Source organism: Kitasatospora sp. CM 4170 (genome assembly GCF_032110285.1).
Lineage (GTDB): Bacteria > Actinomycetota > Actinomycetes > Streptomycetales > Streptomycetaceae > Kitasatospora > Kitasatospora aburaviensis.
Genome location: NZ_CP134877.1, coordinates 6,685,343 through 6,743,013, shown reverse-complemented (window position 1 = coordinate 6,743,013; position 57,671 = coordinate 6,685,343). Strand labels below are relative to the sequence as shown.

The 57,671-nt window shown below is 72.6% G+C and carries 22 protein-coding genes (2 of these 22 running past the window's edge); 9 read left to right on the top strand and 13 right to left on the bottom strand.

What is annotated here, in order from left to right; genetic code table 11:
- Together RMN57_RS28540 and RMN57_RS28535 are read left to right on the top strand one after the other, a co-directional pair.
- A protein-coding gene (locus RMN57_RS28540; protein WP_313766149.1) for a LysR substrate-binding domain-containing protein crosses the window boundary here: on the top strand, positions 1 to 21 show its end. 900 nt of this gene lie to the left of the window's left edge; only the last 21 of its 921 coding nucleotides appear in the window; the start codon falls outside the window, past its left edge; it ends in the stop codon at positions 19 to 21.
- Between the two features lie 230 nt (positions 22 to 251).
- Positions 252 to 578, top strand: a complete 327-nt coding sequence (locus tag RMN57_RS28535) for a hypothetical protein (protein WP_313766148.1) — start codon at positions 252 to 254, stop codon at positions 576 to 578.
- 126 nt (positions 579 to 704) lie between these two features.
- On the opposite strand, the gene RMN57_RS28530 is transcribed toward RMN57_RS28535, so the two are convergent.
- The 6 genes from RMN57_RS28530 to RMN57_RS28505 all read right to left on the bottom strand — a co-directional run bounded on the left by RMN57_RS28530 (position 705) and on the right by RMN57_RS28505 (position 6,657).
- Positions 705 to 1,586 carry a geranyl diphosphate 2-C-methyltransferase gene (locus RMN57_RS28530; RefSeq protein WP_313766147.1) on the bottom strand — a complete coding sequence of 294 codons (882 nt, stop codon included), beginning with the start codon at positions 1,584 to 1,586 and terminating at the stop codon, positions 705 to 707.
- A gap of 15 nt (positions 1,587 to 1,601) precedes the next feature.
- Complete coding sequence (locus RMN57_RS28525; RefSeq protein ID WP_380237124.1) at positions 1,602 to 2,804, bottom strand: family 2 encapsulin nanocompartment cargo protein terpene cyclase; 1,203 nt, start codon at positions 2,802 to 2,804, stop codon at positions 1,602 to 1,604.
- A 310-nt stretch (positions 2,805 to 3,114) separates the two neighbouring features.
- Positions 3,115 to 4,506 carry an MFS transporter gene (locus tag RMN57_RS28520; RefSeq protein ID WP_345328642.1) on the bottom strand — a complete coding sequence of 464 codons (1,392 nt, stop codon included), beginning with the start codon at positions 4,504 to 4,506 and terminating at the stop codon, positions 3,115 to 3,117.
- Positions 4,503 to 5,306 (bottom strand): glycerophosphodiester phosphodiesterase, encoded by an 804-nt coding sequence (locus tag RMN57_RS28515; RefSeq protein ID WP_313766146.1) that lies wholly within the window; start codon positions 5,304 to 5,306, stop codon positions 4,503 to 4,505. Before RMN57_RS28515 ends, RMN57_RS28520 begins: the two co-directional genes overlap by 4 nt.
- Positions 5,307 to 5,556: 250 nt before the next feature.
- Complete coding sequence (locus RMN57_RS28510) at positions 5,557 to 6,390, bottom strand: PIG-L family deacetylase (protein WP_313766145.1); 834 nt, start codon at positions 6,388 to 6,390, stop codon at positions 5,557 to 5,559.
- A 108-nt stretch (positions 6,391 to 6,498) separates the two neighbouring features.
- Complete coding sequence (locus RMN57_RS28505; RefSeq protein ID WP_313766144.1) at positions 6,499 to 6,657, bottom strand: hypothetical protein; 159 nt, start codon at positions 6,655 to 6,657, stop codon at positions 6,499 to 6,501.
- A gap of 281 nt (positions 6,658 to 6,938) precedes the next feature.
- On the opposite strand from RMN57_RS28505, the gene RMN57_RS28500 reads away from it, so the two are divergent.
- Positions 6,939 to 8,360: a lipase/acyltransferase domain-containing protein gene (locus RMN57_RS28500; RefSeq protein ID WP_313766143.1), complete on the top strand. Its 1,422-nt coding sequence runs from the start codon at positions 6,939 to 6,941 to the stop codon at positions 8,358 to 8,360.
- On the top strand, positions 8,357 to 13,702 hold the full coding sequence (locus RMN57_RS28495; protein WP_313766142.1) for a hypothetical protein: 5,346 nt from the start codon (positions 8,357 to 8,359) through the stop codon (positions 13,700 to 13,702). Before RMN57_RS28500 ends, RMN57_RS28495 begins: the two co-directional genes overlap by 4 nt.
- Positions 13,703 to 13,730: 28 nt before the next feature.
- Here the strand turns inward: RMN57_RS28495 and RMN57_RS28490 are convergent, their stop codons facing one another.
- Complete coding sequence (locus RMN57_RS28490; RefSeq protein WP_313766141.1) at positions 13,731 to 14,447, bottom strand: flavodoxin family protein; 717 nt, start codon at positions 14,445 to 14,447, stop codon at positions 13,731 to 13,733.
- A 268-nt stretch (positions 14,448 to 14,715) separates the two neighbouring features.
- A complete protein-coding gene (locus RMN57_RS28485) occupies positions 14,716 to 16,158 on the bottom strand; it encodes a glyceraldehyde-3-phosphate dehydrogenase (protein WP_313766140.1) in 1,443 nt (480 codons plus the stop codon).
- Between the two features lie 401 nt (positions 16,159 to 16,559).
- Between RMN57_RS28485 and RMN57_RS28480 the strand changes: the two genes are divergently transcribed.
- The 5 genes from RMN57_RS28480 to RMN57_RS28460 all read left to right on the top strand — a co-directional run bounded on the left by RMN57_RS28480 (position 16,560) and on the right by RMN57_RS28460 (position 22,130).
- On the top strand, positions 16,560 to 16,934 hold the full coding sequence (locus RMN57_RS28480; protein ID WP_313766139.1) for a cupin domain-containing protein: 375 nt from the start codon (positions 16,560 to 16,562) through the stop codon (positions 16,932 to 16,934).
- A 64-nt stretch (positions 16,935 to 16,998) separates the two neighbouring features.
- On the top strand, positions 16,999 to 17,481 hold the full coding sequence (locus RMN57_RS28475; protein WP_345328643.1) for a MarR family transcriptional regulator: 483 nt from the start codon (positions 16,999 to 17,001) through the stop codon (positions 17,479 to 17,481).
- An 836-nt stretch (positions 17,482 to 18,317) separates the two neighbouring features.
- Positions 18,318 to 19,706 (top strand): AarF/ABC1/UbiB kinase family protein, encoded by a 1,389-nt coding sequence (locus tag RMN57_RS28470; protein ID WP_313766137.1) that lies wholly within the window; start codon positions 18,318 to 18,320, stop codon positions 19,704 to 19,706.
- Between the two features lie 613 nt (positions 19,707 to 20,319).
- The gene (locus RMN57_RS28465; protein ID WP_313766136.1) at positions 20,320 to 20,994 is read left to right on the top strand and encodes a sigma-70 family RNA polymerase sigma factor; all 675 of its coding nucleotides are present in this window, start codon (positions 20,320 to 20,322) and stop codon (positions 20,992 to 20,994) included.
- Between the two features lie 380 nt (positions 20,995 to 21,374).
- Complete coding sequence (locus tag RMN57_RS28460) at positions 21,375 to 22,130, top strand: alpha/beta fold hydrolase (RefSeq protein ID WP_313766135.1); 756 nt, start codon at positions 21,375 to 21,377, stop codon at positions 22,128 to 22,130.
- Between the two features lie 121 nt (positions 22,131 to 22,251).
- On the opposite strand, the gene RMN57_RS28455 is transcribed toward RMN57_RS28460, so the two are convergent.
- The 5 genes from RMN57_RS28455 to RMN57_RS28435 all read right to left on the bottom strand — a co-directional run.
- Positions 22,252 to 23,412 carry an acyl-CoA dehydrogenase family protein gene (locus RMN57_RS28455; protein ID WP_313766134.1) on the bottom strand — a complete coding sequence of 387 codons (1,161 nt, stop codon included), beginning with the start codon at positions 23,410 to 23,412 and terminating at the stop codon, positions 22,252 to 22,254.
- 8 nt (positions 23,413 to 23,420) lie between these two features.
- Positions 23,421 to 31,562, bottom strand: a complete 8,142-nt coding sequence (locus tag RMN57_RS28450; RefSeq protein ID WP_313766133.1) for a type I polyketide synthase — start codon at positions 31,560 to 31,562, stop codon at positions 23,421 to 23,423.
- A 244-nt stretch (positions 31,563 to 31,806) separates the two neighbouring features.
- On the bottom strand, positions 31,807 to 43,437 hold the full coding sequence (locus RMN57_RS28445) for an SDR family NAD(P)-dependent oxidoreductase (RefSeq protein ID WP_396327960.1): 11,631 nt from the start codon (positions 43,435 to 43,437) through the stop codon (positions 31,807 to 31,809).
- A gap of 8 nt (positions 43,438 to 43,445) precedes the next feature.
- Positions 43,446 to 54,083 carry an SDR family NAD(P)-dependent oxidoreductase gene (locus RMN57_RS28440; protein WP_396327991.1) on the bottom strand — a complete coding sequence of 3,546 codons (10,638 nt, stop codon included), beginning with the start codon at positions 54,081 to 54,083 and terminating at the stop codon, positions 43,446 to 43,448.
- A 38-nt stretch (positions 54,084 to 54,121) separates the two neighbouring features.
- Positions 54,122 to 57,671 carry the 3' portion of an SDR family NAD(P)-dependent oxidoreductase gene (locus tag RMN57_RS28435; RefSeq protein WP_313766130.1) on the bottom strand. 2,957 nt of this gene lie beyond the right edge of the window, so the window shows 3,550 of its 6,507 coding nt (coding positions 2,958–6,507); its start codon lies beyond the right edge, outside the window; the stop codon is at positions 54,122 to 54,124.

Genomic DNA, 57,671 nt, shown 5'->3' with positions numbered 1-57,671 from the left:
GGCGCGGCGGCCGGAGCCTGAGGAGCCGCCCAGGGCCCGTCCAGTGCCGTCCGGGCCGGTGGCGGCGGGCCGTCCGGGCCGGTGGGCGGCGGGCCGTCCGGGGCCGGCGGACGGCGCCCGCTGACACGCCGCTGCCAGGGGCGGCTGCCCGGTGCGCGCCGGCGCCCCGTCCGGTGGCACCTTGCTGCCAGACCGCCATGTGCCACCGCGACACGGGGCCGTTCCGCCCGCCGATCGGTCAGTCTGGTGCTGTGTACATGATTTGCGTCCGCGCCGAGACACGGGACGGCCCGCCGTCCGGCACCGCGGTGGAGGCGACCGCCGTCCGGGAGGGGTTGGAGCAGGCGCTCCGCGGCCCCGCCCGGCTCGGCCACGCCCGGATCCGGGTCACCGACGGGGCGTTGGACGCCGTGGTCTTCATGACGGCCGGCTGCCTGCTGGAGGCCGAGGCGGCGCTCCGCACCGCCTGCGGCGAACTCACCGCCGACGGGAGCCTGTTGGCGGGCTGGCAGGTGCTGCGCTGCGAGGCCGAGTCCTGGCTGGCCCTGGGGCTGCGCGAACTGCCCACTCGCCGCTGACCGCCTCCCCACGCCGGAACCCCACCCCACCCCGGGCACGCCCCGGCCCCGTTCCCGCCGTCGGCGGGAACGGGGCCGGGGCCCAGCACCGGGCCAGGTCGGGCAGGACCGGACCCGGTCCGATCGTCAGACCCGGTCGGCCGCGATCAGCAGGTACTGGAACGAGCCGTCCTTGTACGAGGAGATGAACGCCTCCTCGATCCCGGTGACCAGGGAGGACGTGGCGCGCAGCTCCCAGTACGGCAGGGTCGCGGGGGTCAGGTCGATGACGGCCTGGGGCACCAGGCGGTTGTCGGCCATCGCCCGCAGGTACTCCCGGCGCGAGTGGATGTTGCACTCGAAGTGCGCGTTGATCTGGGAGACCCACTTCGACGGCTGGCCGTAGATCGGGTTCCAGCAGCCCGTGATGGTCACGTACCGGCCGCCGACCGAGAGGATGCGGGAGTGCTCGGCGAAGAGGTCGTGCAGGTCGACGTACATGCTGGACTCGTTGTTCCACGAGCCCGCCACCGAGCCGGTGGCGAAGGGCATGTCGAGCATGTTGCAGACGCGGGAGCGCACCGAGTCCTCGATGCCGAGCTCCCTGGCACGCCGGTTGCCGAACTCGGCCTGCTTGGCCGAGAGGGTGACGCCCTCGACCTTGCAGCCGAAGCGCTGGTGGGCCATCACCATGGAGCCGCCGCGGCCGCAGCCGGCGTCGACGAGCGTGGCGTCGGGCGTGATGGCGCCCAGGTTGTCGAGGAGCACGTCGGCCTGGGCGGATTCCAGCCGGTGCAGCTCGGTGATGACCTTCTTCTCGCGCTCGCTGTCGGTCGGGTCGCCCAGCGAGGCGTGGTCGACGTCGCCGATGCCGTAGTGGTGGTGGTAGAGGCCGTCGACGTCGCCCAGGCGCAGGTTCACGGGCCGGGCCTCATGGTCCCAGTAGCGGGCGATGTCGCCCTGGTAGGGCGTTGCCGGACCAGGGATGGGCGCGGTGCCGTTCGCGGTGGTGATGTCGGTCATGGACATGGATGAGCTCCTTGGTTACCAGAAATCAGGCAGGCTGTAGCGATAGGTGTTGGTCTGGTGCCAGTGGTGGTTTCCGTCCACCCACACGGCCACGCCGCGCAGGAACCGCACCACGGTCGGGGCCGGGCAGGCGGCGGCCAGGGCGGCCGCCTCGGCCTCGAACGTGCGCATGAGGTCGTTGTGGACGTCGACCGCCTTGAGGTAGGCGTCGCGTTCACCGACGCCCTCGCGCTCGGCGATCACCACGGGCAGGTTGAGGTGCCGGCCGGGGCTGGCGAGCTCCTTGGTGTACGAGTACAGGTCGTTGACGATGGTGGTGGCGTTGGAGGCCAGGGCGATGACGCGCTGCATCGCGGGCTGGGCGTGCAGGTCGGCGGGCAGCTCGTAGCCGCCCACGGTGTCCGTGATGGTCGGGCAGGGGCGGAAGTTGTTGAACTGGCGCATCGCCAGGTACTCCCACACCGTCGGTACGTGCTCCGTCTCGGCCCAGGCGGCCTCGCAGAGGTAGCCCAGGTGCAGCCGGGCCATGTCGTGCCGGAACCGGTCCGACTGGGAGGGGGTGGCCGCGCGGTTGAAGTGGTCCATCGCCGAGCGGTAGGCCCGCCGCGGCGCGTCCGACGCGAGCGACTGCTCCCAGTCCGGCCCGTACTCCGCCGTGGTGTGCAGCGGGTCGAGCGCGGTGTGGGCCAGCAGCAGCCGACCGCCGAGGCCCACGGGCGAGCCGCCGTGGTCCTCGCAGTAGTAGTCGTCGACCGCGTTCTCGGCGGCCATCAGCCGGGTGGCGACCATCAGGTGGTCGACGCCGGGGGCGTCGGGGTGGCAGGCCACCATGTAGCGGCCCAGCGAGAAGCCGTCGAACTGGTCCTCCCACTCCGGCGGGTAGAGCCGGACCTCGTCGATCGCCCATTCCTTGATCCGGCGGCTGACCTCCGCGACCCGCACGGGGTCGGGCTCGGGCACCGGGTGGAAGTACAGGCCGGGAACGGGGTCGCCGGGCTGCGGCCCCGCCGGGATCGGCGCCGCCTCCGCCGCGCGCGGGGCCAGGTTCAGACTCGCCGTACCGAGGCCGCTGGGACCACCGAGGATCCGGTCCAGGGCCGTCCCGGTCATGACCGCACCACCGCGGCCCCCGCAGGGTCCGGGTGCGGAGGTTGCGACGCCTGCGGTGTCTCCGGTCTGGTGACCACGGGCATGGAAGGGCCTTCCTCTGAGAAGGATTGCGGGTCATGACGGGTCGTCTGGCCTCGTCCCGGGAGAGGGAGTTCCGCAGGCGGCCCCGTCTCGCTCGCCCAACGGTAGGCGTGGCGGCGCGGACTGGGCCGCTCCGCAGCACGCTCTGCACCCGATAGGGTGAACGTTCACGCTTGGCGCGTTTGAACGTCCGCATTCCGTGATCGGTTTCGCGCCGCGTGTCGGCTTGCGGGTCGTCCGCACACGGCGAAGCCCTGCCCGTCCGGGAGGACGAGCAGGGCTTCGGTGCGAGCGGGGCGGGGCCGGTGCGAGGGCGGCCGATCGGCGGGTCGGCCCGTCACAGCCTCTCGGGGACGGGGTTGCCCACGGCCTCGATGGCGCGCCGGACGGGGACCTTCACCAGCACGGCGAAGCCGATCACGAAGAACACCAGCAGCGAGATGATCGCCGCGCGGTAACTGCCGGTCATCTGGTAGGCGAGGCCGAAGACCAGCGGGCCCATCCAGCTGGTGCCGCGGTCGCTGACCTTGTAGACGCTGAAGTACTCGGCCTCCCGGCCGGCCGGGATGAGGTGCGAGAACAGCGAGCGGGAGAGCGCCTGGCTGCCGCCGAGTACCAGACCGATCATGCAGGCCAGGGCGAAGAACCAGGCGGGCCGGTGGGCGGGCATGAAGTAGCCGAGGGCGAGGATGACCACCCAGGCGACCAGGGAGCCGAGGACGGTCCGCTTGGCGCCGTGGCGGCGGGCGATCCGGCCGAGGAGCAGCGCGCCGCCGACGGCCACGATCTGGATCAGGAGCACGGCGGCGACCAGCGAGGTCTCGTCCATGCCGAGCTCCTCGCTGCCGTAGAGCGAGGCCTGGGAGATGACGGTCTGGATGCCGTCGTTGTAGCAGAGGAAGGCGCCCAGGTAGAGCAGGGTGAGCGGGTACTGGCGCATGCTGCGCAGGGTGCGGGCGAGTTCGCGCAGGCTGCCGGCGGTGGGCCGGTCGGGCCCGGCCGCGGCGGGGCCGGGGGCCGCCCCGGCCCGGGAGGGCAGCCGCAGCATCGGGACGACGGTGAACAGCGCCCACCAGAGGCCCGCCGAGGCCAGGCAGATCCGCACGGCGGTGCCGGAGGACAGGCCGAGGGCGTCGTGCCCCTCGAACAGCGCCAGGTTGGCGATCAGCAGCAGTCCGCCGCCCGCGTAGCCGTAGGCCCAGCCCTTGGAGGAGACGGCGTCGCGCTCGTCGGGGGAGGCCAGGGCCGGGAGGTAGGCGTAGGAGAGCGCGACCGACACCGCGTACGCGATGTTGGCGACCACCAGCAGCGCGCCGCCCAGCAGGTAGCGGTCGCCGTCGAGGAAGAACATCCCCATCGTGGCTATCGCGCCGATGTACGCGAAGCCGCACATCAGCTCCTTGTGCCGCCCGGTCCGGTCCGCGACCGTCCCGGTCAGCAGCATCACCGGGACCGACACCAGCACGGAGAGGGAGACGGTGTACGGGAAGAACGATCCCGCGCGGATCGAGAGGCCGAGCGGGTGCACCTCGCCCGCCGCGTCGGCGGCCGTCTTGGCCACCGAGGTCAGGTACGGCCCGAGGAACACCGCCAGGACGGTGGCCGAGAAGGCCGCGTTGGCCCAGTCGTTGATGTACCAGCCGAACTGCATCCGGCGCAGGGTCCGACCGTCGGTGGCGGTCTCCACGTCGTCCGGCAAGGGGTCCTTCAGGTGGGCCGCGGTGCTCATGTGGTTCCTATCGCGGTGCTGGAGCCGGTGCTGCCGTCGGTCCAGCAGCCGTTCTCGCCGAGGACGTCCCGCAGGACGTCGATGCGATCGGCCATGATGCCATCCACGCCCAGGTCGAGGAGAGCCCGGATCCGTGTGGGGTCGTCCACGGTCCAGACGTGGACCTGCAGGCCGAGGCGGTGGGCGGCGCGGACGAAGGCCCGGTCGACCACCCGCACCCCCAGGTGCCGCTCCGGCACCTGGGCGCACACCCCGGCGAACGGCGCCCGGCCGGCGCGCAGCAGCGGCCCGGCCAGCGAGAGCAGCCGCAGCCGGGCCACCTCGCGCGGGCCGAGCGAGGTGGCCAGCCGGGGGCCGGCGGCGGCCCGGACGGCGGCCAGGCGGCTGTCGGAGAAGCCGCCGACGCAGACCCGGTCCCAGGCGCCGGTCCGGCGGATCGTCTCGACCAGCGGCCCGACGGCCGGCGCCGCCTTGACGTCGATGTTGAAGCGGGCCCCGGGGAACGCGCCGAGCAGGTCCTCCAGCAGCGGGACGGGCTCGGTGCCGCCGATCCGGGCCTGCCTGACGGTCTCCCAGGGCAGCTCGGCCACCGCCCCGGTGCGGTCGGTGACCCGGTCGAGGCGGGAGTCGTGGAAGGCCACCAGCACGCCGTCGGCGGTGGCGTGCACGTCGGTTTCGAGGTAGCGGTACCCGAGGGCGACGGCGGCCTCGAAGGCGGCGAGCGAGTTCTCGGGGTGGCCGAGGTCCCCGCCCCGGTGTGCGAAGGCCAGCGGCCCCGGGTGGTCGAGGAAGGGGTGCATGTCGTGCTCCGAGGTGCTGGGGGAGGGCCCGGCGGGCCCGTGCGGCCGGGCGGCGCTGCCCGCTCCGACGGCGGCCCGGGCCGTGCGCGTTACAGTATGACGCACCCTGTCAATCAGTAACGCCCGCGGTCGGCCTGCGGCCGGCGCGCGACCGGACCGGCCGGCCGGACCCGGCGATCCGGGTCCGGCCGCAGCCGTGCGCCGCAGCCGTGCACCGGAGCCGTGCCGGCCGCCCGGAGCGCGCCGGGGATCAGCGCAGCCCGGCGAAGAGGTCGTTCTCGGGCACGGCCGCGCCGGTGGCGTCCTGGACCCGTACGAAGGTCTCCACACCCATCAGCTCGGTGAACCTCTCCTTGCCCATCTTCAGGAAGAAGATGTTCTCGCCCTGGCTGGCGTGCGCGGCGAGGGCGTCGAACTTCCGGCCCCCGAACGCGGTGGTGTCCACCCAGGTGGTGATCTCCTCGTCGGGGAGTCCGATCTCGGGCAGCGCGGCCGCCTCCGACGGGTCCGGCTCCCCCCGGTCCGAGCCGAACTCGCGCATGACCTCCCCCATCCGCCGCATCGCCGAGTGCGGCGCCGTCGTCCAGTAGACCTTCGGCGTCATCCCGGTCAGCTCCAGCGCCGCCATCGTGATGCGGTTCGCCTGGATGTGGTCCGGGTGCCCGTAGAAACCGTTCTCGTCGTAGGTCACCACCACGTCGGGCCGGTAGCGCCGCAGGAGTTCGGCGAGGCGGGCGGCGCCCTCCTCCACCGGGGTGCGCCAGAACGACCCGGGCGCGTCGTTCGCCGCCCAGCCCATCATCCCGGAGTCGGCGTACTCCAGCAGCTCCAGGTGACTCACCTTCAGCACCTCGCAGCTGGCCTCCAGTTCACGGCGCCGCATCGCGGCCACCGCCGCCGGGTCGTGCCCGGGATCGCCCGGCTTGGCACCGCCCGGTCCGTCACCGCAACCCCCGTCGGTGCAGGTGACGAGGACCGTGCGGATGCCCTCCGCCGCGTACCGCGCGAGGACACCCCCCGTCCCGGTGGCCTCGTCGTCGGGGTGGGCGTGCACTGCCATCAGCGTCAAGGGCCGGTCGGCCATGAAGATCATCCTCCGGTCGGAAAGAGCTCGCTCCGAGTCTCCGCCATGAGAACGGGTGGCCGCGCGCAGTATTCCGCGGGTGGGGGCGCACCCGGGCCCGCCGACGCCCTACCGTGCGATGGCCTCGGCCCCCGTCACGCCGGCCGGCGTGACGGGCAGGCCGGCCTCGATGCGGCGCAGCAGCCGGCCGCCGTGGACGCCCGAGGGGGCGAAGCAGCGCAGTTCGTCGGGGTCGTCGTCGGTGGCGCCGCGCAGGACCTCGGGCACGAGCACCGCCTCCGCAGCGGGAGCCCGGTCGCGTGAGGCCTGGATTCGCGCTCCCGGACCACGGTGACAGCCACGTCCGACATCGCGTCGATCTCGGAGGCGGCGACCGGCGGCCGCGGAGCCTAGCACCAAGAGCGCCGCGGACGGCGCACATGTCTCAACTCAGCTACTGCCCATACGAATCAACACGCCGCCGCTCCCGAAATGCCGCACCATGGGTGCCGGAGATGCCGCGCCAGCCAGGAGGTTGGCCAGGGGCACCGAGCAGAGCGGAGAGCGCCTTGGCACGCAGACATCTCGTGTACGTACTGCCCGGGATCGGCGGCAGCGTGCTCGAACGTCCAGGAACGGGCAAGCGCTCCGGGGAAGCCGTCTGGGACGCGGGGCTGGTCGATGTCGCCGGCCTGCTCACACGGCCGGATCGGCTCTCTGTGGACCAGCCACTCCGTCCGACCGGCGTGATCCGTTCGCGGCGACTGCTGCCCGGCTGGACGGTCGTCCCGGGCTACGAACGGCTGATTGACGCCCTCGGTGCTCTGCCCGATGTCCGGCTCGACAAGGGAAACCCCGACCGGCGCGACCAGGCAGCCAACGTGGTCGTCTTCCCGTACGACTTCCGCCTCGGTGTCGCCCACACCGCCGCGCTCCTGGCCGCAGACGTGCACGAACGCCTGAAGGATCTCTCCGAATCCGAACGGGCAGGACGCGTCGTCGTCCTTGCCCACTCCATGGGCGGCTTGGTCGCCCGCTACTGGCTCGGCCCGCTGATGGGCTGGCCGTTGTGCCGAGCCCTGATCACCCTCGGTACGCCGCACCGAGGCGCGCCGAAGGCCCTGCAGTTGCTCGCCAACGGCGTCCAGTTGGCCGGGGTACGCCTCGACGGCGTCAGCGACCTGCTGCGGACATGGCCCTCGGTCGCCGAACTCCTCCCACGGTTCCCGGCGATCTGGGACACCGTCGCCGAGGCCCCTCGATACCCGCACGAGCTCTCGGTACCGGGGCTGGGTACCGCCGCAAAGGCCGGCTTCGACCTGCATCAGGACATCGAGGCCGGCTGGCGGACCATACCGCGCGGCCCCGACGCACCGCAGGTGGTGCCTCGGCTCGGCTGGAGCCATGACACTCCCGCCTCCGCCAAGTGGGACGGCAACCGGCTCACGATCCACAAGGCACCGCCTCACTGGCTCGACCTCGACGGCTGGCAGCACGACCACGGCGACGGCACCGTTCCCGCGTTCTCCGCCGTCCCCTTGGAGCTGGGCGGTCACAACACCTTCGGCTGGCGGGCCCGCGACCGGCACGGTCCGATGGCCGCCTCGTCCTGGGTCCCCGATCTCGTAGAGGCGTACGAGCGGCGGGCTCCGCTCACCGCCGTCCAGGGCGAGGTACGCCACGCGTCCCTCGGCCTGGACCTCGACGAACTCCATCTCGCGGGCTTGCCCGTGCCCGTCCGGGTACGGGTCCGCGGCGACGTACCGGGCAGCGGTGAGCCAGCGGCCGTCTGGGCCCTGTTGCGACAGCCCGACGAACCCCGCGCGCGCACCGCGGAGGTGAAACTGGAGTGGGACCCGGCCGACCGCTGCTACGGGGCCGATCTGCCGGGACAACGCCCCGGGTTGTACGACCTCAAGGTGACCGCCCGGGCCGTACCCGGCGCCGGCGACCTCACGGTCACGGACACGGTGGCGGTGGTGACCCAGTGAGCGCCTGGCCCCGATGGTCGCAGGAGGGCGAAGCGGTCGCACTCGCCAAGTACGTGCGCCCCGACGACGTCGCCGCCCTCGTCCGGATCCCGGGACCGGCGGGCGGCAGCCGCATCGCCCAGGCCCGGGCCGTGTACGAGGCCCTGGCTGCCGCGGACATCACCTACTCGTACGAGGCCCCCAGCGACGACCCCGGCCGACAGGTGATCCGGGAGCCCGCCGAGATCCTCTGGAGCCCTCGACACGCCACCTGCCTGGACCTCGCGGTCACCCTTGCCGCAGCCTGTCTGCACGCCGGCCTGCACCCGTACCTGATCCTCGTCGATCCCCCCGAGCCCGGCCGCCCCGCACACGCGTTGCTCGCCGTCCGGGTCGACGACCCGGACGGGGACGAGCCCGCGCCGCCCGAGGCCGACGTGTGGCACGAAGCACCCCCCGACTGGGACGAACTCGTGCAGTCCGACACGGAAGGGCCGGCCCGCTCGCTCATCGTGCTCGACCCCGTGGGCGTGGCACGAGCGCTGCCCACCTCGCCGATCGCGGGCGCCGACGCCTCCTTCGACGCGGCCGTCCGGGCCGGAAGCCGGTACGCCGGGAGCTGGATCTGGCGGCTCGCCGTCGACATCGGCCGGCTGTGGCGCTCCCGGGACACCCACACCCCGGCCGTCCCGCCCACCGACGACCCGCTGCAGCAGCCGTACCTACCGCTCGTCCCGGAGGTACACCGGCCGCTGCAGATGCTGTGGCCGGAGTACCAGGTGGTGCCGTTCCAGGCCCGCGACGAACTGACCGTGCTCCTCGACTGGTGCCTCTCGGTCGCCGACGGCCCGTACACCGGGATCGCAGTCCTCCACGGGGTCGGCGGCGCGGGCAAGACCCGGCTGGCCCGCGAAGCCGCCCACCGGCTCGCCCGCGACCACGGCTGGTACGCGGGCTACCTCCGCACCGCGGCGCCCGGCCTCGACTGGCTGGGCGTGGTCACCTCGCCCACCTTCGTCGTCCTCGACTACGCCGACGCCCGCGGGCCGGAGGCCAAGCGCCTGTTCGGCGTCCTGCGTCGGCGGGCCGAACGCGGCGCGGCACCGGCCGTGGTGCTGATGACCGCCCGCTCCACCGACGGGCAGTGGCTGTCGGACCTCCGCAGGGCGTGGAACAAGGACGGTCTGCTGTGCCGCGAACGGGACGTGCACCTGCCGGCCGAGCACCCGGACGGCGAGACCCTGGCCCGCCGGGCCTTCGACGCCTTCCGGACCGGCGACAACGGGATCGGCCTGGACCGCGCCGCGGACCCCGCCCCGCGGGACTGGACGACCCTGGACCGGCTGCTGCTCGCCTTCCTCGCCGCCCGCACCCCCGACCGGGAGCGGCTGCCGACCACCCGCGCCGAGCTCTACGACGAGATCCTGGAGCACGAACACTCCTACTGGAAGCAGGTGCACGCGGCGGGCGCCCCCGTCGACGGCATCGACACCCGGGTCCTGGACCGCGCGACCACCTGCCTCACCCTGCGCACCCCGGTCGACCCGGAGGAGGCGTTCGAGGCCCTGTGCACGGTCAGGGAACTCGCCCGCGACGCGCAGTGGACCGAACGGGTGCGCGTCACCCTGACCACTTGCCTGAGCCCGGCGCCCGGTGAACCGCTCGCCCTGCGCCCCGACCCGATCGCCGACCACCTGGTGCTGCGCACCCTGCGGCAGGACGCGGGCCTGCTCCCGGCGGTGCTCACCGGTCTCGACGACGACCGCACCACCGACGCGCTCAGGCAGCTCAACCGCGCGGCCTGGACCGACCGGGACGCCGCGGCGGAGATGATGACCCGGTGGGCCGCCGCCGGCACCGGTCAGCCGCACTGGCAGCCGGTGCTGGCCGTGGCCTCGGAACAGGGCGGCGCCGCGCTGGACGCCCTCGACCGGCTCGTCGACGCGGCGCCCGCGGCCGACTGGCTCGACGCGCTCGCCGAGGAGATCCCCTTCACCGCCACCGGCCTGCCCCACCTCGCGCTGAAGGCCGAGCAGCGGCGGTTCACCCGGATCCACGCCGACTCCGCCGCCGACCCGGCGCGGTCGGCCCGCCTCCTGGGCCGGCTCGGCCACCGCCACTCCGACCTCGGGAACCTCGACGAAGCCCTGCGCGCGACGACCGGCGCCGTCGAGCTCCACCGCCGGCTCGCGGGCGCCGACCCCGTCGCCCACCTCTCCGGTCTCGCCAACGCCCTCGGCAACCTCGCCCACCTCCAGGGCCGGGCCGGGGACCGGACCGGCGCGCTCGGCTCCGCCCGCGAGGCGGTCGCCCACTACCGCCGCCTCGCCCAGGCCGCCCCCGCGGTCTTCCGGCCCGAGCTGGCGATCGCGCTGAGCGGCCTCTCCACCCGGCAGCAGCACACCGGCGACCGGGCCGGCGCGCTGACCTCGGCCTCCGAGTCCGTCGGCCTCCTCCGCGAGCTCGCCGGGACCGACCGCGCCGCGTTCCTCCGCGAACTCGCCATCGCCGTCAACAACCTCGGTGTGCACCAGCTCGCCATGGGCGACCGGGCCGGCTTGCTGGAGTCCGCCGCCGAGGCCGTCGGGTACTTCCGGGAGCTCACCGCGGCCGAGCCCACCGCGCACCGCCACGAGCTGGCGAGCGCGTTGAGCAACCTCTCGATCCAGCAGGCGGGTGCCGGGGACCGGACCGGCGCCCTGCGGTCCATCACCGAGGCCGTGGCCCTCCGCCGCGACCTGGCCGACCTCAACCCGGGCGTCTTCCTGCCAGACCTCGCCGACTCCCTGGTCAACCTCTCCAGCCACAAGGACGACGAAGGGGACGTGCCCGGGGCACTGGCAGCGGTGACCGAGGCCGTCGCCCACTACCGCGCCCTCGCCGTCGACACCCCCGCCGCGATCCTCCCCAGGCTCGCGCAGGGCCTGACCAACCTCGCCATCATGCAGGCCGCCTCGGGCCGGCGCGGCGAGGCGCTCGACTCCGTCACCGAAGCCGTCGGCCACTACCGCGCCCTCACCGCCCTCGACCGCGCCACCCATCTCCACGACCTCGCCAACGGCCTGGTCAACCTCGCCAACCAGCAGGCGGACACGGACAGGCCCGCCGACGCGCTGGAATCCCTCACCGAGGCCATCGGCCACTACCGCCACCTCGCCCGGACCACCCCCGCCGCATACCTCCCCGATCTCGCCCTCGCCCTCCACAACGTGTCGATCCGGCAGGCCGCCGCCGGAGCGACCGGGCAGGCGCTCGACTCCGTCACGGAGGCCGTCGCCATCCACCGCGAGCTCGCCGAGCACGAGGGCGGCTTCTACCCCGCCCTCGCCGCGAGCCTGCTCGGCCTCGCCAATCGACGCGCCGATGCCGACGACCCGGACGGGGCACTGGAGGCCGTCCGGGAAGCCGTTCTCATCCGCCGTGCCCTCGCGCAGATCGACCCCGGCGCCTACACCTCGGAGCTGGCGGACGCTCTCGACAACTGCTCCGACAAGCAGTCCCGGACGGGCGACGCGGACGGAGCACTGGACTCCATGTCCGAGGTGCTCACCATCCGCATGCGCCTCGCCGAGAGCGACCCGCTCTCCCAGCAGGCCGACCTGGCCGCGGCGTTCCACGGGATCTCCGACCTGCTGGCGAAGGCGGGCAACCGGCTCGCCGCACGCAACGCCGCCGCGGAGGCCGTCAGGATCCGCCGCGGCCTCGCGGAGGCCGACCCCGGAACGCACCGCCAGCCCCTCGCGGCGGCGCTCAACAACCTCGCCAACCGGGAGATGGAGGAGGGCCACGACGCCGCCGCAGTGGCGGCCGCCACCGAGGCCGCGGAGCTCTTCCGCGACCTCGCCGAGACCGCCCCCGACAAGCACCTGTACAGCCTGGCCACCGCCCTGCACACGCTCTCCGGCCCGCTGCTGGACACCGGGGACCAGGACGGCGCGCTGGCCGCGATCAGCGAGGCCGCCCGGCACTTCCGCCGGCTGGTCGAATCGGAGCCCGGCCGGTACCTCGACCGGCTCGCCACCACGCTCGGCACCCTCGCCACCGTCCAGTCCCTGACCGGGAACCCGGCCGGCGCGCTGGAGACCATGGGCGAGGCCGCTGAGCTGGCACGCCACCTGTTCGCGCTCGACCCCGGGACGTACCTCCCCCATCTCGCTCTGGCCCTGAACAACCTCGCCGCCCACCAGTCGGCGGCGGGCGACCGGAACGGGGCGCTCGCGTCCGCCGGTCAGGCGGTCGCGCACTACACCGGCCTCGCCAGGGCCAATCCCGCGGTCCACCTCGACAATCTCTGCAAGGCGCTCAAGAACTTCTCCGAGCAGCAGACCGAGGACGGCCCGTTCCACACGGCATGGTCGTCGGCCGTGTCGGCGCTGGGCGGCCACCCCCTGGCTCAGACGGAACTGAACGCCTGGTACGCCCACGGCACCGCGCTGCGCGGGGACCGGGAGCGGGCCGTGGCGCTGCTGCGCTCCGCCGTGGCCGGCGCCGAGTCCGAGGACCTCGAACTCCGCTCCCGTGCAAGGAAGCTGGTCCGGCAGGTGACCCTCGATCTGGAGATCCACGACGACGCCCTGCCCGGCTGGGCGACCGATCCCTTCGCCCCGGACACCGCGGGGCTGCTCGGAGCCTGGGCGACCCGTTCCGGCTGGCCCGACGAGGAGGAGTTCCTACGCGCCCACGCGGGCCGGCTGACGGAACCCGAAGGACGCGCGCAGCTGCGGCTCTTCGCGGAGCTGTCCCCCCTGGACGACCTGCTGACCGACCTCGTCGGCCTGCTCGACGAGGTCGACACCCACGGCCTCACCGCCGTGATCGACGCGGGCCGCCGGCACCACGAGACGGTCACCCTCCTGCAGTCCTGGCTGGACACTCCCGACTGGTCCGGCGACCAGGCCTTCCTCGCCGCCCATTGGGAGCGGTTGCACGACCCCTACGTCACCTCGGTCCTCGCCTCCGGAGAGGACCAGGACAGCCAGCAGCACTTCGCCATCCTCCGTCTGGCCGAGATCCTGCCCCTCGAAACGGTGTACGAGGTCGTCACCGACGCGGAGGCCGCCCGGGAGCAGGCCCTTCAGGCGGTCGAAGCGGCGGACATCGACGCCTTGGACGCCATCGTCGGCTGCAACCACGGTCTGGCGGACACCCCGTCCGGCCCGCTGATCATCCTCGTGATCCTCGTCGCGGGCGGTGACGCCGACACCGCCCGCCGGCTCGCTCCGGTCATCGTCAAGCGCTCGGCTCCGCTCCAACGCGAGGCCTTCGCCGTCCACTTGCGCAACCTCGGCCGCCGGCTGCCCGAACTGGCCCCCCTCGCCCACGAACTGGCGGAGGTGATCCATCCGCACGCCGGGCGAGACTGACGGTCCTTGGAGTCGAAGGACCGCCGGCTCAGCGGTGCTCGGGGTTCTCGTAGTCGAAGCGGCAGCCGGCGTCCCACTCCGAGCGCTGGTTGCCGTGGGCGGGGATGCCGCCGGCGTCCTTGAGCATCCGGGCGAGGTGGAGCTGGTTCCAGGTCATGAAGGTGGTGTTGCGGTTGGTGAAGTCGTTCTCCGGCCCGCCGGAGCCCGGGTCCAGGTAGGAGGGCCCGGGGCCCGCCTCGCCCACCCAGCCCGCGTCGGCCTGCGGCGGGACGGTGTACCCGAGGTGCTGGAGGCTGTAGAGGACGTTCATCGCGCAGTGCTTCGCGCCGTCCTCGTTCCCGGTGATCAGGCAGCCGCCGACCCGGCCGTAGTACGCGTACTGGCCGCGCTCGTTGAGGATCGACGAGCAGGCGTACAGCCGCTCGATCACGTTCTTCATCACGGAGGAGTTGTCCCCCAGCCAGACCGGCCCGGCCAGCGTGAGGATGTCCGCGGCCATCACCTGCGAGTAGACCACCGGCCACTCGTCGGTCTCCCAGCCGTGCTCCGTCATGTCCGGCCACACGCCGGTCGCGATGTCCAGGTCCACCGCCCGCAGCACCTCGACCCGGACGCCCTGGCGCTCCATGATGCCGGCGCTGACGTCGATCAGCCCCTGGGTGTTGCTGCGCTCGGGCGAGCGCTTCAGGGTGCAGTTGATCACCACGGCACTCAGATCGTCGTAGGTCACACCTGGCTCCGGCATGGGCGCACATCTCCCTCGGGCGGGCTTCGGGCGGGCCGGTCCGGCCCCGCCTCCACTCCACCAGCACCCGGCCCCACTCCGCCCGGCCGGCTGCGCCACCTGCCGCACACCCCCACCCCGACGGAGTGCCGTCCCCGGCCCCACTCCCCCGGGGCGGGCTCCGGTCCCCGGCCCCGAAAACACGTCGACGGCATCCGGAAGCCGTGGGGCTTCCGGATGCCGTCGACGGACGAGGCCGGTCAGGCCGCGTCGGACCGCATCAGGCCGGTCAGACCGCCGGGGCCGGGTAGGTCGGGTACTCGACGCCGGAGACGTGCTGGACGACCCGGATGACCTGGCACGAGTAGCCGAACTCGTTGTCGTACCACAGGTAGAGGATCGCGTTGTCGCCGTCGACCTTGAGGGCGCCGGCGTCGACGATCGACGCGTGGCGCGAGCCGATGAAGTCGCTCGACACCGCGTCGGGGGCGGTGATGAAGTCGATCTGGCGCTTCAGCGGCGAGGTCAGCGAGACGTTGCGGAGGTAGTCGAGGACCTCCTCGCGGTTGGTCGCGCGGGCCAGCTGCAGGTTGAGGATCGCGATCGAGACGTCCGGCACCGGGACGCGGATCGAGCTGCCGCTGATCTTCGCCTTGAGCTCCGGCAGGGCCTTGGCGACGGCCGAGGCGGCGCCGGTCTCGGTGATCACCATGTTCAGCGGTGCCGAGCGGCCGCGGCGGTCCGCCTTGTGGTAGTTGTCCAGCAGGTTCTGGTCGTTGGTGAACGAGTGGACGGTCTCCACGTGGCCGCGCAGCACGCCGTACTCGTCGTCCATCGCCTTCAGCGGCGGAACGATCGCGTTGGTGGTGCAGGACGCGCAGGACAGGATCTGCTCGTCCGGCTTGATCGTGTCGTGGTTGACGCCGTGCACGATGTTCGGGACGTCGCCCTTGCCCGGGGCGGTCAGGACGACCTTGTCGATACCGGGGCGGAGGTGCTTGGACAGCCCCTCACGGTCACGCCACTTCCCGGTGTTGTCGATGAGGATGGCGTCCTTGATGCCGTACGCCGTGTAGTCGACCTCGGACGGGTCGTTGGCGTAGATCACCTTGATCTCGTTGCCGTTGGCGACGATCGTGCTGTTCGCCTCGTCAACGGTGATGGTGCCCTGGAACTGGCCGTGGATGGAGTCGCGACGCAGCAGCGAGGCGCGCTTCACGATGTCCTGGTCGCCGCCCTGGCGCACCACGATGGCCTTCAGCCGCAGCCCGTTGCCGGAGGCCTTCTCGATCAGCAGGCGGGCGACGAGGCGGCCGATGCGGCCGAAGCCGTAGAGGACGACGTCGCGCGAGCCGAGGCGCTCGATCTTGTTCGCGCCCGTGGCACCGATGACGGCCTCGGCGGTGAACTCCTCCACCGAGAGACCGCGGCTGTCGGCCTTGTAGGTCGCGGCGAGCATGCCGATGTCGATCTGCGAGGGACCGAGGTCGAGGGCGGTGAGGGCCTGGAGGAAGGGCAGCGTCTCGGTGACCGAGAGCTCCTCACCGGCGATCTGGCGGGCGAAGCGGTGGGTCTTCAGGATGCTGACCACCGACTTGTTCACCAGCGAGCGGCTGTGAACCAGGACGGTGACGTCCCGCTCCCGGTGCAGTCGGCCGATGATCGGAATCATCGACTCCGCGATCTCCTCGCGGTTCATCCAGTCCGTGAACACGTCGTCGTTGACAGTCACAAGTCCATCTTTCGAGCTGAGGGTGTTGCCTCCATGCTAGCTTTGACCATTTCGATCACTGCGGCGGACCCCCTCTGAGCATGGGCTTCCCCGTGCGCCGCCCCTCGACGCCTGCGCCCCGCGCCCAGTCGTCCACCTATCGTGCGCATGCGAACCCAGTAGCCTCCCCCCTCGCCCCGGAGCGACCGCGAGCCGCCTCGCAGGCACCGAGTAAAGTCTCTTTACACATGCGAGTAAACCTGCTTTCCTAACGGTGGGCCGCGCACGGCCGCCGCACCGGCACGCCGCCGGGGGGGCGGCGGCCGCACCGCGCCGCCGCCACAGACCGCTCCACGCCGTGCCGCGTCACGCCACGCCGTGCCACGCCACGCCACGTCACGTCACGTCACGAAAGAGGGCCCATGTACGTCATCTCCGAGACCGCGGAGCGCACCACCCACAACGCCTCCGGCCTCGCCGCCGCACTCGCCGGCCCGAGCCGGGGCAGCGAGCAGGTCAGCACCTGGCGGGTCGAGATGGAGCCCGGCACCGACTCCCCCGTCCACCTGATCGACCGGGACCAGGTCTGGATGCCCATCGCCGGCACCTTCGAGTTCGTCATCGACGAGGAGACCGCGCTGGTCGGCACCGGCCAGGCGCTCGTCGTCCCGGCCGACCGCACCCGCGTCTTCCGCGCCGTCGACGGCCGGGCGCAGGCCCTGGTCGCCATGGCGGCGGGCGGCACCGCCGCCGTCCCCGGCAGCGACGAGCGCATCCCGCTCCCCTGGGCCCGGTGAGGCGGCCGGCTCCCGCGCCGGGCGGGGAGCCGACCGAGTAAAGCGGCTGGATACGTCTGTCACCATGAGGAGCGTGGACACCGACGACCCCCTCGCCCACGCCGAGATGACCTTCCTCCTCGGCATGGCCTTCCAGCTGGTGCTGTCCGAGTTCGTCCGCCGCGTCGAGGCCGCCGGCCACGACGACCTGCGCCCCATGCACGGCTTCGCCTTCCAGGCGCTCCGGGGCCCCGGCCTCACCAGCACCGAACTCGCCGACCGGCTCGGCGTCACCAAGCAGGCCGCCGGCCAGATCGTCGACGACCTGGAGAAGGGCGGCTACGTCCAGCGCCGCCCCCACCCCGCCGGCGGCCGCCGCAAGTTGGTGGTCCTCACCGACAAGGCCCACGAACACCTCACGGTCGCCGGCGGCATCCTGCACGGCCTCGAAGCCGAGCTGGCGGACGAGCTCCGCGGGCGCGGCCTCAGCCTCCCCCGCGCGGAACTCGCCGCCGTCATCCGCTCCCTCTCCGGCGACCACCTCCCGCCCCTGCGCCCCACCTGGTGACCGGCCACGCCCGCCGATCCGCCCGGCGATCGGCCCGGCAATGGACCGCCCGAGGGGGAGCCGGGCGCGGGTCCTTCGCGAGCGCATGCCGGGCCCGCCCGATCGCTTTGTGCAATGTTGAACCTGTTTGAATGCCGCGGCATCCACGAGGGCATGGCGCGGCCGAAACCTTTTGGCCGCGGATTGGCCGACTTTGCCCAGGCAAGGTGTGACCAGCGCCCCGCCGCCCGCCATGAACCGCGCCCCGGCCACAGGCGGAACCGTCCCGGACCCACGACGGAACCTGCAGGTCGCAGCCGGGTTCCGTCCAGCTCGGACGACCGTCGCAGGCGGCGACCGCCCGGCCTGCACAATCTTCTTGTTTTCAGCCACACTTGACTGACCCTTGGGTATTCGAAATCATCGTTCGGACGGTGGCCGGGTTCATCGACGGGGAGGATCGGATTCCGGGAGGTCCACGACCGGTTCCGACCCGGCTGCGGTTTTTCGGGGAGTCAGGGCCGCGATTTCCGCCACGGGCGCGCCGGATGAGCGACTCCGGTCGAAGGGGCGGTGACCGGCATCGGCCCGGTGGCCGGCGCGGCGTCCGGATGCCGGCCGGATAGCTCGACGAAGTCGCCGCGAGGTGTATCCACGGCACCTGCGGACGGATCAGAGAGTGTGGGGGACGGCTGCCACCCGCGGCCGGGTCCCCGCGGACCGAGAGGGAGAGGCACTGTGGACACCGTAGGCGGAACCCCCGCGGCGAGGCCGGCCGTGCTGCCCGAGGGAGAGCTGCCGAGGGTGGAACCCGACGGAGTGCGGGCCCTCCTCGCCGGCACCGGCGGTGCAGCCCGGTGAGCGACCTGCCGAAGGGCTCGATGCGGCGGTTCCTGAAGGTGGCGTCGCTGCCGCTCGGATACGCGGGGCGCACCGCCTTCGGGGTGACCAAGCGTCTCGCGGGCGGCGCCGAGGACCTGATCAGGACCGAGATCGAGGAACGCACCGCCAAGCAGCTCTTCGCCGTGATCGGTGAACTCAAAGGCGGTGCACAGAAGTTCGCCCAGGTTCTCAGCGTGATGGAGAGCGCGCTGCCGGAGAACCTGGTCCGGCCCTACCGGGCGGCGCTGACCAGTCTGCAGGAGGCGGGACCGGCCCTGCCGGCCCCCAGGGTCCACGCCGTGCTGCGCACGCAACTGGGGGACAACTGGCGTGAGCTGCTGACGGAGTTCACCGACCGGCCGGTGGCAACCGCCTCCATCGGCCAGGTGCACCGGGGACGTTGGCACGACGGCCGGGACGTCGCGGTCAAGGTCCAGCATCCCGGCGCCGCCGAGGCCCTCACCTCGGACTTCGATCAACTGACCCGGATGGGCTGGATCATCGACCGGGTGACCGGCGGCGAGCTCAACGTCAACGAGGTGGTGACGGAGCTGCGCGAGCGGATGGCGGAGGAACTGGACTACCTCCTGGAGGCCGACTCCCAGGCCGCGTTCGCGGAGGCCTTCGCGGACGACCCGGACTTCCTCGTGCCCCGGGTGGTCAAGGCCACCGAACGCGTCCTGGTGACCGAGTGGATGGACGGCACACCAGCGTCCGCCGTCATGTCCGACGGCGACCAGGCGGACCGGGACCGGCTGGGGCTGCTGCTCACGCGGTTCAACCACGCGGGGCCGAACCGCTGCGGCATGCTGCACGCCGACCCGCACCCGGGGAACTTCCGCCTCACCGACGACGGCCGGCTCGGGGTGCTCGACTTCGGCGCCGTGGCCCGGCTGCCCGACGGGCCGGTGCCGTGGATGGGCCCGATGATGCGGGCCTGTGCCGACGGCGAAACGGAGCGGATGGTCGAGCTGATGCGGGAAGTGGGGCTCCTCAAGGACCGCAAGGGCGCCAAGGGTGAGGCGGCCGGGGAGGCCGAGGACTGGGGCTGGCTGACCCGCTCGCTGGAGATGTTCGTACAGCCGCTGGCCGAGGAGGTCTTCGCCTTCGACCGTGAATGGCTGCGCGAGGCCGTGCGGAGGGCCACGCTCACCAAGGACGCGGAGATCCTCAGGGACCGTATGGTGACCATGCCGGAGCACGTGCTCATGCAGCGGGTGTGGATGGCCGAACTGGCCATGCTCAGCCAGCTGGGCGCCCGGATTCCGTACCGGGCCGAGGCCATTGCGGGGATGCCGGGCTTCGCACTCGACTCCTCCGCGTCCGATTCGCCCGCCCCACGGCCCGATGGCCGCACTCCGTGAGCCCGCGGCGCCCGGCCGCGCGGCCGCCCGGCCGCCCGCGCGCCCGGGGGCTCACAGGCTCACGGGCGGCGACCGGGACGCCGCCGGGACGGTCACCGCGGAACCGGGTGCCGGCGTGATCCGAATCACGTCCGTCACCGAGTTCCCCCTTTCGCTTTCGCCGCCCGCTCCGGCCACCGGAATTCCGCCCACCGCGGGGAACCACCGGCTCCGCATTTCACAAGCCGGAAAACCACTCCGTCCGCCTCCACCACTCCCACCTGGCGTTCTTCGCGGCCTATAGCGGCGCCGGCTTTCCACCGACCCCGTCCCCGACGTTCCGGGCCCCGGGAATCCGCGGCCGGCGCGCCATCCGAAACGACAAGTGGAAGCCTGGCTCCCCTTTTTGCCGGCACCGGCCGCCGGCCCCCGTCAACCCCCCGAACAGATTCCGTGCGTGCAAATTCGACCGTTGACATCAGACCCCCGCGGCGCCGTATAGTAAGCCCCTGTAGCGCCATTCCAGCAGTTGTTGAGACGCGACGCTATGTCTACTCATGGTGAGTCGTCAGCTGTGCACAGCCGTCCGGGGATCGGCCAACGGGACGAACACATGAGAGCGACGGGGGATAACATGAAGGCTCTTGCTCTGCATCGTCTTGTCGACGAATGCCTGGCCGGAAACCAGGACAGCTGGAACCAGATCGTCGACAGCTACACACCACTGATCTGGGCCATAGTCCGGGGGCACCGACTTTCCACTGCCGACTGCGAAGACGTCATCCAGACGACCTGGCTGCGGGTGATCCAGCACCTGGGACAGCTCAGGGACCCGGAGAAGTTGGCGCACTGGCTCTCGGCGGCGGCGCGCCGCGAGAGCCTCAAGCACATCCGGAGGTCCGGGCGGAGCACGCCCGCCGACGAACCCGAGGTGTTCGACCGCCCCGAGCCGTCCGAGAACCAGCCGGAGGAAGAGGCGCTCCGACAGGAGACCCGTGACGAGGTCCTCCTCGCCTACTGCTCGCTCTCACCCAAGTGCCAGGCGCTCCTCGGACTGCTGGTGGCCGACCCACCCATGTCGTACGACGAGGTCAGCGCCACGCTGGGGATGCCCCGCGGTTCCATCGGCCCGTTCAGAAGCCGCTGCCTGAAGCACCTGGAGCGCGCCATGGCCGTCGAGGCCGACCGCTCCGAGCGGGCGCGGGAACTGTTCGACACCATCAAGGGAATGGGTCTGCGGGCTTTCGCCCTGGAGAGCGGGGCCGGACTGGGAACGGCCGGCGGGAGCAGCCGGGTGACGGTCGGCTGACCCGGCGAACCCGGCCCCCGGGGGGACGGACGCAGCACCGTTCCGCGCGGCTTCGTGCGCAATGAACGGGAAGAGCGCCTTCGCGTTCCCGAGCGCTCTGGAAGTGGGTCGCCCCACCGCCTCCGCCAACTTCTCCAGCACCCGACCGCCGCCATCTTCCACCCTGCTCACCTCCACCGTTTAGTTAACCCCTTAACTACACACAACAGGGTAGGGCAAAGTTCATCGAACGACAATCCGTCGGGCATTGTCGGGATCCAGAACCTCACATTTCCGCCGCCACCGGGAAGGAATCCCGGAGGCCTGGCCACCGTGTTTCACGACGGCATCTGCCGGCAATTGCCCGCGATGTCGCGTTCCGCGCAATCCATGGGGACAAGATGAGCAATTCGATCACGCAAACCAGCGACTGGCTGCGCCGATTCCACCCGGCCGACGCGGCCCCGGCCCGGCTGGTGTGCTTTCCGCACGCGGGCGGGTCAGCCACCTACTACTTTCCGGTGTCCCGGGCCCTGTCACCCGCCGTCGACGTGGTCGCCGTGCAGTACCCGGGGCGGCAGGACCGGCGCGGCGAGGAGCCGGTCGACGACGTCTGCAAGCTGGCCGACATCCTGGCCGAGGAACTCCGGTCCTGGACGGACCGCCCGCTCGCGCTCTTCGGGCACAGCCTCGGCGCGACCCTCGCCTACGAGGTCGCCCTTCGGCTGGAGGCCGGGGGCCTCGCCCCGGTCGTGCTGTTCGCGTCCGGCCGGCGAGCGCCCGCCTGCCACCGGGAAGGCAGCAAGGTGTACCTCAGCGACGACGCGACGCTGCTCGACACCATCAAGAAGCTCAGCGGCACCAACCCTCAGCTGCTGGAGGACGACGAGCTGCTGCGCAGTCTGCTGCCGGCCATCCGCGCCGACTACAAGGCGGCCGAGACCTACCGCCGGCACCCCGGGGCGCCGCTGCTGCGCTGCCCGGTGATCACGCTGACGGGTGACGCGGACCCGGAGGTCACCCGCGCCGAGGCCGAGGCGTGGGAAGGGCACACCACGGGTGCCTTCGCGCTGCACGAGTACGCCGGCGGCCACTTCTACCTCAACGACCACGCACCGGCCGTGATCGCCCGCATCCGCGAGGCACTCGTCCGCTGACACCGGGGCCGCGCGCGGCCGGCGGGCCACTCGCCGGCCCGGCCCCGGAGCAGGAGCAGAGCAGGAGCAGGACCAGAGCGGGGGCGCCCCGGCCAACGGGCCCGGGGCGCCCCCGCTTCCGTCATGTCCGGCGCAGCACCGGAACCACGTAGCGGCCGAAGACCAGCTCGCGCATGACCTCGTCGCCGCCCTCGACGACGGACACGTAGCGGATGTCCCGGAGCAGCTTCCCGATCGGCAGGTCGTGGGTGTAGCCCAGGCCCCCGAACATCTCCGAGCCCGCGCTCGCCACGCTCCAGCCCGTCTGACCACAGAACATCTTGGCCGTCAGCGCCGACTTGAGCGTGCCCTGCCGGGCGAACAGCGCCGCCGCGTCGGGGTCCGTCATGATCCTGTCGAAGTCACGGCCCGCCCTGAGCAGATGACTCTTCATGACGTCGATCTGCATCTCCATCTGACCCAGCTGCTGCGCGAACACCGGGCTGTCGAGGAGGGTGCCGTCACGGAACGGCTTGGCCTTCGCGTAGAGCATGCAGTGGTCACGGACCCGGCGGGCGATGCCGAGCGCCGTCGCCGCGATCAGGATGCGGCTGGCGTTGAGGCCTATCTCGAGCAGCCGGAGACCGGATCCCTCCAGCCGGTTGCCCGCGGGCACCCGGACCCGGTCCAGCCTCACCTGGTAGGTGTGGGAGGCCCGCAGCCCGATGACGTCCCAGCGCTTGACGATCTCGACCCCGGGGGTGTCCCTCGGCACCACGACCGCGAGGTAGTCCTCCGGGTCCTCCGCCGACCGGGCGATGACGACCAGGAAGTCCGCGAAGTCCGTGTTGGTCGAGAAGAACTTCTCACCGCTGATGACGAGGTCGCCGCCCTCCCGGGTGGCCACCGTCTCGATCTTGTTGAGCTCGCTGCCGGCGGTGCGCTCGCTGCCCAGCGTGGCGCAGAAGGAGCCGCGCTCCGCCATGGGCCTGAGGTACCGGGCCTTCAGGTCGTCGGACCCGTACAGCTGCACCATGGTGGTGCCGAGGACGGAGATGAACAGCGTGAACGCGACGCCCGCGTCGCCGTAGGCGATCTCGTTGACGATCTCGACGCCGTCCTCCAGGCCGAGGCCCCGGCCGCCGAGTTCCTCCGGCAGCCACCAGTTGGCCAGCCCCGTCTCGCGGAACTTCTCGTACACCTCCGAGGGCTTTTCGGCCAGCTCGTCCAGTTGCCTCGCATCGCCGGACAGCTCCGCCTTGACGAATCGCCGGACGGTCTTCAGGTATTCCGTGGTCATCATTTCACCGTTCATTCGGAGTAGGCCCGCTGGACGAGCGCCGCGATGTCCATCGCGTCGATCTCCTCGTCGAGCTCCTCGATCGCTTCTGCTTCTGCGTCTTCCGTCCCCTCAGCCGCGGAACCGTCCTCGGGGAACAGCCGGTCCCGCAGGTGCTCCGCCAGCGCGACCGGGGTCGGGTAGTTGAAGACGACGGTCGCGGGGATCTCCACGCCCGTGTCCGTGCGCACGTGGTTGCGGAACTCGACACCGCTCAGGGAGTCGAACCCGATCTCCTTGAAGGACATCTCGCCCTCGATGTCGTCGGTGGAGGGGTAGCCCAGCACCAGGGCCGCCGTCGACAGCAGCAGCTCCAGCAGCGCCTCCGAGCGTTCCCCGGACGACAGCCCGGCCAGTCGCCGCACGAACGACGGCCCGTCGTCCCCGCGGACCGGCTCGGGCCCCGGCGTCGCCGTGACCATCCCGCGGAACAGCGGCGGTACCACCTTCAGCTGCCGCAGCGCCGTCCGGTCGAGCGCGACGGGGACCACCAGAGCCGTGCCGAGGGCGAGCGCGGTGTCGAACAGCGCCGTCCCCTCCGCCGCGGCGAGCGGCACCATGCCGGCCCGCCGGAACCGCGCCAGGTCGACGTCGCCGAGCGTGCCCGCCATGCCGAGCTCCCACGGACCCCACGCGAGCGAGGTCGCAGGCAGGCCCGCCGCCCTGCGGTACGCCGCCAGGGAGTCGAGGAACGTGTTGGCCGCGGCGTAGTTCGCCTGGCCCGCCGTACCGATCGCGCCGGCGACGGACGAGTACAGCACGAACGCCGACAGCGGGAGGTCCTTCGTCAGCTCGTGCAGGTGCCACGCGGCGTCGGCCTTGGGCCGGAACACCCCGTCGAGCTGCTCCGACGTCATGGACTCCACGCCGCCGTCGTCGAGCACGCCCGCCATGTGGACCACCGCGGTCAGCGGCGCGTCCTGCCCGACGGCTCCGATCGCCCCGGCCAGTGCGGCGCGGTCGGACACGTCGCAGGCCGTGATGGTGACCGCCGCGCCGAGCCTGGTCAGCTCCTCGACCAGGTCGGCGGCGCCCGGCGCGGCGGGGCCGCGCCTGCTGAGCATCAGCAGGTTCCGCACGCCGTGCCCGGTCACCAGGTGCCGGGCGAAGAGCGCGCCGAGGCCACCGGTCGCGCCGGTTAGCAGCACCGTCCCGCCGCCGAGCGCCGGGCCGCCGGCCGCCACCGGCGACGCCGCCACCGGTGCGAGGCGCGGTGCGTGGGCGACGCCGCGGCGTACGGCGATCTGCGGCTCACCGGACAGGTCCAGCGACCGGAGGGTGCGCAGCGACTCCTCGTGGCCGTCGGTGTCGACGAGCACGAAACGGTCCGGGTGCTCCGCCTGGACCGACCGCACCAGACCCCAGACCGGGGCGGCGGCCAGGTCCGGCGTCTCGTCCTCGGAGACGGCGACGGCGTTGCGGGTCACGAGGACCCGCCGGTCCGTGCCGAGCCCGTCCGCCAGCCAGGTCCGCACCAGGGCCAGCACCTCGTGCACGGTGGCCCGGGCCGTGCCGGGGACATCCTCGTCCCCGGCCACCGTGACGTGCGTGAACCGGTCCTCCGGCAGCGTTCGGCCGGGCTCGGCCGGGCCGGGCAGCGGCGTCCACTCGACGCTGAACAGGCTGTCGGCCGTCGCTCCCGGAGCCAGCTGTGTCGCGGAGGCCGGCATGAGCGCCAGCGAGTCGACGGACAGGACCGGAGCGCCGCCCGGGCCCGTGATCCGCAGCGACACCTCGTGGGTGCCGATGCGTGCGGCGTGCACGCGCAGTTCCGTTCCGCCGTCGCCGTGGAGGCGCACCCCGGAGAAGGAGTACGGGAGGAGCACCTGTCCGGCGTCCGCGCCGGCGAGCAGCGACAGCACCGGGTGCAGGGCCGCGTCCAGCAGTGCGGGGTGGACGGCGAACCCGGCCTCGGCGTGCGGCACCCCGTCCGGGAGCCGGATCTCGCCGTACGCCTCGTCCTCGGTCTGCCACAGGCCGAGCAGGCCTCGGAAGGCGGGCCCGTACGCGTAGCCGCGCTCGGCGAGGCGGGGGTAGAGGTCGGCCGGGTCCACCGGTGCGGCCCCGGCCGGCGGCCAGGTGTGCGGTGCGGCATCCGCCGCGGGGGCCTGCGCCGCCCCGTCGGCGGCGAGCACACCGGTGGCGTGCCGCGTCCACGACCGGGACCCGGCGGGCCGGGTGTGGAAGCCGATCTCGCGCCGGCCCGAGCCGTCGGGGGCGCCGACGGTGACCTGCAGCTGGACCGGGTCGTCGCCGAGGACCAGCGGCGTCTGGAGGTTCAGTTCCTCGACGCGCCGGCACCCGGCCGCGTCCAGGGTCTGCAGCGCCATCTCCACGTAGGCCGTGCCGGGGAGGACGGTCCGGCCGAAGATGCCGTGGTCGGCGAGCCAGGTGTCATCGGTGGGTGAGACCCGGCCGCTGAGGACGATCTGGTCGCCGACGGCGAGTTCGGTGACGGCGGAGAGGAGCGGGTGCTCGACCGCGTCGATCCCGGTGGCGGCGACAGCGCCCCGCGGCGCCTCGCTCCGCGCCCAGTAGCGCTGGCGGTCGAAGGCGTACGTGGGCAGGTCGACCTGCCGTCCGGCACCGCCGACGGCGTCGAGGTACGCACGCCAGTCCACGGGCACGCCGGCGACGTGCATCCGGGCCAGCGCCTCGCCGAGGGAGCGGGATTCGGACCGCGCCTTGCGGGCCACCGGGATCGCGGGCGTGTCCGGCGCGATCTGGGCGAGGGTCTCCTGGGCCATCGCGGACAGCACGCCGTCCGGGCCGACCTCGACGAACGCCTCGACGCCGACGGCCACGGCGGCGCGCACGCCGTCGGCGAACCGCACGGCCTCGCGGACGTGGCGCACCCAGTACTCGGGGCGGTCCAGCTCACCGGCCCCGGCCGGACCGCCGGTCACGTTCGAGATCACCGGGATGTGCGGGGCCGCGTACGAGAGCGACCGGGCCACCTCCTCGAACTCCGCCAGCATGGGCTCCATCAGCGGCGAGTGGAAGGCGTGCGAGACGCGCAGCCGCTGGGTCTTGTAGCCCGCGTCCGAGAACATGGACTCGATGTCGAGGACCACGTCCTCGGCGCCGGAGACGACGGTGGAGGTGGGGCCGTTGACCGCGGCGACCGAGGCGGAGTCCTCGTTGCCCTCCAGCGCCTCGCGGATCTCGTCCTCGTCGGCCTGGACGGCCACCATCGCACCGCCCCGGGGCAGCGCCTGCATCAGCCGGCCGCGCGCGGCGACCAGGCGGGCCGCGTCGGCGAGCGGGAACACGCCGGCCACGTGGGCGGCGGCGATCTCCCCGATGGAGTGTCCGATCAGGACGGCCGGCTCCGCGCCGAAGGATTCCAGCAGCCGGTACGCCGCCACCTCGAAGGCGAACAGCGCGGGCTGCGTCATCGCCGTCCCGTCGAGCAGCGCGGCCGCCGCCGAGCCGGGCTCCGCGCCGACGACCTCGTCGAGCGGGTGCTCCAGCAGCGGGGCGAACGCATCGCGGACCTCGTTCCACGCCCGGGCGAACACGGGGAAGTCGCGGGCCAGTTCGCGGCCCATGCCGAGCCGCTGGCTGCCCTGCCCGGAGAACAGGACGGCGACGGGCGGAGCGGCGCTCGCGGAGCCGACGACCAGACCGGCGGCCCGGTCACCCGCGGCCAGCGCGGTCAGGCCGGACATCAGCTCCGCCCGCCCGGCTCCGAGCACCACCGCGCGGTGGTCGAGGACGGTCCGGCCGGTCGCGAGGGTCCGGGCGACGTCGGCGACGCCGGGTGCCGGGTCGGCGGACAGGGCTCCGGCCAGGCGCTCGGCCTGCGCGGCCAGACCCGACGCGGTCCGCGCGGACACCAGCCACGGCAGCACGCCGGCCGGCTCGGCGGACGGCGTCTCCTCGTCGGGGTCGCCCTGCTCGACGATGACGTGGGCGTTGGTGCCGCTGATGCCGAACGAGGAGACGCCGGCGCGGCGCGGCCGGCCGGCCTCCGGCCAGGCCCGCTGCTCGGTGAGCAGCTCCACGGCGCCCGCCGACCAGTCGACGTGCGAGGTCGGCTCGTCGGCGAACAGCGTCCTGGGGAGGATGCCGTTACGCATGGCCATGACCATCTTGATCACACCGGCGACGCCCGCGGCGGCCTGCGTGTGCCCGATGTTCGACTTGACCGAGCCCAGCCACAGCGGCTGCGGGCGGTCCTCCCCGTACGTGGCCAGGAGGGCCTGCGCCTCGATCGGGTCGCCGAGCGACGTGCCGGTCCCGTGGGCCTCCACCGCGTCGACGTCGGCCGTGCCCAAGCCGGCGCCGGCCAGCGCGTGCCGGATGACCCGCTCCTGCGAGGGGCCGTTCGGCGCGGTCAGACCGTTGCTCTCGCCGTCCTGGTTGATCGCGCTGCCCCGGAGCACCGCGAGCACGCGGTGGCCGTTGCGCCGGGCGTCGGAGAGCCGCTCCAGCACCAGCACGCCGACGCCCTCGGACCATCCGGTGCCGTCGGCCGCCTCGGAGAACGCCTTGCAGCGACCGTCCGCGGCGAGGCCGCCCTGCCGGGAGAACTCCACGAAGATGCCGGGCGTCGACATGACCGTCACACCACCGGCGAGGGCCAGCGAGCAGTCCCCCGACCGCAGGGACTGCGCGGCCATGTGCAGGGCCACCAGCGACGACGAGCAGGCGGTGTCGACGGTCACGGCCGGGCCCTCGAAGCCGAACGTGTAGGCGACCCGGCCGGACACCACGCTGGACGCGGCCCCGGTCAGGGCGTGCCCGGCCAGGTTCTCGGGGACCTCCCCCAGCCGCGGCAGGTAGTCCTGGCCCATCGCGCCCATGAAGACGGCGGTACGGCTGCGGCGCAGCCCCGCCGGGTCCTGGCCGGCACGCTCCAGCGCCTCCCACGCCACCTCCAGCACCAGCCGCTGCTGCGGGTCCATCGAGGTCGCCTCGCGCGGGCTGATCCGGAAGAAGCCCGCGTCGAAGTCGCCCGCGTCGGGCAGGAACCCGCCGACCCGGGCGTAGTCCCCGCCGGGTGCGGCGGGCCAGCCGCGGTCCTGCGGGAACGGCGTGATCGCGTCGACGCCGTCCACGACCAGCCGCCAGAGGTCCTCGGGCGAGGCCACCCCGCCCGGGTACCGGCAGCCCATGCCGATGATCGCGATCGGGTCGTCCGAGGCGGCGGTGGAGCCGTCCTCGGCCGGGACCCCGTCCGGCTGCCCGTGCCCGAACAGCTTGCCGTGCATGTGCCGCACCACGGCCCTCGGGGTCGGGTGGTCGAACAGCAGCGAGGTCGGCATGTGCAGACCGGCGGCGTCGTTGAGGCGGTCCCGCAGGTCGACGGCCGTCACCGAGTCGAAGCCGAGCTCCTTGAACGTGCTGTCCGCCTCGACGGCGGCCGGGTCGCTGTGCCCGAGCACGGCCGCCGCGTGCGAGCGGACGAGCCGCCACAGCTCCTGGTCGCTGGGCCGGACGCCGGCGGCCGTCCCGGCCCGCCCGGACGCACCGGCCTGTTCCGCCTGCTCGGGGCGGGACACCGTCGGCGGACCCGTCGTCAGGGCCGGCCGGACCGCCTCACCGCTGATCCAGAAGGGTTCGCGCTGGAACGCGTAGGTGGGCAGCTCCACCCGGCGGGCGCCGTCGAACAGGCTCCGCCAGTCGACCGCGACGCCCTTGGTGTACAGCTCGGCCATCGACAGCAGCAGGCGGCGGACGTCGCCCTCGTCCCGGCGCAGCGTCCCCTGGGCGAGGACGCCGTCGACGGTGTCCCGGACCGCCATGGCCAGCACGGGATGGGGGCTGATCTCCAGGAACACCTGGTGCCCGTCGTGCGCGGCCTGCCGCACGGTGTCCGCGAACCGGACCGGCCGGCGCAGGTTCGCGAACCAGTACGCGGGGCCGAGATCGGCCGCGCCCAGCGGACCGCCGGTGACCGTCGAGTAGAAGGCCACCTCGGTGTCGGTCGCCGTGATGCCCGCGGCGGCGGCCAGGGTCTCCTCCCGGACGGCCTCCACCTGCGGCGAGTGGGAGGGGAAGCCGGTGCGGATGACACGCGCGCGGATGCCGCGCGCCTCGCAGTCGGCAACGAGCTCGCGCACCGCCTCGCTCTCACCGGAGACCGTCACCACACGGGGGCTGTTCACCGCGGCGATCGCCACCCGGCCGGTGTCGACGTCCTCGGCCGGCATCGCGAGGGACGCCATCTCCCCCAGGCCGACCAGGCCGGTGGCGATGACCCGGCTGCGCCCCACGATCAGCCGGAGGCCGTCCTCCAGGGACAGCATCCCCGCCGCGCAGACGGCCGCGACCTCGCCCTGCGAGTGGCCGACGACGGCGTCGGGGGCGAGGCCCACGGAACGCCACACCTCCGCCAGGGACACCATCACGGCGAACAGCGCGGGCTGCATGACGCCGACCTGCTCCAGGGCCGCCCCGTCGGCGAGGACGTCCCGCAGGGACCAGTCGGTCAGTTCGCCGAGCAGCCGCTCGCACGCGTCCATCCGGGCCGCGAACACCGGGTTCGACTCCCACAGGCCGAGGGCCATCCCGGCCCACTGCGAGCCCGCGCCCGGGAACACCCAGACGAGGCCCGCCCTGGCCGACGCCTCACCCGTGACGACGTGCGCGGACGCCTCGCCCGCCGCCAGCGCGGCCAGACCGTCCAGGAGCTCCGCACGGTCCGCGGCGACGACCACCGCCCGGTGCTTCAGCGCCGAGCGGGTCGTGACGGCGGACCAGCCGACGTCGGCCGGCTCCAGCTCCGGGTCGGACTCCACCCGCTGCCGCAGCCGCTCAGCCTGGGCGCGCAGCGCCGCCGCGGACCTGGCGGACACGACGACGGGCACCGGGGAGCCGCCGGCGGGGGCCGCGGGCGCGTTGTCGGACTCCGGGTGGGCGGCGACGACGAGGTGGCAGTTGGTCCCGCCGATGCCGAAGGAGCTCACGCCGGCGAGCCGGTCACCGGCGGGCCACGGCCCGGTGGACGAGTTCACCCGGAGCTTCCAGGCGTCCATCGGTATGGCGGGGTGCGGCTCCGCGAAGTTGAGGCTCGCCGGGAGGAGGCCGTGCTTCACCGACAGTGCGACCTTGATCAGGCCGACGACTCCGGCGGCCGGTTCGAGGTGCCCGATGTTGGTCTTCACCGACCCGACGAGCAGCGGCCGCCCGGGGTCGCGGCCCTCGCCGAAGACCGCGCCCAGCGCGCCCGCCTCCACCGGGTCGCCCGCCCTGGTGCCGGTGCCGTGCAATTCGACGTAGCGCACCTGCTCGGGCGTCACGCCTGCCGCGGCGTGTGCCTCCCGCAGGAGGGCCTGCTGCGCGTCGCCGTCCGGGACGGTCAGCGCCTGGCCGGCGCCGTCGTGGTTGACCGCGCCGCCGAGCAGGACGCAGTAGATCCGGTCGCCGTCCGCGACCGCGTCCGCGAGCTTCTTGAGGACGACCACGCCCGCGCCCTCGCCCCGGACGAATCCGTTGGCGCGGGCGTCGAAGGTGTGGCTGCGGCCGTCCGGGGAGAGCGCGCCCGCTCGGGCGAGGGGCAGCGCGGCCTCCGGCACCAGGTTCAGGTGGACGCCGCCGGCCAGGGCGAGCCGGGCCTCGCCCGAGCGCAGGCTCTCGGCGGCCAGGTGCACGGCGACGAGGGAGGAGGACTGTGCGGTGTCCACGACGAGGCTGGGCCCGTGCAGGCCGAACCAGTGGGAGATCCGGTTGGCGATCAGCCCGCGGTTCAGCCCGGCCAGCGAATGGTGGGACACCGCGTCGGGACCGTGCCGGTGCACCAGCGACATGTAGTCGTCGCCCGCGGCGCCGATGAACACCGCCGTCGCGCTGCCGCGCAGGTCGTCCGGCATCACACCGGCGTCCTCCAGCGCCGTCCAGCTCAGTTCGAGTGCGAGGCGCTGGCGCGGGTCCATCGCCTCGGCCTCACGCGGCGAGATCCCGAAGAACCCGGCGTCGAAGTCGGCCACGCCGTCCACGAAGCCACCCCGCCGGTAGCGGGCCAGCTCCGGTACGTCGTACCAGCGCTCCGCCGGCGCTTCCACGATCGCGTCGACGCCGTCCTGGAGCATCCGCCAGAAGGCGGGGACGTCGGCGGCCCCCGGGACCCGGCACGACATGCCCACGACGGCAACGGCTTGCTGATTCACTTCAGTCCTCTTCCCCGATGTGCTCGGCCACCGCCACTTGGCGGAAGGCCCACGTCACTTGGCAGTGGAGGTCCCGGGTACCGGCCGCCGCCCGACGGCGGCGGCCGGTACCCGCGCGTGCCCCGCACGGGCACGCTTCCCTCCACTCCGGCGTTCTCCGTGCCACCGTCCGACGTCGAGCCGGCGGACACGGTCGGTCACCCCCGGGCCGCGTCCGGAGGGGCGTTGGCGAGGCCGCCGCCGGTCACGCGGTGTCCGCCCGGGCCATCCGGATCAGGGCCGCGGCGTCCATGTCGTCGATCGAGGCGGCCGTTCCCCCGTCGTCGGCCGCACCGCCCGTCCCGTCCGCGAGGTCGGTCCGTGCGAGGTCCCGCAGGGTGTCGAGCAGGCCGGCCTTGCGCAGACGGCCGATCGGGATCGACGCCAGCACGGCACGGATCTCCTCCTCCTCGGACCGCGGCTCGACGGGCGTGCCGTCCAGAGCGGCCTCCGAGAGGACGAACCGGGCGATCGCCACCGGGGTCGGGTGGTCGAAGACCAGCGTCGCGGGCAGCCGCAGGCCGGTGTCCTGCGTCAGCCGGTTGCGCAGCTCGACCGCGCTCAGCGAGTCGAACCCGAGCTCCTTGAACGCCCGGTTCGCGGTGATCGCCGCGGCGGACGTGTGCCCCAGGACGGCGGCCACCTGCGACTGCACCAGGTCCAGCACCACCCGCTCGCGGTCGGCCTCCGCCACGCCGGCGAGGCGCTGCGCCAGCGAGCCGCTCGTACCAGCCCGGCGGGCGGGCGCCGGAACCAGGCCGCGGAGCAGGGCCGGCAGCAGACCCGCCCTCGCCTGGGCCCGGAGGGCGGCCGTGTCGAGCTTCACGGGCGCGAGCAGGGCCGTGTCCGAGGCGAGTGCCTGGTCGAACAGGGCGAGTCCGAGCTCGGCCGGCATGGCACCGATGCCCAGGCGCGCCAGGCGGGTCCGGTCGGCCTCGGCCAGCTCGCCGCTCATGCCGCCGGCCTCGGCCCAGAGGCCCCAGGCCAGCGACGTGGCGGCCAGGCCTTCCGCCCGGCGCTTGGCCGCGAGCGCGTCGAGGGCCGCGTTGGCCGCGCCGTAGTTGGCCTGACCGGGGCTGCCGATCAGTGCTGCGGCGGAGGAGAAGAGGACGAAGGCCGAGAGGTCCATGTCCGCGGTGAGCTCGTGCAGGTGCCACGCCGCATCGAGCTTGGGCCGCATGACCCGCTCGATCTGCTCCGCGGTCATCGACTCGATCACGCCGTCGTCCAGCACACCGGCCGCATGCACGACGGCCGTCAGCGGCCGCTCCAACGATGCGATGAGAGCAGCCAGTTGGTCGCGGTCGGCGACGTCGCAGGCCTCGACCCGCGCCGTCGCGCCGGCCGCCGCCAGCTCCGCCACCAGCTCGGCGACACCCTCCGCCGCCGCACCACGCCGGCTCACCAGCAACAGGTCCTCGACCCCGTGACGCTCCACCAGATGCCTCGCGAACAGCGCACCGAGACCGGACGTACCACCCGTGACCAGCACCGGCCCGTCCAGGACGGGCAGCGCGACCTGCGCCGCCGACGACCGCGCCAGGCGCGGCGCGAGCAGGCGCCCCGCGCGCACGGCGAGCTGCGGCTCGTCGGCGGCGAGCACCGCGTCCCAGTCCGGGGCGGCGCCGTCGGCGACGTCCACGACCGTGAAGCGGTCCGGGTGTTCGACCTGGGCGCCGTGCACCAGGCCCCACACCGAGGCCTGCACGACGTCCGGCGTTCCGCCGTCGGCGGCGACGCCGTTGCGGGTGGCCACGATCAGCCGTGCCCGCCCGAGCCGCTCGATCGTCAGCCAGCGCTTCACCAGCGCCAGGGCCTCGGCCACGGCCGTCAGCGCTGCGCCGGCCGTGCCGCCGTCGGCAGCCGGGCCACCGGCCGGGTTCGCGAGGGAGGCGACGACCGCCTCCGGTGCCTCGGCACCGTCGGCGAGCGCCTTCTCCAGCGCGTCCAGGTCCGCGAACTCGTCACCGAGGACGGTCACCCGCACCGGTGACGGACGCGACGCGGTCGCGACCTCGGCCCAGTCGAGCTGGAAGAGGGAGTTCCGCCTGGCTCGCTGTCCGGACTCCAGCTGTGCCTGTTCCACCGGCCGCATGTCGAGCCGCGCCATGCTCAGCACGGGCTCGCCGTGCTCGCTCGCGATGTCGACCCTCATCGCGCCGTCGCCGGTCGGGCTGATCCGCGCCCGGACCCGGGACTGCCCCGTCCTGCCGAGCCGGACGCCCGACCAGGAGAACGGCAGCACCGCGGACACGCCCTCGCCCTGCTGCAGCAGGCCACCGTGCATGGCGGCGTCGAAGAGGGCCGGGTGGATGCCGAAGCCTTCGCCACCGGTGTCACCGGGCAGGGCGACCTCCGCGTACACGTCACCCCCGGAGCGCCAGACCGCACGCACGCCCTGGAAGGCCGGCCCGTAGTCGTAGCCCAGGTCGGTCATCCCCGCGTAGAGGGCGTCCACCGACGCCTCCTCCGCCCCCGCGGGCGGCCACTCGGCGGCCCAGGGAGCAGCGGACTCGGTGTCGGGAGCGAGCAGCCCGCGAGCGTGACAGGTCGTCTCCGCCCGCTCGTCGTCGTCGCCGTTCTCCGGGCGGGTGTACACCGCCACCTCACGGCGGCCGTCCTCCCCGGCCCGGCCGACCGTCACCTGAACCTGCCGGGTGATGCCCTCCTCCAGGAGCAGCGGCGCCTCCAGGACGAGTTCGTCGACGACGGGGGTGTCGGTCTGGCGGCCGGCGGTGAGGGCGAGCTCGACCAGCGCGGTCCCGGGCACGATCACCGTGCCGAGGACGACGTGGTCACGGGTCCAGGGCTGGGTGTCGGTGGACAGCCGGCCGGTCAGGACCCACTCGTCGCGGTCGCCGACCTGGACGGCCGCCGCCAGGACCGGATGCCCGATCCGGCTCTGCCCGGCCGCCGCCACGTCCCCGGCACCGCTGCCCGGCGCGAGCCAGTACCGCTCACGCTGGAACGCGTAGGTCGGGAGCTTGACCCGGGCCGCACCCGCGTCCCGGTAGAACGCGGACCAGTCCACGTCCACGCCTGCGACATGGGCGCGTCCCAGGAACCCTGTGAAGGTCTCCACCTCGGGGTGCTTGGCGCGCAGCGCGGGGACGAGCACTGCGTCCTGTACACCGAGCTCGTCCAGACTCTGGCGGGCCATCGCGGTCAGCACACCGTCCGGGCCGAGCTCCAGGAAGCGGCGCACGCCCGCCTCGTGGAGCGTCCGCACACCGTCCGCGAAACGCACCGCCTGACGCACGTGCCGCACCCAGTAACCCGGATCGGCAAGCTCGGACGAGACCAGAGCGCCCGTCACGTTCGACACCACCGCGATCCGCGGCGCCGCATACGACAGACCCCGCGCGACCTGCTCGAACTCCGCGAGCATCGGCTCCATCCGCGGCGAGTGGAACGCGTGACTCACCCGCAGACGCGAAGTCTTACGGCCCTCCCAAGCCGGAAGCCACTCCTCGGCGGCGTCCGCGTCACCGGACACGACCACCGACCGCGGGCCGTTGACCGCCGCGATCTCCAGCCGGCCCTCGAACCCGGCGAGCGAAGCCGTGACCTCGTCCTCCCCCGCCTGCACCGCAACCATCGCACCGCCCGCCGGCAGCGCACCCATCAGCCGGCCACGCGCCACCACCAGCGCACACGCATCCGCCAGCGACAGCACACCCGCCACGTGCGCGGCCACGATCTCACCGACCGAATGCCCCATCACGTGGTCCACCCGGACCCCGAAGGACTCCACCAGGCGGAACAGCGCCACCTCGACCGCGAACAGTGCGGCCTGCGTGAACTCCGTCGCATCCAGCAGAGCCGCCTCCGCCGAACCCTCCTCCGCACTCAACAGCGCCCACAGCGAACGCCCCAGCAGCGGATCCAGCTCCGCACACACCTGCTCCAGCGCGGTGTCGAAGGCCGGGAACGCCCCCGCCAGCTCCACACCCATCCGAGCACGCTGCGAACCCTGACCGGTGAACAACACCGCCGTCCGACCCGGAACCACGCGGCCCTCGACCACCCGAGCCGCCGGATCACCGACCGCCAACGCGGCCAGACCGGCGAGGAGTTCGTCCCGGTCCGAGGCGACGACCACACCACGGGAGTCGAGCTGCGCCCGGGAGACGACCGCCGAGAAGCCGACATCGGCGAGCGACAGTCCAGGCTCCGAAAGGAGATGCGCCCGCAGCCGGTCGGCCTGCTCGCGCAGCGCCGCGGCGGACTTGCCCGACACCACGACCGGCACGAGCGGCAGCTCGGTCGACTCCGGTGCCTCGGCCGGCTCCGCGGCCGGGGCCTCCTCCAGGATCACGTGCGCATTGGTGCCGCTCACACCGAACGAGGACACACCCGCGCGCCGCGGACGCTCCGCCGGCGCAGACCATTCGCGGGCCTCGGTCAGCAGTTCCACCGCGCCCGAGGCCCAGTCCACGTGCGGCGACGGCTCGTCCACGTGCAGCGTCCGCGGCAGAACCCCGTGCCGCATCGCCATCACCATCTTGATCACACCGGCCACGCCGGCGGCCGTGGAGCTGTGTCCGATGTTGGACTTGATCGAGCCCAGCCACAGCGGGTCACCCGCCCGCTCCTGGCCGTAGGTCGCCAGCAGCGCCTGGGCCTCGATCGGGTCACCCAGCTTCGTACCCGTCCCATGACCCTCGACCGCATCGACGTCCGCCGCGGTCAGGCCGGAGTTGGCCAGCGCCTGCCGGATGACCCGCTCCTGCGAGGGGCCGTTCGGAGCGGTCAGACCGTTGCTCGCACCGTCCTGGTTCACCGCACTCCCGCGCAGCACCGCCAGCACGTCGTGCCCCTTGCGACGCGCATCCGACAGCCGCTCCACCACCAGCAGACCAAGGCCGTCCGAGAACCCCGTCCCGTCCGCCGCACCCGCGTACGCCTTGCAACGCCCGTCCGGCGCGAGACCACGCTGACGGCTGAAGTCGATCAGCAGCTGGGGTCCGGTCATCACCGACACCCCGCCGACCAGGGCCATCGAGCACTCGCCCGAGCGCAGCGACTGCGCTGCCATGTGCAGCGCCACCAACGACGACGAGCACGCCGTGTCCACCGTGACCGCCGGCCCCTCCAGGCCGAGGCTGTAGGCGACACGCCCGGACACCACGCTCGTGGTCGTGCCGGTCAGCCGGTAGCCCTCCATCTCCGGCGCCATCGAGCCGCCGTAGTCCGAGGTGACCGCGCCGCAGAAGACGCCCGTGTCACTGCCCCGCAGTGACGTCGGGTCGATGCCGGCGTCCTCGAACGCCTCCCACGCACCCTCCAGCAGCAACCGCTGCTGCGGGTCCATGGACAGCGCCTCGCGGGGGCTGATGCCGAAGAACTCGGCGTCGAAATCGGCGATGCCGTCGACGAAGCCACCACTGCGCGTGTACGAGGTACCCAGGTGGTCCGGGTCCGGGTCGTAGAGCCGCTCCAGGTCCCAGCCGCGGTCGGTGGGCAGGCCGGTTATCGCATCCCGCCCGGAGGCCACCAGGTTCCACAGCTCCTCGGGCGAGATCGCCCCACCCGGGTAGCGGCAGCTCATCCCGACGATCGCCAGCGGCTCGTCGGTGTCCGTTCGGTGTGCCCGGACGGGCGCTGCCGGACGGGACACCTCGATGGTCCCCATGGAGGAGAGCAGCATGCGTGCGGCGGCCAGCGGGGTCGGGTGGTCGAAGACCAGGGTCGCGGGCAGCCGGAGGCCGGTGGCCTGTGCGAGCCGGTTGCGCAGCTCGACCGCGCTCAGCGAGTCGAAGCCGAGCTCCTTGAACGCCCGCTCGGAGTCGATCGCCGCGCCCGAGGCGTGCCCGAGGACGGCGGCGACCTGCGTCTGCACCAGCTCCAGCACCACCCGCTCACGGTCCGCCTCCGGCACACCGGCGAGGCGCTGCGCGAGCGAGCCACCCGCCTCGGCGCGCCGGGTCTGCGTCCTCACCAGGGCACGCAGCAGCGGGGCCAGCATTCCGGCCCGCGCACGGGACCGGAGTACGGCCGTGTCGAGCTTCACCGGCGCGGCCAGGGCCGTGTCGGCGTTGAAGCTCTGGTCGAACAGTTCCAGGCCCAGCTCCGCGGAGAGGGCGCTGACGCCCATCCGCTCCAGCCGGGCGATCTCGTCGTCGCCGAGCTGCGCGGTCATGCCGCCGGCCTCGGTCCAGAGGCCCCAGGCCAGGGACGTGGCGGGCAGGCCTTCCGTGCGGCGCTTGGCCGCGAGGGCGTCGAGGGCCGCGTTGGCCGCCGCGTAGTTCGCCTGACCCGGAGCGCCGATCAGCGCCGCGACCGAGGAGAAGAGGACGAAGGCCGAGAGGTCCATGTCCGCGGTGAGCTCGTGCAGGTGCCACGCCGCATCGAGCTTGGGCCGCATGACCCGCTCGATCTGCTCCGCGGTCATCGTCTCGATCACACCGTCGTCCAGCACACCCGCCGCATGCACGACGGCCGTCAGCGGCCGCTCCAACGATGCGATGAGAGAAGCCAGTTGGTCGCGGTCGGCGACATCGCAGGCCTCGACCCGCACCGCCGCACCGGCCGCCGCCAGCTCCGCCACCAACTCGGCGACACCCTCCGCCGCCGCACCACGCCGGCTCACCAGCAGCAGGTCACGGACCCCGTGACGCTCCACCAGGTGCTTCGCGAACAGCGCACCCAGACCGGAGGTGCCACCCGTGACCAGCACCGTCCCGGAGGGGTCGAGCGCCTGCGGAACCGTGAGGACGACCTTGCCGATGTTGCGGCCCTCACGCAGGAACCGGAACGCCTCTGCACCCCGACGCACATCCCAGGACCGAAGGGGTGAGTGCGTGATCACACCGCGCTCGAACAGCTCGGTGATCTCGACCAGCATCTCCTGCAGACGGTCGATCCCCGCCCCGTCGAACATGTCGAACGCCTCGTACCGCACGCCGGCGTGCGCGGCGCCGACGACCTTCGGGTCGCGGATGTCGGTCTTGCCCATCTCGATGAACCGGCCACCCCGGGGCAGCAGTTCGAGCGTGGTGTCGACGTACTCGCCCGCGAGGGCGTTGAGGACCACGTCGACGCCCGCACCCCCGGTCGCCTCAAGGAACGCCTCACGGAAGGCCAGATCGCGCGAGGAGGCGATCCGCCCGTCCGCAACACCCAGCGCCCGCACCGCATCCCACTTGTGCGCACTCGCCGTCGCGAACACCTCCGCACCCAGGTGATGGGCCAGCTGCACCGCGGCCATCCCCACACCACCCGCGGCGGCGTGCACCAACACCCGCTCCCCCGCCCGCAGCCCCGCGAGGTCGACCAGACCGTAGTACGCCGTCAGATAGACCACCGGCACGGCCGCCGCCTGCGCGAACGACCAGCCCGACGGCATGGGGACGACCATCCGGCGGTCGGCCACCGCCCTCGGACCGAACCCCTGGGGAACGAATCCGTAGACGCGGTCGCCGGGCTTCAGGTCGGTCACCTCGGCACCGACTTCGAGCACGACACCCGCAGCCTCACTGCCCAACGGCGCCTCACCCGGATACATCCCCAGCGCGATCAGCACGTCACGGAAGTTCACCCCCGCAGCCCGCACATCGACCCGCACCTCACCAGCACCCAACGGCCGGCCACCCTCGGACGGAACCAGCGCCAGATCCTCCAACGAACCCGCACGCCCCACCGCCAGACGCCACGCACCACCCGCCGGCAACGACGCGGAAACCCGCCCCAGCCTCGGCACCAGCACCCGACCACCACGCACCGCGAACTGCGGCTCGTCACCACCCGCGAACGAACCCCACTCCGGAACCCCGCCCCCGTCCCCGTCCACATCGACCAACACGAACCGACCCGGATGCTCCGACTGCGCACTACGCACCAGACCCCACACCGGAGCCAACGCCACATCCGCCGCCTCGGCACCGACCGCGACCGCGTTGCGGGTCACCACCGCCAGACGCGCCTCACTCAGCCCCTCCACGGCCAGCCAACGCTGCACCAGCCCCAGGACCTCCACCGCAACCGACCGCGCCGCCTCCGGCCCCCCACCCACAGGAACCCCGACCTCGGCAACGACCAGCTCCGGAACCTCCGCCCCACCGGCCAGCGCCCGCTCCAACGCGCCCAGGTCCGCGAACTCCTCACCGAGGACGGCCACCCGCACCGAACCCACCGGCTCAGCCGCGACCTCCACCCAGTCCACCCGGAACAGCGCATCGCCGACACCCTGTGCACGCTCAAGCTGCGAAGCATCCACCGGACGGAAGAAGAGCTTGTCCACGTGCAGCACAGGTTCGCCCTGCTCGCCGACCACCTCGACCCGCAGTGCGGATTCGCCGGCCGGGGAGATCCGTACGCGGGCCCGGGACGGGCCGCCTTCACCCAGGCGGACCCCGGACCACGAGAACGGCAGAACGACTCCGTCGCCGGACTTCTCCCCCAGCAGGCCGCCGTGCATGGCAGCGTCGAGGAGGCCGGGGTGCACGGCGAACCCGCCGTTGTCGGCGCCGTCGGGCAGCGCGAGCTCGGTGAAGACCTCCCTACCGCGGCGCCACGCGGCACGTACGCACGCGAACATCGGGCCGTAGTCGTAGCCGAGTTCGGTCATCCCCGCGTAGAGGGCGTCGGCAGACAGAGTCTCGGCGCCCTCCGGCGGCCACACCTCGTGCCACTGGGCGACGTCGCTCTCGGGGGCGAGCCATCCGCGCCCGTGGCAGGTCACTTCCCGCAGCTCGTCCTCGGTGAGGCCTTCGGGCCGGCTGTAGATCGCCACTTCGCGGCGGCCGTCGTCACCGGCCGCACCGATCGTGACCTGAACCTGGAGCACCGCATCGTCCTCCAGGACCAGCGGCGCCTCCAGGACCAGCTCGTCGGCGACGGGGCAGCCCGCCATGCAGCCGGCGGTCAGCGCCATCTCCACCAGGGCGATGCCCGGAACGATCACCGTGCCCAGCACCATGTGGTCGCGGGTCCAGGGCTGGGTCTCCTGGGACATCCGCCCCGCGAACACCCACTCATCCCGGTCCCCCACCCGCACCGCGGCACCCAGCACGGGATGGTCCACCCGCACCAGACCAGCCGCGGACACATCACCACCACCCACACCCGGCATCAGCCAGAACCGCTCACGCTGGAACGCATACGTCGGCAGGACCGTGCGTACGGCACCCGTGTCCTTGTAGAACACGGACCAGTCCACCGCCACACCCACCGCGAAAGCCTCGGCAAGCGACAACGCGAACCGGCGCAGACCACCCTCACCACGCCGCAACGACCCGACCACACCCACACGCTCAGCCACACCGTGCGCGCTCAACGTGCCCTCAAGCGCCAGACCCAGCACCGGATGCGGAGACATCTCCACGAAGCAGCCGGCGCCCTGGTCCACCAGAGCCCGCACCGCCGCCTCGAAACCGACCCGGCCTCGCAGGTTCCCGTACCAGTACCCGGCGTCCAGCATGGCCGTGTCGACGAACCCACCGACCGCGGTGGAGTAGAACGGCACACTCCCGGAGACCGGCTTCAGCTCGGCCAGGACCTCGCCGAGCTCGTCCTCGATGGCCTCCACCTGCGCGGAGTGCGACGCGTAGTCCACCGCCACCCGACGCGCACGAACACCCTCGTCCTCGCACCGGGCCACGATCTCGTCCAACGCCGCGGGCTCACCCGCAACCACCACCGACGCCGGCCCGTTCACCGCAGCCACCGACACCCGACCGTCGAACCCGGCCACCAGCTCCTCGGCCTGCTCCACGCCGACCGCCAGCGACACCATGCCACCCCGGCCCGCCAAACGCTCCCGCACCAGACGACTGCGCAGCGCCACCACCCGCGCACCGTCCCCCAGCGACAGACCACCCGCCACACACGCAGCGGCGATCTCCCCCTGGGAATGACCCACCACCGCGGACGGCTCGACACCGAAGGAACGCCACAACCCGGCCAGGGACACCATCACCGCCCACAACACCGGCTGGACGACATCCACCAGCTCCAGCGACGGCGCACCCTCCGCCCCGCGCAGCACATCCACCACACGCCAGTCCACGAACGCGGACAGCGCCTCATCACACTCCGCGATCAACCCCGCGAACACCGGCGACGAGTCCAGCAACTCCACCGCCATACCGGCCCACTGCGCCCCCTGACCCGGGAACACGAACACCGGCCGACCCGCCACCACACGACCCTCAACCACCTGCGACGCCGGATCACCCGCAGCCAACGCGCCCAGGCCGGTGAGGAGTTCGTCCCGGTCGGAGGCCACGACCACACCACGGGAGTCGAGCTGCGCCCGGGAGACCACGGAGGAGAAGCCGATGTCCGTCAGAGAGGCCTTCGGCTCCGCCAGGAGGTGGGCCCGCAGCCGCTCGGCCTGCTCACGCAGCGCCGCCGCGGACTTGCCCGACACCACGACCGGCACGAGCGGCAGCTCGGCCGACTCCGGCGCCTCGGCCTGCTCCGCGGCCGGGGCCTCCTCCAGAATCACGTGCGCATTCGTGCCGCTCACACCGAACGACGACACACCCGCACGCCGCGGACGCCCCTGCGACGCAGACCATTCGCGGGCCTCCGTCAGCAGTTCCACCGCACCCGAAGCCCAGTCCACGTGCGGCGACGGCTCATCCACATGCAGCGTCCGCGGCAGAACCCCGTGCCGCATCGCCATCACCATCTTGATCACACCGGCCACGCCGGCGGCCGTTGAGCTGTGTCCGATGTTGGACTTGATCGAGCCGAGCCAGAGCGGGTCGCCCGACCGGTCGCGGCCATAGGTCGCCAACAGCGCCTGGGCCTCGATCGGGTCGCCCAGCTTCGTGCCCGTCCCATGACCCTCGACCGCATCGACGTCCGCCGTGCTCAGGCCCGCGTTGGCCAGTGCCGCCCGGATCACCCGCTCCTGCGAGGGGCCGTTCGGAGCGGTCAGACCGTTGCTCGCACCGTCCTGGTTCACCGCACTCCCGCGCAGCACCGCCAGCACGTTGTGCCCCTTGCGACGCGCATCCGACAGCCGCTCCACGACCAGCAGACCCAGACCGTCCGAGAACCCCGTCCCGTCCGCCGCACCCGCGTACGCCTTGCAACGCCCGTCCGGCGACAGCGCCCGCTGGCGGCTGAACTCGACGAACAGGAACGGTCCGGACAGCACGGTGACCCCGCCGACGAGCGCCATCGAGCACTCACCGGAACGCAGGGACTGCGCCGCCATGTGCAGCGCCACCAGCGACGACGAGCACGCCGTGTCCACCGACACGGACGGCCCTTCCATGCCCAGGACGTAGGAGACACGACCGGACACCACGCTCGTCGTGGAACCGGTCAGACGAAGCCCCTCGACCTGGGGCAGACTGCCGGCCGGGCCGACGGCGTAGTCCGATGCGCCGACACCGCAGAAGACACCCGTGTCGCTGCCGCGCAGCGTCGTCGGGTCGATGCCGGCGTTCTCGAACGCCTCCCACGCGGCCTCCAGCAGCAGCCGCTGCTGCGGGTCCATCGCCGTGGCCTCGCGCGGGCTTATGCCGAAGAACTCGGCATCGAAGTCGGTGACTCCGTCGATGAAGCCACCCACGCGCGAATAGGAGGTTCCCTGCTGGTCGGGGTCCGGGTCGTAGAGCCGCTCCAGGTCCCAGCCACGGTCGGACGGCATCGGCGACATGCCGTCGCGGCCGGAGGCCACGAGGTCCCACAGTTCCTCGGGCGAGGTCACCCCGCCCGGGTAGCGGCAGCTCATTCCCACGATCGCCAACGGCTCGTTGGCCCGGTCCTCGTACTCGCGCAAACGCGCCTTGGCTTCGTTGAGATCGACGGCCGTCCGCTTGAGGTAACGGAGGAGCTTCTCGTTTTCGGATTCGGTGCTGCCAGCGCTCATGTTCACAGTCCTTGTCATGCCTCGCCGAACTCGGCATCGATCAGCTTGAAGACCTCGTCCGCGGTCGCGGCGGCCTCGATCTGTCCGCTCGTGTCCTGTCCGCTGTCAGAGATGTCGGAGATGTCGGCCAGCAGAGCGCGGAGTTGGCCCGCCACGCGCTGCTTCTCGGCGTTCTCGACGCCGGCCAACATGTCCTTGAGCTTCCTCAGTTCCACGTCGATCGGCGGTTCTGCGGCGACGCCGCCGATCTCGGAAAGGAGCAGGGTCGCGACCGCCCTCGATGTCGGGTGATCGAAGATCAGCGTCGCGGGCAGTCGGACGCCGGCCGCCTGCGTCAGTCGGTTCCGGAGCCCGACGGCGCCCAGGGAGTCGAAGCCGAGTTCCTGGAACGCACGGTCCGGGTCGATGGCCGCTGCGGACGCGTACCCGATGACTGCCGCGGCGTGCGTCCGTACCAGGTCGAGCACGACCTGCTCCCGGTCGGCCTCCGGCACCTCCGCGAGCCGCTGTGCCAGCGAGCCGCCCGAGGGTTCGGCCGATCGCTCCGGCATCCGGACCAGCCCCCGCAGCAGCGCGGGCAGCATTCCCTCCCGCGCCTGAGCGCGGAGCGTGCCCAGGTCGAGCCGTACGGGCGCCAGCAGGGCGGCGCCGGCCGTGAGGCTCTGGTCGAACAGCTCCAGGCCCGTCTCGGCTGTCAGGGCGACGGTGCCCATCCGCTCCAGCCGGGCGATCTCGTCGTCGCCGAGCTGCCCGGTCATGCCGCCGGCCTCGGCCCAGAGGCCCCAGGCCAGGGACGTAGCGGGCAGGCCTTCCGCCCGGCGCTTGGCCGCGAGCGCGTCGAGGGCCGCGTTGGCCGCCGCGTAGTTCGCCTGACCCGGAGCACCGATCAGCGCCGCGACCGAGGAGAAGAGGACGAACGCCGACAGGTCCATACCGGCGGTCAGCTCGTGCAGGTGCCACGCCGCGTCCACCTTCGGACGCATGACCCGCTCGACCTGCTCGACGGTCATCGACTCGATCACACCGTCGTCCAGCACACCCGCCGCATGCACGACCGCCGCCAGCGGCCGCTCCAACGATGCGATGAGAGAAGCCAGTTGGTCACGGTCGGCAACGTCGCAGGCCTCGACCCGCACCGTCGCACCGGCCACCGCCAGCTCCGCCACCAACTCGGCGACACCCTCCGCCGCCGCACCCCGCCGGCTCACCAGCAACAGGTCACGGACCCCGTGACGCTCCACCAGATGCCTCGCGAGCAACGCACCCAGACCGGACGTACCACCCGTGACCAGCACCGTCCCGTCCAGCACCGTGCCCTCGGCCGCCGTGTCCGCACGGCCCAACCGCGGAACGAGCAGGCGGTCACCACGCACCGCGAACTGCGGCTCGTCCGAAGCGAACACCTTCGCCCAGTCCGCCGTGCCGCCCCCGTCCACATCGACGAGCACGAACCGGCCCGGGTGCTCCGACTGCGCGCTGCGCACCAGGCCCCGTACCGCAGCCTGCGCCACGTCGGCCGCCTCGGTACCGACAGCGACCGCGTTGCGGGTCACCACGGCGAGCCGGGCTTCGGCCGGCACAGCACTCGCCAGCCAGCGCTGCACCAGGGTCAGGGCTTCTGTCGCGGCCTTGCGCGCCGCTTCGTGCGCATCGCCCGCAGGCGGCGCGAACGTGGCGACGACCAGCTCGGGCGCCTGGGCGCCGTCGACGAGTGCCTTCTCCAGCACGTCCAGGTCCGCGAAGCGCTCGCCCGGTGCTTCGGCGTCACCGAGCACGGCGATCCGTGCCGACGACGACGCGGTGGCCGGAGCCGCAACCCAATCGAGCTGGTAGAGCGAACGCTGTCCGCCCCGTCGCGCCGCTTCGAGCTGCGCCTGCTCGACCGGTCGGACGTCGAGGCGCTCCACCCTGGCGATCGGCGTGCCGTCCTCGGCCGCGACATCGAGCCGCAACGCGGCTTCGCCCGCCAGGCCGATACGCACCCGCAGCCGGGTCAGTCCGGTGCGGTCCAGCCGCACGCCCGACCAGGAGAACGGGAGTCCGCCCGGGTTGTCGCCGCCGCGGTCGAGCATGCCGAGTCCGCCGTGGAGGGCGGAGTCGAGCAGCGCCGGGTGGATGCCGAAGCCCTGGGGGTCACCTGCGACCTCGGGCAGTTCGAGTTCGGTGAACACCTCGTCGCCGACCCGCCAGGCCGCCTGTACGGCCCGGAACGCGGGGCCGTAGTCGAAGCCGACGTCGGTCAGTCGCGCGTGGTCGTTCACGCGGGAGTAGAGCGTTTCGACGGGGATGGATTCGGCGTTGGCGGGCGGCCACTGGAGCGGGAACGCCGCTACCGGCTCGGCGTCCTCGGTCAGCCAGCCACGCCCGTGACAGGTCGTCCCGACCTCCTCGTCACCCTCACCGGCCTCCGGACGGGAATACACCCCGACCTCACGACGCCCGTCCTCACCAGCCGCACCGATCGTGACCTGAACCTGGAGCACCGCATCGTCCTCCAGGACCAACGGCGCCTCCAACACCAGCTCACCCAGCACCCCACACCCCACCTGACGGCCGGCCGACAACGCCATCTCCACCAGAGCAGCACCGGGCACCAACACCAACCCGAACACCATGTGGTCACGGGTCCAGGGCTGGGTCTCCTGGGACATCCGCCCCGCGAACACCCACTCGTCCCGGTCCCCCACCCGCACCGCGGCACCCAGCACGGGGTGATCCACCCGCACCAGACCAGCCGCGGACACATCACCACCACCCACACCCGGCATCAGCCAGAACCGCTCACGCTGGAACGCATACGTCGGCAGGACCGTGCGTACGGCACCCGTGTCCTTGTAGAACACGGACCAGTCCACCGCCACACCCACCGCGAAAGCCTCGGCAAGCGACAACGCGAACCGGCGCAGACCACCCTCACCACGGCGCAACGACCCGACCACACCCACACGCTCAGCCACACCGTGCGCGCTCAGCGTGCCCTCAAGCGCCAGACCCAGCACCGGATGCGGAGACATCTCCACGAAGCAGCCGGCGCCCTGGTCCACCAGAGCCCGCACCGCCGCCTCGAAGCCGACCCGGCCTCGCAGGTTCCCGTACCAGTACCCGGCGTCCAGCGTGGCCGTGTCGACGAACCCGCCGACCGCGGTGGAGTAGAACGGCACGCTCCCGGAGACCGGCTTCAGCTCGGCCAGGACCTGGCCGAGCTCGTCCTCGATGGCCTCCACCTGCGCGGAGTGCGACGCGTAGTCCACCGCCACCCGACGCGCACGAACACCCTCGTCCTCGCACCGGGCCACGATCTCGTCCAACGCCGCGGGCTCACCCGCAACCACCACCGACGCCGGCCCGTTCACCGCAGCCACCGACACCCGACCGTCGAACCCGGCCACCAGCTCCTCGGCCTGCTCCACGCCGACCGCCAGCGACACCATGCCACCCCGGCCCGCCAAACGCTCCCGCACCAGACGACTGCGCAGCGCCACCACCCGCGCACCGTCCCCCAGCGACAGACCACCCGCCACACACGCAGCGGCGATCTCCCCCTGGGAATGACCCACCACCGCGGACGGCTCGACACCGAAGGAACGCCACAACCCGGCCAGGGACACCATCACCGCCCACAACACCGGCTGGACGACATCCACCAGCTCCAGCGACGGCGCACCCTCCGCCTCGCGCAGCACATCCACCACACGCCAGTCCACGAACGCGGACAGCGCCTCATCACACTCCGCGATCAACCCCGCGAACACCGGCGACGAGTCCAGCAACTCCACCGCCATACCAGCCCACTGCGCCCCCTGACCCGGGAACACGAACACCGGCCGACCCGCCACCACACGACCCTCAACCACCTGCGACGCCGGGTCGCCGGCGGCCAACGCGGCCAGGCCGGTGAGGAGTTCGTCCCGGTCGGAGGCGACGACCACACCACGGGAGTCGAGCTGGGCCCGGGAGACCACGGAGGAGAAGCCGACGTCCGTCAGAGAGGCCTTCGGCTCCGCCAGGAGGTGCGCCCGCAGCCGCTCGGCCTGCTCACGCAGCGCCGCCGCGGACTTGCCCGACACCACGACCGGCACGAGCGGCAGCTCGGCCGACTCCGGCGCCTCGGCCTGCTCCGCGGCCGGGGCCTCCTCCAGAATCACGTGCGCATTCGTACCGCTCACACCGAACGACGACACACCCGCACGCCGCGGACGCCCCTCCGACGAAGACCACTCCCGCGCCTCCGTCAACAGCTCCACCGCACCCGAAGCCCAGTCCACGTGCGGCGACGGCTCATCCACATGCAGCGTCCGCGGCAGAACCCCGTGCCGCATCGCCATCACCATCTTGATCACACCGCCGACACCCGCCGCAGCCGACGTGTGCCCGACGTTCGACTTCAGCGAGCCCAGCCAGAGCGGGTCGCCCGACCGGTCGCGGCCATAGGTCGCCAACAGCGCCTGGGCCTCGATCGGGTCACCCAGCTTCGTGCCCGTCCCATGACCCTCGACCGCATCGACGTCCGCCGTGCTCAGACCCGCGTTGGCCAGCGCCGCCCGAATCACCCGCTCCTGCGAAGGACCGTTCGGCGCGGTCAGACCGTTGCTCGCACCGTCCTGGTTCACCGCACTCCCGCGCAGCACCGCCAGCACGTGGTGCCCCTTGCGACGCGCATCCGACAGCCGCTCCACCACCAGCAGACCCAGACCGTCCGAGAACCCCGTCCCGTCCGCCGCACCCGCATACGCCTTGCAACGCCCGTCCGGCGACAGCGCCCGCTGGCGGCTGAATTCGGTCAGGAGGTACGGGCCGGCCATCAGCGTCACGCCGCCCGCCAGGGCCATCGAGCACTCACCGGAGCGCAGCGCCTGGACGGCCATGTGCAGCGCCACGGCCGACGACGAGCACGCCGTGTCCACCGTGACTGCCGGCCCCTCCAGGCCGAGCGTGTAGGAGATGCGCCCCGACAGCACGCTCATGGTGGTGCCGGTCAGGCGGTAGCCCTCCAGCTCCGAGCTCGTGACACCGCCGTAGTCCGCGGTCACCGCGCCGCAGAAGACACCCGTGTCGCTGCCGCGCAGCGACGTCGGGTCGATGCCCGCGTTCTCGAACGCCTCCCACGCAGCCTCCAGCACCAGCCGCTGCTGCGGATCCATCGCCAGGGCCTCGCGCGGGCTGATGCCGAAGAACTCCGCATCGAAGTCGCCCGGCCGGTCCAGGAAGCCGCCGCCGCGCGTGTAGATCTTGCCGGGCTGGTCCGGGTCCGGGTCGTAGAGCCGCTCCAGGTCCCAGCCGCGGTCGGTGGGCAGGCCGGTTATCGCATCCCGCCCGGAGGCCACCAGGTTCCACAGCTCCTCGGGCGAGGTGACCCCGCCCGGGTAGCGGCAGCTCATGCCCACGATCGCCAACGGCTCGTCGTCGGAGGGGCGCCGCGATCGCGTCACGGCCCGCTGCTGGCCCTCGGCCACTCCACCGGTCTCGGCCAGGACCAGCCGGGCGACCAGGGCCGGGCTCGGGTGGTCGAAGACCAGGGTCGCGGGCAGCCGGAGCCCGGTGGTCTGAGTCAGCCGGTTGCGCAGCTCGACCGCGCTCAGCGAGTCGAACCCGAGCTCCTTGAACGCCCGATCGGGGTCGATCGCCGTTCCAGAGGCGTGCCCGAGGACCGCGGCGACCTGCGTCTGCACCAGCTCCAGCACCGCCCGCGCCCGGTCGGCCTCGGTCAGGCCGGCCAGCTGCTCCGCCAGGGAGCCGCCGGATCCGGCGGTGCGGTTCGGCATCCGCACCAGACCCCGCAGCACGGCGGGAAGCAGTCCTGCCCGTGCCTGCGACCGGAGCGCGGCCGCGTCCAGCTTCACGGGTGCCAGCAGGGCCGTGTCCAGGGCCAGGGCCTGGTCGAAGAGCTTCGGTCCGAGGTCGGCCGGGATGGCACCGACGCCCATCCGCTCCAGCCGGGCGATCTCGTCGTCGCCGAGCTGCCCGGTCATGCCGCCGGCGTCGGCCCAGAGACCCCAGGCCAGCGAGGTCGCGGCCAGGCCTTCCGCCCGGCGCTTGGCCGCGAGCGCGTCGAGGGCCGCGTTGGCCGCCGCGTAGTTCGCCTGACCCGGAGCGCCGATCAGCGCCGCGACCGAGGAGAAGAGGACGAAGGCCGCGAGGTCCATGCCGGCGGTGAGCTCGTGCAGGTGCCACGCGGCGTCCACCTTCGGACGCATGACCCGCTCGATCTGCTCCGCGGTCATCGACTCGATCACGCCGTCGTCCAGCACACCCGCCGCATGCACGACGGCCGTCAGCGGCCGCTCCAACGATGCGATGAGAGAAGCCAGTTGGTCACGGTCGGCGACGTCGCAGGCCTCGACCCGCGCCGTGGCGCCGGCCGCCGCCAGCTCCGCCACCAGCTCGGCGACACCCTCCGCCGCTGCACCGCGCCGGCTCACCAGCAACAGGTCCTCGACCCCGTGACGCTCCACCAGATGCCTCGCGAACAGCGCACCCAGACCGGACGTACCACCCGTGACCAGCACCGGCCCGTCCAGCACCGGCCCCGCGCCGGGAACGGCCGACACCCGCACCAGCCGCGGCGCGAGCAGCCGGCCACCACGCACCGCGAGCTGCGGCTCGTCCGAGTCGAGCAGCGCACCCCAGTCCGGGACGCCCTGGTCGTCGAGGTCCACGAGCACGAAGCGGCCCGGGTGCTCGGCCTGCGTGCTGCGCACCAGACCCGACGCCGCAGCCTGCGCCATGTCCGGCGCCTCTGCGCCGACGGCGGCCGCGCCACGGGTGGCCACGACCAGCCGTGCCTCACCGAGCCACTCGCTCGCGAGCCATCGCTGTGCCAGCGCCATCGCGTCCGCGGCGAGTTCACGCGACGCCGATGCCGGATCACCCGCCGGGGTCTCCAACGCGGCGACGACGACCGCCGGCGATTCGGCGCCGTCGGCCAGGGCCTGCTCCAGCGCGTCCAAGTCCGCGAACTCGTCACCGAGGACGGCCACCCGCACCGGCGTCGGCGACGACGCTGCGGTGACCTCCGTCCAGTCCAGCTGGTGGAGCGGGCTCTGCTGTCCGCGCTGGGCATGGTCGATCCGTGCCTGCTCCACCGGGCGCACCACGATGGACCGCACGGACACGACCGCGTCACCCGACTCGTCGATCGCGTCGAGGCGTACGGAGGAGTCGCCGGTCACGACGGCCCGGACGCGCAGGCGCGAACTGCCCTCGCGCTCCAGGCGGACTCCGGTCCAGCTGAAAGGCATCCGGTGCCCGTTGTTGTCCCGCCCGGTCAGCATGATGACGGCGCTCTGCAGAGCGGCGTCGAAGAGGGCCGGGTGGATGCCGAAGCCCTCGCCACCACCGTCACCCGGCAGTTCCACCTCGGCGTACGTCCGGTCGCCGTCGCGCCAGGCCGCCCGCACACCCTGGAAGACCGGCCCGTAGTCGTAACCGAGGTCGGCGAGACCCGCGTACAGCGTGTCCACGGGAAGCGGCTCGGCCCCGGTGGGCGGCCACTCGGCCGGCCATGCCTGATCCGGCTCGGCGTCCGGGCCGAGCAGTCCACGGGCATGGCAGACCGCCTCCCGCTCGTCGTCGTCACCGTTTTCCGGACGGGTGTAGATGGCCACCTCCCGGCGACCGTCCTCGTCGGCCGGACCGACCGTGACCTGGATCTGCAGCGCCGCGTCGTCGGACAGGGCCAACGGCGCCTCCAGCACCAGCTCGTCCACCACATGAGTGCCGACCCGGCGGCCGGCGGCGAGGGCGAGCTCGACCAGCGCGGTGCCCGGCACGACGGCCGTGCCGAAGAGCAGGTGCTCGGAGGTCCAGGGCTGGGTGTCGGTGGACAGCCGGCCGGTCAGGACCCACTCGTCACGGTCGCCGACCTGGACGGCCGCCGCCAGGACCGGATGCCCGATCCGGCTCTGCCCGGCCGCCGCCACGTCCCCGGCACCGCTGCCCGGCGCGAGCCAGTACCGCTCACGCTGGAACGCGTAGGTCGGCAGGGGCGTACGTGCGGCTCCGCTGGCCTTGTAGAACGCGGACCAGTCCACCTCCACACCCGCGATGTGGACCTGCCCGAGGAACTTGACGAAGGTCTGCACCTCGGGGTGCTTGGCACGCAGCGCCGGCACCAGCACCGATTCCGTACCGGCGACGTGGTCGCCGAGTTCTTCCAGGGTCTGGCGGGCCATCGCGGTCAGCACACCGTCCGGGCCGAGCTCCAGGAAGCGGCGCACGCCCGCCTCGTGGAGCGTCCGCACACCGTCCGCGAAGCGCACCGCCTGACGCACGTGCCGCACCCAATAGTCCGGATCGGCGAGCTCGGACGAGACCAGAGCGCCCGTCACGTTCGACACCACCGCGATCCGCGGCGCCGCATACGACAGACCCCGGGCGACCTGCTCGAACTCCGCGAGCATCGGCTCCATCCGCGGCGAGTGGAAGGCGTGACTCACCCGCAGACGCGAAGTCTTGCGGCCCTCCCAGGCCGGAAGCCACTCCTCGGCGGCGTCCGCGTCGCCGGAGACGACCACCGAGCGCGGGCCGTTGACCGCCGCGATCTCCAGCCGTCCCTCGAACCCGGCGAGCGAGGCCGCGACCTCGTCCTCGCCGGCCTGCACCGCAACCATCGCACCGCCCGCCGGCAGCGCGCCCATCAGCCGGCCACGCGCCACCACCAGCGCACACGCATCCGCCAGCGACAGCACACCCGCCACGTGCGCGGCCACGATCTCACCGACCGAGTGCCCCATCACGTGGTCCACCCGGACCCCGAAGGACTCCACCAGGCGGAACAGCGCCACCTCGACCGCGAACAGTGCGGCCTGCGTGAACTCCGTCGCATCCAGCAGAGCCGCCTCCGCCGAACCCTCCTCCGCGCTCAACAGCGCCCACAGCGAACGCCCCAGCAGCGGATCCAGCTCCGCACACACCTGCTCCAGCGCGGTGTCGAAGGCCGGGAACGCCCCCGCCAGCTCCACACCCATCCGAGCCCGCTGCGAACCCTGACCGGTGAACAACACCGCCGTCCGACCCGGAACCACGCGGCCCTCAACCACCCGAGCCGCCGGATCGCCGACCGCCAACGCCGCCAGACCGGCAAGGAGTTCATCCCGGTCCGAGGCGACCACCACACCACGGGAGTCGAGCTGCGCCCGGGAGACCACGGAAGAGAAGCCGACATCCGTCAGAGAGGCCTTCGGCTCCGCCAGAAGGTGCGCCCGCAGCCGCTCGGCCTGCTCACGCAGCGCCGCACCGGACTTGCCCGACACCACCACCGGCACCAGCGGCAGCTCGGCCGACTCCGGCGTCTCCACCGGCTCCGTGGCCGGGGCCTCCTCCAGGATCACGTGCGCGTTCGTCCCACTGATCCCGAACGAGGACACGCCCACACGCCGCGGGCGCTCCTGCGACGCGGGCCACTCCCGCGCCTCGGTCAGCAGTTCCACCGCACCCGAAGCCCAGTCCACGTGCGGCGACGGCTCGTCCACGTGCAGCGTCCGGGGCAGAACCCCGTGCCGCATCGCCATCACCATCTTGATCACACCCGCCACACCGGCGGCCGCCGAGGTGTGCCCGATGTTCGACTTGATCGAACCGAGCCAGAGCGGGTCGCCCGAGCGGTCGCGGCCGTAGGTCGCCAGCAGCGCCTGGGCCTCGATCGGGTCACCCAGCTTCGTGCCGGTCCCGTGACCCTCGACCGCATCGATCTCGGACGGCCGAAGACCGGCGTTGGCCAGCGCCTGCCGGATGACCCGCTCCTGCGAGGGGCCGTTCGGCGCGGTCAGGCCGTTGCTCGCACCGTCCTGGTTGATGCCGCTTCCGCGCAGCACCGCCAGCACGTTGTGCCCCTTGCGACGCGCATCCGACAGCCGCTCCACCACCAGCAGACCCATGCCGTCGGAGAAGCCCGTCCCGTCGGCCGCACCCGCGTACGCCTTGCAGAGCCCGTCCGGCGCGAGACCACGCTGACGGCTGAACTCGACGAAGAGGAACGGACCGGCGAGGACGGTGACGCCGCCGACCAGAGCCATCGAGCACTCACCGGAGCGCAGCGACCGCGCCGCCATGTGCAGCGCCACCAGCGACGACGAGCACGCCGTGTCCACCGTGACCGCCGGCCCCTCCAGGCCGAGGCTGTAGGCGACGCGGCCGGAGACGATGCTGCCCTGCGTGCCGGTCAGGCGGAACCCCTCCAGCTCCGGCAGCATCGAGCCGCCGTAGTCCGAGGTGACCGCGCCGCAGAAGATGCCCGTGTCGCTGCCCCGCAGTGACGTGGGGTCGATGCCGGCGTTCTCGAACGCCTCCCACGCCCCTTCGAGCACGAGGCGCTGGGCCGGGTCCATCGCCGTGGCCTCGCGGGGGCTGATCCCGAAGAAGTCCGCGTCGAAGTCGCCGATGCCGTCGACGAAGCCGCCCGCGGTCGCGGACAGCGTGCCGAGCTGGTCCGGGTCGGGGTTGTAGAGCCGCTCCAGGTCCCAGCCGCGGTCGGTCGGCAGGGCGGACATTCCGTCGCGGCCGCTCGACACCAGCTCCCACAGCTCCTCGGGCGAGGTCACCCCGCCCGGGTAGCGGCAGCTCATGCCGACGATCGCCAGCGGCTCGCTGTCGCCCTGTTCCAGCTCACGCACACGGCGGTTCGCCGCACGCAGTTCCAGAGTGGCCTTTCGCAGGTAGCTGCGAAGCTTCTGCTCGTCCGCGTTCCCCGTTGTCATGCCGCACCGAGCTCCTTGTCGATCAGGTCGAACATTTCGTCGTCGGACACCGCGTCGAGCTCGTCGTCCGCCGTCGTTCCCGTGCCGTCCAGCTGGCTGTCGTGTCCGCTGAGGACGACACGCATCCGGTTGCTCAGGTAGCGCAGTCGCGACTCGATGCCGGCGAGTACGCGCTCGTCGCCGACCGCCGCGGTCAGCAGTTCCTCGAACCGCGTCAGTTCCTCGTCGAACGGCGATCGGACTTCCTCGGTTGCGCCGCCACCGGCTTCCTTCAGAAGCAGCCGGGCCACGTCGGCCGGTGTCGGGTGGTCGAAGACGAGGGTGGCGGGCAGCCGCAGTCCGGTGATCCGGGTGAGCCGGTTGCGCAGCTCCACCGCGGCCAGCGAGTCGAAGCCGAGCTCCTTGAACGCCCGGTCCGGTGACACCTCCGCGCCGGACGCGTTGCCGCGCACCGCCGCGACCTGGGCCTGGACCAGTTCTTGCACGAGCTGTTCCGCGTCGGCCTCCGTGAGACCGGCGAGCCGCTGGGTGAGCGACCCGCCCGCCGAATCGGCACGCCGGGCTGCCGTACGCACCAGGCCCCGCAGCAGCGCGGGCAGCATCCCGTCCTGGGCCTGGAGCCGCAGCGCCGCCAGGTCCAGCCGTACGGGCACCAACAGCGCCGTTTCGGAGCCGAGGGAGTGGTCGAAGAGCTCCAGACCGAGTTCCTGGGAGAGCGCCCCGACGCCGGTCCGCTCCATCCGGGCGAGGTCGGCCTCGCCCAGCTCGCCGGTCATGCCCGTGGCGTCGGCCCAGAGGCCCCAGGCCAGGGACGTGGCGGGCAGGCCTTCCGTGCGGCGCTTGGCCGCGAGGGCGTCGAGTGCCGCATTGGCCGCCGCGTAGTTCGCCTGACCCGGGTTGCCCAGCTGCCCTGCGGCGGAGGAGAAGAGGACGAAGGCCGCGAGGTCCATGCCGGCGGTCAGCTCGTGCAGGTGCCACGCCGCGTCCACCTTCGGACGCATGACCCGCTCGACCTGCTCCGCGGTCATCGACTCGATCACACCGTCGTCCAGCACACCCGCCGCATGCACGACCGCCGTCAGCGGCCGCTCCAACGATGCGATGAGAGAAGCCACTTGGTCACGGTCGGCGACATCGCAGGCCTCGACCCGCACCGTCGCACCGGCCTCCGCCAGCTCCGCCACCAGCTCGGCGACACCCTCCGCCGCCGCACCCCGCCGGCTCACCAGCAACAGGTCACGGACCCCGTGACGCTCCACCAGGTGCTTCGCGAACAGCGCACCCAGACCGGACGTACCACCCGTGACCAGCACCGGCCCGGAGGGGTCGAGCGCCTGCGGAACCGTGAGGACGACCTTGCCGATGTTTCGGCCCTCACGCAGGAACCGCAGTGCTTCGGCACCCCGACGCACATCCCACGCACGTATGGGCGCGCTCGTGGTCACGCCGAGCTCGAACAGCGCGCTGATCTCGACCAGCATCTCCTGGATCCGGTCCGGACCCGCCTCCAGGAGGTCGTACGAGCGGTACCGGACGCCGGCGTGCGCGGCGCCGACGACCTTCGGGTCGCGGATGTCGGTCTTGCCCATCTCGATGAACCGGCCACCCCGGGGCAGCAGTTCGAGCGTGGTGTCGACGTACTCGCCCGCGAGGGCGTTGAGGACCACGTCGACGCCCGCACCCCCGGTCGCCTCAAGGAACGCGTCACGGAAGGCCAGATCGCGCGAGGAGGCGATCCGCCCGTCCGCAACACCCAGCGCCCGCACCGCATCCCACTTGTGCGCACTCGCCGTCGCGAACACCTCCGCACCCAGGTGATGGGCCAGCTGCACCGCGGCCATCCCCACACCACCCGCGGCGGCGTGCACCAACACCCGCTCCCCCGCCCGCAGCCCCGCGAGGTCGACCAGACCGTAGTACGCCGTCAGATAGACCACCGGCACGGCCGCCGCCTGCGCGAAGGTCAGGTTGGACGGCATCGGCACGATCGTGCGACGGTCCGCGACGGCGACCGGGCCGAAGGCGTCGAGGATCAGGCCGTAGACGCGGTCGCCGGGCTTCAGGTCGGTCACCTCGGCACCGACTTCGAGCACGACACCCGCAGCCTCACTGCCCAGCGGCGCCTCACCCGGATACATCCCCAGCGCGATCAGCACGTCCCGGAAGTTCACCCCCGCAGCCCGCACATCGACCCGCACCTCACCAGCACCCAACGGCCGGCCACCCTCGGACGGAACCAGCGCCAGATCCTCCAACGAACCCGCACGCCCCACCGCCAGACGCCACGCACCACCCGCCGGCAACGACGCGGAAACCCGCCCCAGCCTCGGCACCAGCACCCGACCACCACGCACCGCGAACTGCGGCTCCTCACCACCCGCGAACGAACCCCACTCCGGAACCCCGCCCCCGTCCCCGTCCACATCGACCAACACGAACCGACCCGGATGCTCCGACTGCGCACTACGCACCAGACCCCACACCGGAGCCAGCGCCACATCCGGCAGCTCATCACCCACACCCACGCCCCGACGGGTTACCACCGCCAGACGCGCCTCACTCAGCCCCTCCACGGCCAGCCAACGCTGCACCAGCCCCAGGACCTCCACCGCAACCGACCGCGCCGCCTCCGGCCCCCCACCCACAGGAACCCCGACCTCGGCAACGACCAGCTCCGGAACCTCCGCCCCACCGGCCAGCGCCTGCTCCAACGCGCCCAGGTCCGCGAACTCCTCACCGAGGACGGCCACCCGCACCGAACCCACCGGCTCAGCCGCGACCTCCACCCAGTCCACCCGGAACAGCGCATCGCCGACACCCTGCGAACGCTCAAGCTGCGAAGCATCCACCGGACGGAGTCCGAGGGAGTCGATGGCGACGACGGTGGCCCCGGTCTCGTCGATCACGTCGATCCGCAGCGCGGTACCCCCGGCCGGGGAGATCCGTACGCGGGCGCGGGTCGTACGGGACTCCCCGAGCCGGACCCCGGACCAGGAGAACGGGAGGTCCACCCCGGATCCGGCCGCCTTGGAGAGCATGCCTCCGTGCAGTGCGGCGTCGAAGAGCGCGGGGTGACATCCGGAGCCGACGCCGACGGCGTCGTCCGGGAGCGCGATCTCGGTGTAGACATCGTCGCCGACCCGCCATGCTGCCCGAACGCCCTGGAAGAGCGGCCCGTAGTCGAGGCCGATATCGGCCAGCCGCGGGTAGAGCCCTTCGACGGGGATGGATTCGGCGTTGGCGGGCGGCCACTGGAGCGGGAACGCCGCTACCGGCTCGGCGTCCTCGGTCAGCCAGCCACGACCGTGACAGGTCGTCCCGACCTCCTCGTCACCCTCACCGGCCTCCGGACGGGAATACACCCCGACCTCACGACGCCCGTCCTCACCAGCCGCACCGATCGTGACCTGAACCTGGAGCACCGCATCGTCCTCCAGGACCAACGGCGCCTCCAACACCAGCTCACCCAGCACCCCACACCCCACCTGACGGCCGGCCGACAACGCCATCTCCACCAGCGCAGCACCGGGCACCAACACCAACCCG

What these genes read in the sequence shown, in the direction of transcription:
- RMN57_RS28530 (WP_313766147.1), bottom strand. Translation starts at nt 1,586, where the DNA reads ATGTCCATGACCGACATCACCACCGCGAACGGCACCGCGCCCATCCCT.
- RMN57_RS28475 (WP_345328643.1), top strand. Translation starts at nt 16,999, where the DNA reads ATGAGGAGCGTGGACACCGACGACCCCCTCGCCCACGCCGAGATGACC.
- RMN57_RS28480 (WP_313766139.1), top strand. Translation starts at nt 16,560, where the DNA reads ATGTACGTCATCTCCGAGACCGCGGAGCGCACCACCCACAACGCCTCC.
- RMN57_RS28510 (WP_313766145.1), bottom strand. Translation starts at nt 6,390, where the DNA reads ATGGCCGACCGGCCCTTGACGCTGATGGCAGTGCACGCCCACCCCGAC.
- RMN57_RS28455 (WP_313766134.1), bottom strand. Translation starts at nt 23,412, where the DNA reads ATGATGACCACGGAATACCTGAAGACCGTCCGGCGATTCGTCAAGGCG.
- RMN57_RS28515 (WP_313766146.1), bottom strand. Translation starts at nt 5,306, where the DNA reads ATGCACCCCTTCCTCGACCACCCGGGGCCGCTGGCCTTCGCACACCGG.
- RMN57_RS28490 (WP_313766141.1), bottom strand. Translation starts at nt 14,447, where the DNA reads ATGCCGGAGCCAGGTGTGACCTACGACGATCTGAGTGCCGTGGTGATC.
- RMN57_RS28460 (WP_313766135.1), top strand. Translation starts at nt 21,375, where the DNA reads ATGAGCAATTCGATCACGCAAACCAGCGACTGGCTGCGCCGATTCCAC.
- RMN57_RS28465 (WP_313766136.1), top strand. Translation starts at nt 20,320, where the DNA reads ATGAAGGCTCTTGCTCTGCATCGTCTTGTCGACGAATGCCTGGCCGGA.
- RMN57_RS28520 (WP_345328642.1), bottom strand. Translation starts at nt 4,506, where the DNA reads ATGAGCACCGCGGCCCACCTGAAGGACCCCTTGCCGGACGACGTGGAG.